General features: G+C 65.2%; 46 protein-coding genes. 31 read left to right on the top strand and 15 right to left on the bottom strand.

Translation table 11 applies throughout. The annotated features are described in order from the left end of the window. A partial coding sequence (locus AC6LJW_RS21915; RefSeq protein WP_498088243.1) for an Rne/Rng family ribonuclease occupies window positions 1-1,637 on the bottom strand: 1,637 nt, incomplete at its 3' end. Between the two features lie 524 nt (window positions 1,638-2,161). On the opposite strand from AC6LJW_RS21915, the gene AC6LJW_RS21910 reads away from it, so the two are divergent. From AC6LJW_RS21910 to msrQ, 4 genes are all read left to right on the top strand, one after another. Next, window positions 2,162-3,124: an RluA family pseudouridine synthase gene (locus tag AC6LJW_RS21910; RefSeq protein WP_498088242.1), complete on the top strand. Its 963-nt coding sequence runs from the start codon at window positions 2,162-2,164 to the stop codon at window positions 3,122-3,124. Window position 3,125: 1 nt separating this feature from the next. Further along, complete coding sequence (locus AC6LJW_RS21905; RefSeq protein ID WP_056568081.1) at window positions 3,126-3,794, top strand: HAD family hydrolase; 669 nt, start codon at window positions 3,126-3,128, stop codon at window positions 3,792-3,794. A gap of 72 nt (window positions 3,795-3,866) precedes the next feature. Beyond that, window positions 3,867-4,829 (top strand): protein-methionine-sulfoxide reductase catalytic subunit MsrP, encoded by a 963-nt coding sequence (gene msrP, locus AC6LJW_RS21900; protein ID WP_498088241.1) that lies wholly within the window; start codon window positions 3,867-3,869, stop codon window positions 4,827-4,829. A gap of 11 nt (window positions 4,830-4,840) precedes the next feature. Next, window positions 4,841-5,488, top strand: a complete 648-nt coding sequence (msrQ, locus tag AC6LJW_RS21895; protein WP_498088240.1) for a protein-methionine-sulfoxide reductase heme-binding subunit MsrQ — start codon at window positions 4,841-4,843, stop codon at window positions 5,486-5,488. 45 nt (window positions 5,489-5,533) lie between these two features. Here msrQ and AC6LJW_RS21890 read toward each other — a convergent pair whose 3' ends face one another. Genes AC6LJW_RS21890 through AC6LJW_RS21880 form a run of 3 tightly spaced genes read right to left on the bottom strand, consistent with a single transcriptional unit; the run spans window position 5,534 to window position 7,631 of the window. After that, window positions 5,534-6,319 carry an N-acetylmuramoyl-L-alanine amidase gene (locus AC6LJW_RS21890; protein ID WP_498088239.1) on the bottom strand — a complete coding sequence of 262 codons (786 nt, stop codon included), beginning with the start codon at window positions 6,317-6,319 and terminating at the stop codon, window positions 5,534-5,536. Window positions 6,320-6,321: 2 nt separating this feature from the next. Continuing rightward, a complete protein-coding gene (locus tag AC6LJW_RS21885; RefSeq protein WP_427985759.1) occupies window positions 6,322-7,032 on the bottom strand; it encodes an SAM-dependent methyltransferase in 711 nt (236 codons plus the stop codon). After that, window positions 7,029-7,631 (bottom strand): Maf-like protein, encoded by a 603-nt coding sequence (locus AC6LJW_RS21880; RefSeq protein WP_498088238.1) that lies wholly within the window; start codon window positions 7,629-7,631, stop codon window positions 7,029-7,031. The genes AC6LJW_RS21885 and AC6LJW_RS21880 overlap by 4 nt, the downstream gene beginning before the upstream one ends. Window positions 7,632-7,703: 72 nt before the next feature. On the opposite strand from AC6LJW_RS21880, the gene AC6LJW_RS21875 reads away from it, so the two are divergent. From AC6LJW_RS21875 to AC6LJW_RS21790, 18 genes are all read left to right on the top strand, one after another. After that, entirely contained in the window at window positions 7,704-8,405 is a 702-nt protein-coding gene (locus AC6LJW_RS21875) for a YceD family protein (protein ID WP_082578994.1), read from the top strand. Window positions 8,406-8,457: 52 nt separating this feature from the next. Next, window positions 8,458-8,640, top strand: a complete 183-nt coding sequence (gene rpmF / locus AC6LJW_RS21870) for a 50S ribosomal protein L32 (RefSeq protein ID WP_006218037.1) — start codon at window positions 8,458-8,460, stop codon at window positions 8,638-8,640. Window positions 8,641-8,699: 59 nt separating this feature from the next. Then, the gene (plsX, locus tag AC6LJW_RS21865) at window positions 8,700-9,767 is read left to right on the top strand and encodes a phosphate acyltransferase PlsX (protein ID WP_056568060.1); all 1,068 of its coding nucleotides are present in this window, start codon (window positions 8,700-8,702) and stop codon (window positions 9,765-9,767) included. Continuing rightward, window positions 9,767-10,753 (top strand): beta-ketoacyl-ACP synthase III, encoded by a 987-nt coding sequence (locus AC6LJW_RS21860; RefSeq protein WP_056568057.1) that lies wholly within the window; start codon window positions 9,767-9,769, stop codon window positions 10,751-10,753. Before plsX ends, AC6LJW_RS21860 begins: the two co-directional genes overlap by 1 nt. 96 nt (window positions 10,754-10,849) lie before the next feature. Further along, entirely contained in the window at window positions 10,850-11,785 is a 936-nt protein-coding gene (fabD, locus tag AC6LJW_RS21855; protein WP_056568054.1) for an ACP S-malonyltransferase, read from the top strand. Window positions 11,786-11,788: 3 nt separating this feature from the next. Further along, on the top strand, window positions 11,789-12,541 hold the full coding sequence (fabG, locus tag AC6LJW_RS21850; protein ID WP_056568051.1) for a 3-oxoacyl-ACP reductase FabG: 753 nt from the start codon (window positions 11,789-11,791) through the stop codon (window positions 12,539-12,541). A 191-nt stretch (window positions 12,542-12,732) separates the two neighbouring features. Next, entirely contained in the window at window positions 12,733-12,972 is a 240-nt protein-coding gene (gene acpP, locus AC6LJW_RS21845; protein WP_003813816.1) for an acyl carrier protein, read from the top strand. A gap of 183 nt (window positions 12,973-13,155) precedes the next feature. Further along, complete coding sequence (fabF, locus tag AC6LJW_RS21840; protein ID WP_056568047.1) at window positions 13,156-14,385, top strand: beta-ketoacyl-ACP synthase II; 1,230 nt, start codon at window positions 13,156-13,158, stop codon at window positions 14,383-14,385. A gap of 492 nt (window positions 14,386-14,877) precedes the next feature. Next, window positions 14,878-15,477, top strand: a complete 600-nt coding sequence (gene rpoE, locus AC6LJW_RS21835; protein ID WP_056568041.1) for an RNA polymerase sigma factor RpoE — start codon at window positions 14,878-14,880, stop codon at window positions 15,475-15,477. A 12-nt stretch (window positions 15,478-15,489) separates the two neighbouring features. Next, entirely contained in the window at window positions 15,490-15,996 is a 507-nt protein-coding gene (locus AC6LJW_RS21830; RefSeq protein ID WP_427985771.1) for a sigma-E factor negative regulatory protein, read from the top strand. After that, window positions 15,996-17,096, top strand: a complete 1,101-nt coding sequence (locus AC6LJW_RS21825) for a MucB/RseB C-terminal domain-containing protein (protein WP_498088237.1) — start codon at window positions 15,996-15,998, stop codon at window positions 17,094-17,096. The genes AC6LJW_RS21830 and AC6LJW_RS21825 overlap by 1 nt, the downstream gene beginning before the upstream one ends. Window positions 17,097-17,134: 38 nt before the next feature. After that, window positions 17,135-18,619, top strand: a complete 1,485-nt coding sequence (locus AC6LJW_RS21820) for a DegQ family serine endoprotease (RefSeq protein WP_056568034.1) — start codon at window positions 17,135-17,137, stop codon at window positions 18,617-18,619. A 290-nt stretch (window positions 18,620-18,909) separates the two neighbouring features. Further along, window positions 18,910-20,703: a translation elongation factor 4 gene (gene lepA / locus AC6LJW_RS21815; RefSeq protein WP_056568031.1), complete on the top strand. Its 1,794-nt coding sequence runs from the start codon at window positions 18,910-18,912 to the stop codon at window positions 20,701-20,703. A 22-nt stretch (window positions 20,704-20,725) separates the two neighbouring features. Then, the gene (lepB, locus tag AC6LJW_RS21810; RefSeq protein WP_498088236.1) at window positions 20,726-21,613 is read left to right on the top strand and encodes a signal peptidase I; all 888 of its coding nucleotides are present in this window, start codon (window positions 20,726-20,728) and stop codon (window positions 21,611-21,613) included. Between the two features lie 2 nt (window positions 21,614-21,615). Next, on the top strand, window positions 21,616-22,377 hold the full coding sequence (gene rnc / locus AC6LJW_RS21805; protein WP_056568025.1) for a ribonuclease III: 762 nt from the start codon (window positions 21,616-21,618) through the stop codon (window positions 22,375-22,377). Then, window positions 22,374-23,264 (top strand): GTPase Era, encoded by an 891-nt coding sequence (gene era / locus AC6LJW_RS21800; protein WP_056568023.1) that lies wholly within the window; start codon window positions 22,374-22,376, stop codon window positions 23,262-23,264. Before rnc ends, era begins: the two co-directional genes overlap by 4 nt. Further along, entirely contained in the window at window positions 23,257-23,844 is a 588-nt protein-coding gene (gene recO / locus AC6LJW_RS21795; RefSeq protein WP_056568020.1) for a DNA repair protein RecO, read from the top strand. Before era ends, recO begins: the two co-directional genes overlap by 8 nt. A gap of 16 nt (window positions 23,845-23,860) precedes the next feature. Next, window positions 23,861-24,769: a LysR family transcriptional regulator gene (locus tag AC6LJW_RS21790; RefSeq protein WP_056568016.1), complete on the top strand. Its 909-nt coding sequence runs from the start codon at window positions 23,861-23,863 to the stop codon at window positions 24,767-24,769. An 8-nt stretch (window positions 24,770-24,777) separates the two neighbouring features. On the opposite strand, the gene AC6LJW_RS21785 is transcribed toward AC6LJW_RS21790, so the two are convergent. The 9 genes from AC6LJW_RS21785 to AC6LJW_RS21745 form a co-directional block, all read right to left on the bottom strand. Next, complete coding sequence (locus AC6LJW_RS21785) at window positions 24,778-25,890, bottom strand: pyridoxal-phosphate dependent enzyme (protein WP_498088235.1); 1,113 nt, start codon at window positions 25,888-25,890, stop codon at window positions 24,778-24,780. Between the two features lie 3 nt (window positions 25,891-25,893). Then, window positions 25,894-26,883, bottom strand: a complete 990-nt coding sequence (locus AC6LJW_RS21780; RefSeq protein WP_498088234.1) for a M14 family metallopeptidase — start codon at window positions 26,881-26,883, stop codon at window positions 25,894-25,896. A gap of 31 nt (window positions 26,884-26,914) precedes the next feature. Further along, window positions 26,915-27,871, bottom strand: a complete 957-nt coding sequence (locus AC6LJW_RS21775) for a Bug family tripartite tricarboxylate transporter substrate binding protein (protein WP_056568008.1) — start codon at window positions 27,869-27,871, stop codon at window positions 26,915-26,917. A 90-nt stretch (window positions 27,872-27,961) separates the two neighbouring features. Next, on the bottom strand, window positions 27,962-29,251 hold the full coding sequence (locus AC6LJW_RS21770) for an NTP/NDP exchange transporter (RefSeq protein WP_498088233.1): 1,290 nt from the start codon (window positions 29,249-29,251) through the stop codon (window positions 27,962-27,964). Between the two features lie 4 nt (window positions 29,252-29,255). Continuing rightward, a complete protein-coding gene (locus AC6LJW_RS21765) occupies window positions 29,256-30,173 on the bottom strand; it encodes an aldo/keto reductase (protein ID WP_056568005.1) in 918 nt (305 codons plus the stop codon). A gap of 156 nt (window positions 30,174-30,329) precedes the next feature. Beyond that, window positions 30,330-31,040: a Bax inhibitor-1/YccA family protein gene (locus AC6LJW_RS21760; RefSeq protein WP_056321955.1), complete on the bottom strand. Its 711-nt coding sequence runs from the start codon at window positions 31,038-31,040 to the stop codon at window positions 30,330-30,332. 145 nt (window positions 31,041-31,185) lie between these two features. After that, window positions 31,186-31,671: a hypothetical protein gene (locus AC6LJW_RS21755; protein ID WP_056568002.1), complete on the bottom strand. Its 486-nt coding sequence runs from the start codon at window positions 31,669-31,671 to the stop codon at window positions 31,186-31,188. A 67-nt stretch (window positions 31,672-31,738) separates the two neighbouring features. Next, window positions 31,739-32,197, bottom strand: a complete 459-nt coding sequence (locus AC6LJW_RS21750) for a DNA polymerase III subunit chi (protein WP_498088232.1) — start codon at window positions 32,195-32,197, stop codon at window positions 31,739-31,741. A 22-nt stretch (window positions 32,198-32,219) separates the two neighbouring features. Beyond that, a complete protein-coding gene (locus AC6LJW_RS21745; protein ID WP_498088231.1) occupies window positions 32,220-33,728 on the bottom strand; it encodes a leucyl aminopeptidase in 1,509 nt (502 codons plus the stop codon). A gap of 57 nt (window positions 33,729-33,785) precedes the next feature. Here AC6LJW_RS21745 and lptF point away from each other — a divergent pair, with 57 nt between their 5' ends. Further along, window positions 33,786-34,889, top strand: a complete 1,104-nt coding sequence (gene lptF / locus AC6LJW_RS21740) for an LPS export ABC transporter permease LptF (protein ID WP_056567992.1) — start codon at window positions 33,786-33,788, stop codon at window positions 34,887-34,889. Window positions 34,890-34,916: 27 nt separating this feature from the next. Here the strand turns inward: lptF and AC6LJW_RS21735 are convergent, their stop codons facing one another. Further along, on the bottom strand, window positions 34,917-35,837 hold the full coding sequence (locus AC6LJW_RS21735; protein WP_498088230.1) for a LysR family transcriptional regulator: 921 nt from the start codon (window positions 35,835-35,837) through the stop codon (window positions 34,917-34,919). A gap of 214 nt (window positions 35,838-36,051) precedes the next feature. Here AC6LJW_RS21735 and AC6LJW_RS21730 point away from each other — a divergent pair, with 214 nt between their 5' ends. The 4 genes from AC6LJW_RS21730 (at window position 36,052) to AC6LJW_RS21715 (ending at window position 40,429) form a co-directional block, all read left to right on the top strand. After that, window positions 36,052-37,269, top strand: coding sequence for an ABC transporter substrate-binding protein (locus AC6LJW_RS21730; RefSeq protein WP_056567986.1), 1,218 nt, complete (start codon window positions 36,052-36,054; stop codon window positions 37,267-37,269). A 94-nt stretch (window positions 37,270-37,363) separates the two neighbouring features. After that, a complete protein-coding gene (locus AC6LJW_RS21725) occupies window positions 37,364-38,857 on the top strand; it encodes a CoA-acylating methylmalonate-semialdehyde dehydrogenase (RefSeq protein ID WP_312430312.1) in 1,494 nt (497 codons plus the stop codon). A gap of 95 nt (window positions 38,858-38,952) precedes the next feature. Further along, a complete protein-coding gene (locus tag AC6LJW_RS21720; protein ID WP_056567980.1) occupies window positions 38,953-39,897 on the top strand; it encodes a CysB family HTH-type transcriptional regulator in 945 nt (314 codons plus the stop codon). Window positions 39,898-40,105: 208 nt separating this feature from the next. Beyond that, a complete protein-coding gene (locus AC6LJW_RS21715) occupies window positions 40,106-40,429 on the top strand; it encodes a DUF2325 domain-containing protein (RefSeq protein ID WP_035212827.1) in 324 nt (107 codons plus the stop codon). Between the two features lie 182 nt (window positions 40,430-40,611). Here the strand turns inward: AC6LJW_RS21715 and AC6LJW_RS21710 are convergent, their stop codons facing one another. Further along, window positions 40,612-41,271, bottom strand: a complete 660-nt coding sequence (locus tag AC6LJW_RS21710) for a C40 family peptidase (protein ID WP_056567977.1) — start codon at window positions 41,269-41,271, stop codon at window positions 40,612-40,614. 248 nt (window positions 41,272-41,519) lie between these two features. On the opposite strand from AC6LJW_RS21710, the gene AC6LJW_RS21705 reads away from it, so the two are divergent. The 4 genes from AC6LJW_RS21705 (at window position 41,520) to acs (ending at window position 47,496) form a co-directional block, all read left to right on the top strand. Continuing rightward, window positions 41,520-43,448 (top strand): propionate--CoA ligase, encoded by a 1,929-nt coding sequence (locus tag AC6LJW_RS21705; protein WP_498088244.1) that lies wholly within the window; start codon window positions 41,520-41,522, stop codon window positions 43,446-43,448. Further along, entirely contained in the window at window positions 43,445-43,852 is a 408-nt protein-coding gene (locus AC6LJW_RS21700) for a heme-binding protein (RefSeq protein ID WP_056567970.1), read from the top strand. Before AC6LJW_RS21705 ends, AC6LJW_RS21700 begins: the two co-directional genes overlap by 4 nt. After that, window positions 43,849-45,189 (top strand): MFS transporter, encoded by a 1,341-nt coding sequence (locus AC6LJW_RS21695; protein ID WP_498088229.1) that lies wholly within the window; start codon window positions 43,849-43,851, stop codon window positions 45,187-45,189. The genes AC6LJW_RS21700 and AC6LJW_RS21695 overlap by 4 nt, the downstream gene beginning before the upstream one ends. A 327-nt stretch (window positions 45,190-45,516) precedes the next feature. Further along, window positions 45,517-47,496, top strand: a complete 1,980-nt coding sequence (gene acs / locus AC6LJW_RS21690; RefSeq protein ID WP_498088228.1) for an acetate--CoA ligase — start codon at window positions 45,517-45,519, stop codon at window positions 47,494-47,496. The last annotated feature ends 80 nt before the right edge of the window (window positions 47,497-47,576 follow it).

Here is a 47,576-nt window from a genome sequence, read left to right as displayed (position 1 = left end):
GCGGCCGGTGCTGCCGGCGTGGAGACGGGGGCGGGCTGCGACGGCGTGATGCCCTTGACCAGGGCTTCCGGACGCGACTTGATTTCGTTTTCGCGCGGCTGCCAGGGCGCGTCCGTGGCGGGCGCTTCCACCAGTTCGAAACTGGTCTTCAGCTCTTCCAGGCGCGGATCGTCGTGGCGCAGGCGCTCGATGTGATGATGCGGCGTTTCCAGATGCTTGTTGGGGATCAGCATCAGGTTGACCTTCAGGCGGGCTTCCATCTTGGTGATGTCGGCACGCTTTTCGTTCAACAGGTAAGTGGCCACGTCGACGGGCACCTGGGCGTGGACCGCCGCGGTGTTTTCCTTCATGGCCTCTTCCTGCAGCAGACGCAGGACGTGCAGGGCGCTGGACTCGGCATCACGGATGACGCCGGTGCCGTTGCAGCGCGGGCAGGTGATGTGCGAGCCTTCGTTCAGGGCCGGACGCAGGCGCTGACGCGACAGTTCCATCAGGCCGAAACGCGAGATCTTGCCCATCTGGACGCGGGCACGGTCGAAATGGAGAGCATCACGCAGGCGCTGTTCGACGGCGCGCTGGTTCTTGCTGTCTTCCATGTCGATGAAGTCGATGACGATCAGGCCACCCAGGTCGCGCAGGCGCAACTGGCGGGCCACTTCGTCGGCCGCTTCCGAGTTGGTGCGCAGCGCGGTTTCCTCGATGTCGGCGCCGCGGGTCGAGCGGGCCGAGTTCACGTCCACGGAAACCAGCGCTTCGGTGTGGTCGATCACGATGGCGCCGCCCGAGGGCAGTTGCACCGTGCGCGAGTAAGCCGTCTCGATCTGGTGTTCGATCTGGAAGCGCGAGAAGAGGGGGATGTCGTCACGGTAGCGTTTGACGCGCTGGACGTTGTCCGGCATCACCACGCTCATGAAGGCGGTGGCCTGGTCGGCGATCTCGTCGGTGTCGATCAGGATCTCGCCGATTTCGGGCGAGAAGTAATCGCGGATCGCGCGGATGACCAGGCTGGATTCGAGATAGATCAGGATGGGCGCGGAGTTGTCGCGCGCGGCGCCGTCGATGGCGGTCCAGAGCTGCAGCAGATAGGACAGGTCCCATTGCAGTTCTTCGACGTTGCGGCCGATGCCTGCGGTGCGGGCGATGATGCTCATGCCCTGCGGCAGGTCGAGCTGTTCCATCGTGTCGCGCAGTTCCTGGCGGTCCTCGCCCTCGACGCGGCGCGAAACACCACCGCCGCGGGGGTTGTTGGGCATCAGGACCAGGTAACGGCCGGCCAGCGAGATGAACGTGGTCAGGGCTGCGCCCTTGTTGCCGCGTTCTTCTTTTTCGACCTGGACGATCAGTTCCTGGCCTTCGCGCAGGGCGTCCTGGATGCGGGCGGTGCGGACGTCGACGCCTTCCTTGAAGAAGCTGCGTGCAACTTCCTTGAAGGGCAGAAAGCCGTGGCGGTCTTCGCCGTAGTTGACGAAGCACGCTTCGAGGCCGGGTTCGATCCGGGTGATGACACCTTTGTAGATATTGCCTTTGCGCTGTTCGCGGCCGGCAGTCTCGATGTCAAGGTCGATGAGTTTTTGCCCATCGACGATAGCGACGCGTAATTCTTCCTGATGCGTCGCATTGAACAGCATGCGCTTCATGAGAGGGTTTCTCCGTTGTCATGACGCGCCGATATCGGCGCGTGACCTCGGGCCACTCGGGCTGCGGCTGAAGCGGGCAAGAAGGTGCGGACCGTACCTGGGCGGCGCCCAGGCGTATCCGCCGCGGGTCAGGCGGGCACGTCGTGCCGTGGGGCACGGGGTTCTGTCAGCAGGAGGGTCAGCTTCACTGAATGTGGTTTGACGGAAAAATTGCTGTGAACGGCAGCTGCGGTCGGATTGGTTGCCCACACGCAGCTGGTGCTTTAAATATGCGACGATTCTTGCAGTGCTTCAGAGCCGCTTGCGGCATGCAACGGACCTGCCGGAACAGCGGGCAAGATGAATGCCACACCACTATTCCGCAGGGCTCGGTTGCGCCGGCGACCAAGAGACCCAGGGGTTGAATGAGCAGGCAGTACAATGGCGGCCCGCGCGCTCGACGGAGTTGCGTGTTGGTTGCATCTCTACGCCAGGCGGCTTGTTCAGCCCCTTAAGGCTGTCCCGATTATATGTCGCTTTCCGCAATGCGCAAAGAAACTTCCTCCCCCGTATCCGCCTCTAAAGCAGCCCCCGCCGTCCGCATGGTTGAAGTGGGCGCCGAGCATGCCGGCCAGCGTCTGGACAACTTCCTCATGCGGCTGTGCAAGGGGGTGCCCAAGACGCACATCTACAAGGCGATCCGCGGCGGCGAAGTCCGCGTCAACAAGGGACGCATCCAGGTCGATTACCGGATTGAAGAGGGCGATGTGGTCCGCATTCCGCCCCTGCGCCTGCCGGACCCCGGCAAGCCCCGGCCCGTGCCCGCGGCTGAATTCCCGATCGTCTTCGAAGACGACGCCATGCTCGTCGTGGACAAGCCCGCCGGCGTCGCGGTCCACGGCGGCAGCGGCGTGTCGTTTGGCGTGATCGAACAACTGCGCGCCGCGCGCCCGCAGGCCAAGTTCCTGGAGCTGGTGCACCGGCTGGACCGCGAAACCTCCGGGCTGCTGATGGTCGCCAAGAAGCGCAGCGCGCTGCTGGCCCTGCACGCGATGCTGCGCGAGGGCCGGAGCGACAAGCATTATTTCGCGCTGGTCGAGGGCGATTGGGTCAACGACCGCCAGCACATCAAGCTGTCCCTGTCCAAATGGACCACGCAGTCCGGCGAGCGCCGCGTCAAGGTGGATCCGGACGGGCAGACGGCGCACACGATTGTCACGCTGAAGCAGCGCTTTGGCGGTTACAGTCTGGTCGACGCCGAGCTGCGCACCGGACGCACCCACCAGATCCGGGTCCATCTGGCCGCCAGCGGCTTTCCCATCGTCGGGGACGACAAGTACGGCCACGACGAGGTGCGTGCGCAGTTTGCGCGGCAGGGCTTCAACCGCATGTTCCTGCACGCCCACCGCCTCACCCTGCCTCACCCCCTGACGGGCGAGGTCATGACACTGACCGCCGAGCTGCCGCCCGCTTGCCGGAACATACTGAAAACACTGGAGTCTGCCTGATATGTCGTATTCGCTGGTCGTCTTTGACTGGGATGGCACCCTGATGGATTCCACACATAGCATCGTGGCCGCCATCCAGGGCGCTTGCCGCGATCTGGATCTGGCGGTGCCGTCCGCGTCCGAGGCAAGCTGGGTCATCGGCCTCTCGCTTGAAAGCGCGTTGCGCCGTGCCGTCCCCGAATTGACGCAGGCCATGCTGCCGCGCTTCCTCGAGCGCTACCGCACCCACTACCTGCTGCGCGATCCCGAATTGCGCCTGTTTGACGGCATCAACGAGCTGCTGGCCGATCTGGCCAACCAGAATGTGCGGCTGGCCGTTGCCACGGGCAAGAGCCGCGTCGGTCTGACGCGCGCGCTGGCCGCGACCGGCCTCGGTCCGCTGTTTGCCGCCACCCGCACCGCCGACGAGACCTTCAGCAAGCCGCATCCCGCCATGCTGCACGAACTTATGCAGGAACTGGACGTCGATCCGTCGCGGGTCATCATGGTGGGAGATACCTCGCACGACCTGCAGATGGCCTGCAATGCGGGTGTTCACGGTCTTGGCGTCACCTACGGTGCACACACCTTGAAGGAGCTTCAGGGGTGTGCCCCGCAAGCGGTGCTCGACACCGTGCCGCTGGTGCGTGAATGGCTGCTGCCCCGAGTCAGCGCGAACGCGGCGGAATAACATAGGGCTGTCCAGCGTCCATGGTTGACGCAGGCGCTCGCTCATTGAGCGGGCGCCATACCGGAGATTACGATGCTGATACGCAAGCCCGATGACTTCCTGCCGTCCGAAATCACTTCCGAAACCGTGTGGCGATCACGCCGCGAGCTGATGCTGCGCGCCGGCGCGGCCGCGGCCGCTGCTGGACTGCCGGGCTGGGCCACGCGCACCGCCCACGCGCAGGAGGCCGGCGCGCTGCCCGGAAAGTCCAATCCCGCGTTCAGCGTCATGGACAAGCAGACGTCCCTTGCGGACATCACGTCCTACAACAATTACTACGAGTTCGGCGTAGATAAGGGTGAACCGGCCAAAAATGCCAGTAAGTTGCAGACTCGGCCGTGGACGGTGAGTGTCGAGGGCGAGGTCAATAAGCCGCGCACGTTCACCATCGAAGACCTGCTCAAGCTCGCGCCGATGGAAGACCGCGTCTACCGCCTGCGCTGCGTGGAAGGCTGGTCCATGGTCATTCCGTGGGTGGGCTATTCGCTGTCAGAGGTGCTCAAGCAGGTGGAGCCGAACGGCAACGCCAAGTACGTCGAGTTTGTCACTGCGGTTCAGCGGGAAAACATGCCGGGCGTACGCGCCGCCATTCTCGAGTGGCCGTACGTGGAGGGGCTGCGCCTCGATGAGGCCATGCATCCGCTGTCGATGCTGGTCTTTGGAGTCTATGGGCGCGTGCTGCCCAACCAGAACGGCGCGCCGCTGCGGCTGGCTGTGCCGTGGAAGTACGGATTCAAATCCGGCAAGTCGCTGGTAAAGATCCGGCTGGTCGAAAAGCCGCCTGTCACGTCCTGGGTCAAGTCCGCACCACAGGAGTACGGCTTCTACGCCAATGTGAACCCCAACGTCGCGCATCCTCGCTGGAGCCAGGCCGCCGAGCGCCGCATCGGTGAGGACGGCCTGTTCACGCCCAAGCGCAAGACGTTGATGTTCAACGGCTACGGCGATCAGGTGGCGTCGCTTTATCAGGGCATGGACCTGAAGGCCAATTACTGAGGCGCGGATTCATGTCCGTCGCTCCTCGCGCGGCCCCGGCTGCGGCTCCCCGGAAGGCACAGTGGTCGGCCCGGACGGTTGGACGCTTCAAGCCGCTGCTCTTTCTGCTGGGCCTGGCGCCATTCGCGCGCTGGATCTGGCTGGGTACGCACGACGGGCTCACCGCAAATCCCGTCGAATTCCTGACCCGTTCGTCTGGCACATGGGCGCTGGTGTGCCTGCTGGTTACGCTGGCTGTCACTCCGCTGCGGCGGCTGACAGGCCAGCCCGCACTGGTGCGCGTGCGGCGCATGTGCGGGCTGTTCGCGTTCTTTTACGCGGCGCTGCACTTCATGGCGTGGGTGTGGTGGGATCGAGGCTTCGATCCGGCCGAAATGGTGCGTGACATCGTCGAACGACCCTTCATCATGGTGGGATTTTCGGCGTTCGTGCTGATGACGGCGTTGGCCGTCACCTCCACGCAGTGGGCGATGCGCCGGCTGGGCAAGCGCTGGCAGACCCTGCATCGGGCTATCTATGCCATCGGTCTGCTGGCCATCCTGCACTACTGGTGGCACAAGGCCGGCAAGAATGACCTGTCGGAACCCGCGATCTACGCCGCGGTGCTGGCGGTGCTGCTGGGTTGGCGCATCGTCGCCTGGTGGCGGCGGCGGGCGTAGTTCACCAGTGCGCACTCGCGCCTCTGCACCCGTACGCCGCGTCGCCTAGGGCATGGCCAGCATGATGGCCGCGGTTTCCGCGTCCGGCTGGCCGTCGTGCAGGGCAGGGCGGTAGTGCATCTGGAACGCGGCCAGCGTATTGATCGTCGCGCGGTCCAGCGTGCCGTCCTGCGGGCTGGCATAGCCCAGCCGCTGCAGCTGTTTCTGAAACCACGCGACGTCCGGCACGCCCTCGACCTGCAGGCGCGCCAGGTGCCGGGCCGCGCCCTCTTCGTTGTACCAACGCCCGATGCCCGCGTCCGCCAGCGTCTTCCATGGGAACAGGGGGCCGGGATCCACCTTGCGCTGCGGCGCGATATCGCTGTGGCCGACTACGTTCTCCGGGACGATATCGTGCCGGCGGATGATGTTGCGCAGCAGGATGGTCAGCGCCTGGACCTGGCGATCGTCATAGGCGTGCCAGACGCGCTCGCCGTTGCTGCCTTCGGTCCAGCCCGGATTGACGATCTCGATGCCGATCGAGGTGCTGTTCATCGCGACGTTGCCGTACCAGGAACTGGCCCCGGCGTGCCAGGCGGCGCGGTTTTCGTCGACCAGCCGATAGGCGCGACCGTCCAGGTCCAGCAGGTAATGGGCGCTGACCTTGCCCTTGGAGAGCAGGCGCAGCGACTCGGCGTCGTCGACCGTCGTGTAGTGCACGACCACGGACCGCACCCGGCTGCTCTGGCTGGCGGCGGTGATCGAGGTGTCCAGGTTCAGGCCGGCGGGGCCGCGCGCCGCGCAGCCCGCCAGGACCGCCGCGGCAAGCAGCGTGGAAAAGAGGCGGATCATGGTCAACGGGCCAGGTACAGGAACAGCGTCGGCAACTTGTCCAACTGCGGCGCCGGCAGCTTCTTCCAGTCGGCCACCGTGTGCGTGACCACCCATTCGTCCGCCGTCGTCATTGAGCGCGCCACGCACAGCTTGGTGTCGCCCTTCAGCGTTGCGATCAGCGTGGCGAACATTGCGGCGTTGCGGTAGGGGGTCTCGATCAAAAGCTGGGTCTGATTGTGGCGGGCCGAGTGCTGCTCCCAGGCGCGCAACTGCTTGGCGCGCTCGCCGGGCTCGACGGGCGCATAGCCATGAAAGGCGAAGCGCTGCCCGTCCAGGCCGCTGGCCATGAGGCCCAGCAGGATGGAAGAGGGGCCCACCCATGGTTTGACGGGGATCCCCAGGCGATGCGCCGCGTCCACGACCTTGGCGCCGGGGTCCGCGACGGCGGGGCAGCCGGCCTCGGAAACCAGGCCGATCTCCGCCCCGCGCTTCGCGGGGTCCAGCCAGGCCTTGATCTGCGCGGCGTCGGCCTTGTCCGTCAGCGTGTGGATGGTGATTTCCTGCAACGGCCGGGTGGTGCCGATGAGCTTCAGGAAGGCGCGGGCCGTCTTGGCGTTTTCGGCGATGTACGTGTCCAGCCGGCCGGCCAGCGCGCGCACGTCGGCGGGCAGCCAGCGTTCGGGCGGGGCGTCGCCCAGGCTGACGGGAATCAGGTGCAGGGCGCCGGTCATGCGGGCGCTCCCGGGGCGTCGAGCGGATCCAGTCCGAAAGTTGCCAGCATGCGCGTCAATTCGATCAGCGGCAGGCCTATGATGGCGGTGGGATCGTCGCTTTGTATGCTTTCCATCAGGGCAATGCCCAGGCTTTCCGCCTTGGCGCTGCCTGCGGTATCGTAAGGCTCTTCGGCGCGCAGGTAGGCGTCAATGGCATGGTCAGGCAGGTGGCGGAACCGGCAGCGCGTCACAATGTCGGCCTTTTCCACCCGCTGGCCGTCCGTCACGGCCAGCGCGCTGTGAAATTCCACCATCTGGCCCGACAGCGCGCGCAGTTGCGCCTGGGCCCGCGTGAAGTCGCCCGGCTTGCCGATGGGGGCGCCGTCCACGGTGGCCACTTGGTCAGAGCCGATCACGATATTGCCCGGATGCGTTGCAGCCACCGCCATTGCCTTGGCAACGGACAGGCGCAGCGCCAGCGCCTCGGGGGTTTCGCCGGGGTGTGGCGTTTCGTCTACATCTGGGGAAATCGCGATAAAGGGCAGGCGCAGGCGCGACAACAGTTCTTTGCGGTATTTCGAGCTGGATGCGAGGATCAGACTAGGCTTGTGGGGCATGCGGCATTTGACGGTAATACGTAAGTCACAGTATTATCTAACGTTTTGCGGCATTTTTGCAGGAACATCAACATGACACCGAAGGGAAAGCTTGGCGATGCGAGTCGCCGCGCGGACGGATCGGCCGGTGCTGGTGTGAATGCCGACGTGAAAGCTGACGGGGATGCTGACGTGAGTGCTAACGTCAAACGCATCGACGCCTTTGCCTTTGCCCGTCTGGGTAAAAGTGCGCACGGCACGATCGCCTTGGCGCGACTTGCCCGTGTGGTCGAGGGCTTGCCCGAGCAACCGCTGGGTGAAGCCGGACTTGTGAACTGGTCCGTACAAGGCGAAGAAGGCAAGATCGGCTTGCTGATGGGCCAGTCGATTCTGCGGCTGCACGTGAAGGCGAATCCGGTGGTTGTGTGCCAGCGGTGCAATGCGCCGTTTGCGTATCCGGTCGACAGCGAAGTCGTGCTGCAACTGGTCAAATCCGAAGACGACCTCGACGATGATCATTCCTTTGCCGATCAAGGCGACGATGACGACGACGAGGACGACGAAGGCGTAGGAAGGGATTCTGTGGCCCAGCTGCCTGAAAAGGTGGTGGGTTCGCATCATTTTGATCTGTTGGCCCAGATCGAAGATGAGCTCATTCTGAGCATTCCGTATGTGCCCAAGCATGATGTATGCCCGGGCGCGCAGGCCAAGGCCAGCGAAGCTCCTGAAGAGGAGCCCGCTGTCAAGCGTCCGTCGCCGTTTGCGGTGCTGGAACAACTGAAGCACAAAGATTGAGATCAACATCGGGCCGCATCGCGTACAATGCGCCCCGTTTCTAGGAGTCATCATGGCCGTTCAACAAAACAAGAAGTCCCCCTCCAAGCGCGGTATGCACCGTTCGCACGATTTTCTGGTGGCCCCGTCGACCGCCATCGAGCCCAACACCGGTGAAACGCACCTGCGTCACCACATCAGCCCCAACGGCTTCTACCGTGGCCGCAAGGTCCTGAAGACCAAGGCCGACGAATAAGGCCCCCGGGCCGAACTCGTACTCGGACCATTTCGGCTGAGCGCTGATACCTGGCACCCGTGATACGCATCGCCATAGACTGTATGGGCGGAGACTTCGGTCTGCCCGTCACGATTCCGGCTGCGATCGAGTTCGCCCGGCAATTTCCGGACACCCGGCTATTGCTGGTCGGGCTTCCCGACGCTATCGAAGCGGCGCTCTCCGAGCACCGCAACGTGGCGCGCGATCGCATTGAGATCGTGGCGGCTTCCGAAGTCGTCACCATGGACGACCCGGTCGAGGTCGCCCTGCGCCGCAAAAAAGACTCCTCCATGCGCCTCGCTGCCCAATCCGTCAAGGATGGGCGGGCGGACGCCTGCGTTTCCGCGGGCAACACCGGCGCCTGGATGGCCATTTCACGTTATGTGCTCAAGACGTTGGACGGCATCGACCGCCCGGCGATCGCCACGTCCATTCCGAACCAGACGGGCCGCGCCACCACGGTGCTGGACCTTGGTGCGAACGTGGACTGCTCGGCCGAGCACCTGCTGCAATTCGCCATCATGGGCGCCGCGCTGTCGCAGGCGGTGGACCACCGCGAGAACCCCACCGTGGGCTTGCTGAACATTGGCGAAGAAGTCATCAAGGGCAACGAAGTCGTCAAGGAAGCCGCCGAGCTTCTGCGCGGCAGCCCGTTGAACTTCTACGGCAACGTCGAAGGCAATGACATCTTCAAGGGCACGGTCGACGTCGTCGTCTGCGACGGCTTTGTCGGTAACGTCGTGCTCAAGTCCGTGGAAGGACTGGCGAAGATGCTGTCCAGCATCATTCGCGAAGAGTTCAAGCGCAATCTGATCACGCTGATCGCCGGCGCGGTGGCCAAGCCTGTGCTGAACCGCCTGCGCAACCGCGTGGACAACCGCCGCTACAACGGCGCGGCCTTGCTCGGCTTGCGTGGCGTGGTTATCAAAAGCCACGGTTCCGCGGACGTTTACGCCTTCGGTTTTGCCTTGCAACGCGCCCGCGAAGCCGTAGTGAGTAAACTGCTGGAGCGCACCGCGCAGACGGTCGCCCAAATTACCAAGCGCGTTCAATCCGGCGATCGCCCTTCGGCGGCGTCGCCCAACGTGGCTGGGGATACCGCTTGATGGATACCGCAATGAAATACTCCGTGATCGCGGGCACCGGCAGCTTCCTGCCGGAACGCGTGGTTTCGAATGACGAACTGGCTGCGGAACTGGCGACGCGCGACATCGCCACCTCAGACGAATGGATTGTCGAGCGCACGGGCATCCGTCAGCGCCATCTGGCCGAGCGTGGCGTGACCACCAGCCAGCTGGCCACCGAGGCCTCGCGCCGGGCGTTGGCCGATGCGGGCGTCGATGCTTCCGAAGTCGACCTCGTCATCGTGGCCACGTCCACCCCCGATTTCGTGTTTCCCAGCACGGCTTGCCTGGTGCAGGCCAACCTCGGCGCCAAGGGCTCGGCCGCGTTCGACGTGCAGGCCGTGTGCAGCGGCTTCGTCTACGCGCTGACCACCGCCGACAGCTTCATCCGCGCGGGCCGCGCGCGCTGCGCGCTGGTGATCGGCGCCGAAGTGTTCTCGCGCATCCTCGACTGGAATGATCGCAGCACCTGCGTGCTGTTTGGCGACGGCGCCGGCGCGGTGGTCCTCAAGGCCTCCGACACGCCTGGCATCATGGCCGCGCAACTGCATGCCGACGGCAGCCAGATGAAGATCCTCAGCGCCGCGGGCAACGTGGCCTACGGCGACGTGACGGGCGATCCCTTCCTGCGCATGGACGGCCAGGCCGTCTTCAAGCAGGCCGTCACCGTGCTGGACCGCTCCGCGCGCGACACCTGCGCCGAAGCTGGTCTCACCGTTGCCGACGTCGATTGGCTGATCCCGCATCAGGCCAATGTGCGCATCCTGAATTTCCTGGCCCGCAAGCTGGACGTGCCCGTCGAGAAGGTCGTCATCACCGTCGACAGCCACGCCAACACGTCCGCGGCCAGTGTGCCGCTGGCGCTCGATGCGGCGCGCCGCGACGGCCGCGTCAAGCCGGGTCAGCTCATCCTGATGCAAGGCGTGGGCGGCGGATTCACCTGGGGCTCGGTACTGGCTCGCATGTAAGGGCGTGCCCTGGCCGCGGCGGCATGTGTGCCGCGGGCGGCCTGAGAGCGCGCCTGGCATTCCACACAGACACTGAATCAAACCACACGCTCAATCATGAAAATCGCTTTTGTCTTTCCTGGTCAGGGTTCGCAAGCCGTCGGCATGCTGGACGCCTGGTCCGGCGTGGCGGCGGTCACCGACACCGTGGCGCGGGCCTCGCAGGCCCTGGGGCAGGACCTGGGCGCGCTGATCGCGCAGGGTCCCGTCGAACAGCTCAATCTGACCACCAACACGCAGCCGGCCATGCTGACCGCCGGCGTCGCCTTCTACAACGCCTGGATCGCCGCGGGCGGCCGCAAGCCTGATGTCGTGGCTGGCCACAGCCTGGGCGAGTACGCGGCGCTGACCGCCGCTGGTTCGCTGGCGCTGGAAGACGCCGTGCGCCTGGTGCGCGTGCGCGCCGACGCCATGCAGGCCGCCGTGCCGGTCGGCACGGGCGCCATGGCCGCCATCCTGGGCCTGGACGACGATGCCGTGCGCGCCGCGTGTGCGCAAGCCGCGCAAGGCGAAGTGGTCGAAGCCGTCAACTTCAATGCGCCCGCGCAAGTCGTGATCGCCGGCCACAAGGCCGCGGTCGAGCGCGCCTGCGAACTGGCCAAGGCCGCCGGCGCCAAGCGCGCCTTGCTGCTGCCCGTGTCCGCGCCGTTCCATTCCAGCCTGCTCAAGTCCGCCGCCGATGTGCTGGCTGGCGCGCTCGCTGGCGCCGCCGTGTCCGCGCCTCAAGTGCAGGTCATCAACAACGTCGATGTGGCTTCGCCCACCGACCCCGACGCCATCCGCGATGCGCTGGTGCGTCAGGCGTGGCATCCTGTGCGCTGGGTCGAAACCCTGCGCGCCATGAAGGCGCAAGGCGTCACGCACGTCATCGAATGCGGTCCGGGCAAGGTGCTTGCTGGCCTGACCAAGCGAATCGACCCCGAACTCACCGGCCTGGCCATCACCGATCCTGCTTCGCTGGAAGCGGCTTTGGCTGCCGTCAACGGAAACTGATCAATGGACAACACCTCGACCGAATTGCAGGGCAAGATCGCGCTCGTCACGGGCGCGACCCGCGGCATTGGCCGGGCGATCGCCCTGGAACTGGCCGCGCGCGGCGCAACCGTCGTCGGCACCGCCACGTCCGAATCGGGCGCGGCTGGCATCACCGAAGCGCTGGCGCCGTCGGGTGGCCGCGGCGTGGTGCTGGACGTGACCGACGCCGCTGCCTGCGATGCGTTGATCGACGCGCTGGGCAAGGAAGGCGGTGGTCCGCACATCCTCGTCAATAACGCCGGCATCACCCGTGATACGCTGGCGATGCGCATGAAGGACGACGACTGGTCAGCCGTTATCGACACCAACCTGGCCTCGGTCTTCCGTCTGTCGCGCGCCGTGCTGCGCAGCATGATGAAGGCCCGTTGGGGACGCATCATCAACGTGACGTCCGTTGTGGGTTCCAGCGGCAACGCGGGCCAAGCCAATTACGCAGCCGCAAAAGCTGGCGTGGCGGGCATGGCGCGTGCGCTGGCGCGTGAACTGGGCAGCCGCAACATCACCGTGAACTGCGTGGCGCCCGGCTTCATCGACACCGACATGACGCGTGCCCTGGGCGAAAACCAGACGGCGGCGCTGCTGCAACAGATTCCGCTGGGCCGTCTGGGCTCGCCGTCTGACATTGCGCATGCCGTGGCCTTTTTGTCCGGGCCTCAGGCGGGTTACATTACCGGCACCACCCTGCACGTCAACGGCGGGATGTACATGCAATAAATCACGAATCACGCGCCGCCGCCGGGCAACCGGCAAGGCGGCGCGCGATTCTCCGGAAACGCCGCACATGGTCATCCTGCGCCGGTCTCGGCGACAGAACAAATGCGCGGTGTTATTTTTGTCACGGTCAGGCGTTGCATCACTCCGCGCTTGGCTATAATTCGCGGGATTTTTCCCAATTGGAGATCTGCATGGAAAGCATCGAACAGCGCGTCAAGAAGATCGTCGCTGAACAACTTGGCGTCAACGAAGCCGAGATCAAGAACGAGTCCTCCTTCCTTGACGACCTCGGTGCCGATTCGCTCGACATGGTCGAACTGGTCATGGCCCTCGAAGACGAATTCGAGACCGAGATCCCCGACGAAGAGGCCGAAAAGATCACGACCGTGCAACAAGCGATTGACTACATCAATTCGCACGGTAAGCAGTAAGCTCAGCCTATATCGTCCTGGTTGCCCGATTTTGTCGGCCAACCTGGAATCAGGGCGGTTTCTGGAGTGCCGTGTGGTCCACCGGCAGGTCGGGCGTTGTAATGCCTCACCTGCCTTCATGTGGTCCACACGCGCAGCGCATCCCGAAAACCGCCTTTCTTTTGTCTGTTTGAGGAGTCATCCGTGAAGCGACGTGTCGTCATCACCGGCCTGGGTATCGTTTCCCCCGTAGGAAATGATCTGACCACCGCTTGGGACAATATCGTCAACGGACGTTCTGGCATCAGCCGCATCACCCGTTTCGATCCCTCGGCCATCACCACTCACATTGCTGGCGAAGTCAAAGACTTCGACATCAGTACCTTTATTTCGGCCAAGGAAGCCCGCCAGATGGATACGTTCATCCATTACGGCCTGGCTGCCGGAATGCAGGCCTGGCGCGATTGCGGCCTGGAAGTCACCGAAGAAAACGCCGAGCGTATCGGCGTGATCGTGGGGTCCGGTATCGGCGGTCTGCCGCGCATCGAGGAAACCCAGGTCGAGTACCTGGCCAAGGGACCTCGGCGCATCTCGCCGTTCTTCGTGCCGGGTTCGCTGATCAACCTGATTTCCGGGCATCTGTCGATCGCCTATGGCATGAAGGGCCCCAGCTACGCCGTGGTGTCGGCCTGCACGACCGGCCTGCATTGCATTGGCGATGCCGCACGCCTGATCGAGTACGGCGATGCCGACGTCATGGTCGCCGGCGGCGCCGAATCAACCGTGTCGCCGCTGGGCATCGGTGGCTTTGCCGCCATGCGCGCGCTGTCGACCCGTAACGATGATCCTCAGACCGCATCGCGTCCCTGGGACCGCGACCGCGACGGCTTTGTGCTGGGCGAGGGCGCTGGTGTCCTGGTTCTGGAAGAGTACGAGCACGCCAAGAAGCGCGGCGCGCGTATCTACGGTGAACTGGCTGGCTACGGCATGAGCTCCGATGCCCACCACATCACCGCACCGGACAAGGACGGCCCGCGCCGCGGCGTGATCAACGCGCTGCGCAACGGCGGCCTGAATCCCGAAGACGTCCAGTACGTCAACGCGCATGGCACGTCCACCCCGCTGGGCGACAAGAACGAAACCGACGCGCTGAAACTGGCGTTCGGCGACCACGCCAAGAAGCTGGTGGTCAACTCGACCAAGTCGATGACCGGCCACCTGTTGGGCGCGGCCGGCGGCATCGAAGCCGTGTTCACGACCTTGGCCGTGTACAACCAGGTCTCGCCTCCGACGATCAACATCTTCAATCAAGATCCGGAATGCGATCTGGATTACTGCGCGAACGAAGCGCGGCAGATGAAGATCGACGTGGGCTTGTCCAATTCGTTCGGCTTTGGCGGCACCAACGGCTCGATGGCCGTTCGCCGGGTCTGATTTGGAAGGCTTGGCCGGGGGGCGTTGGTCGTTCTGCGTACCTGTCTCGCAGCCCAGGGGCGCTGTTGCGCTCTTGGGGATGGCGCTGGCCGCCGCCGCGGCCAGCGTGCTGACCGCCGCTTCCTGGCACGGTCACGCCGGGACGGCGGCCGCGCTGCTCGCCCTTCTGTTCCTTCTGGCCGGGCTGTTACACTCGGCACGGAACACCCCGTCCCCGGTAACGGCGCTACGTACCGCGACCGGGGCTGGCCCTTGGCAGCTACGCCGGCCGCAAGGCTGGCAAGACGCGCTGCTGCTGGACCAGCAACGGGGTCCAGCGTGGCTGACGCTTATCCTGCAGCCCTTGCCCACCGGGAGTACGGCCTTTACCACTAGCAAAATCACCCTCACCGTCTGGAAGCACTCGCTGCGACCCGAATCCTGGCGCCGTCTGCGCCTCGTCGCGGGCACGGCGCGGCAGGCACGCCCGGCGCGTCTTATGCGGGAGGCCGCATGAGCGAGCGCGAAGTCGACGCCGAGCTTGTCGCGCGCGTCCAGCGGGGCGACAAGAAGGCATTTGATCTCCTGGTGCTGAAGTACCAGCGCAAGATCCTCCGCCTGTTGGCCCGGATGATCCGCGATCCCTCCGAAATCGAGGATGTGGCGCAGGAGGCCTTCATCAAGGCCTACCGCGCCTTGCCCCAGTTCCGGGGGGAAAGCGCTTTCTATACGTGGCTGTATCGCATCGCCATCAATACCGCGCGCAACTGGCTCGCCTCGCAGGGACGGCGCCCTAGCGCACCCAATGCGATTGAAACGGAAGACGGTGAAACTTTTAACGAAACCGACAACCTAACGGATATAAGCACGCCGGAATCCATGGTTGCCAGCCGCGAAATCGCCGAGACGGTGAACGCGGCCATTGAGGGTTTGCCTGAAGAATTGCGCACCGCAATTGTCCTGCGTGAAATCGAAGGTATGAGTTACGAAGACATCGCCCAGAGCATGGACTGCCCGATCGGTACGGTGCGCTCCCGCATTTTTCGTGCGCGTGAAGCCATTGCCACGAAGTTGCGTCCATTGCTCGACACCGATGTCGAGCGTCGCTGGTAAGGAGTGGCAGTCATGCAAACAGCAGCCAAATCCGTTGAGATCACCGAGTCCTCCTGGGAGGAATCGGTTTCCGCCTGGATGGACGGAGAAGATTCCGACGATATTCTTCCCAGTCTGTTGTCCAAAGAGGGACGTCAGACCTGGGACACCTATCACTTGATTGGTGATTCCCTGCGCAATTCCGATCTGGCGCTGACGCCCAGCGCGGCCTTCTCGGCCCGCCTGGCGCGCGCGCTGGACGCGGAATTGCCCATCGTAGCGGCGCCTCGGCGCCGCTCGCCATTGCGCATGGGCCTGTCCGGCCTGGCCGTCGCCGCCGCGGTGGCAACGGTCGCGTGGGTGGCGCAGCCGTACGTCACCGGCTCGCCCGCGACGGATGTGCGCGTGCTGGCCGATGCCAGCTCGCCGGCCTCGGCCTCCGACGACTCGGGCCTGCGTGACTACCTGGAGGCCCATCGCCAGATGGCCGGCCCCAGCGCGGTCCGTCAGGTGTCGTTCGATGTCGGAGCGGGACGTTGATGGCGCTTGTGCTTCCATCACGCTGGCCGGTGCTGGGACGTGCCGCTTCGTGGCAGGCTCACCGCGCCGGCTGGTTCGCCGCCACGCTCCTGACTGCTTTCCTTGCCGCGCACGGTCCCGCGGCCGCTGCTGGCGCGACGCCGGCCGGCCAGACCGAAGATGTCGTGCAGCTTCTCACGCGTATTCAGCAGGCCGCGCGCAAGCAGGACTACGCTGGCGTCTTCATGTATCAGCAAGGCGACGTCATCCAGTCCTCGCGCCTCGTGCACGTTCTTGACGGCACCGGCGAGCGCGAACGCCTCGAGATCCTGGACGGTCAGCCGCGCGAGTACCTGCGTCACAACGACGACGTGCAGTGTCTGATCCCTGAACGCAAGACCGTGCTTGTGGAGCGCCGCCGTGGCGATCGCTTCCCCGGTCTGCTGCTGGGCGATCCGGCCAACCTGTCGGAACACTACAAGATCCGCACCGAACCCACGCCGCACCGCGTCGCGGGCCGCGAATGCCGGCTCATCACGATCGAGCCGCTGGACAAGCTGCGCTACGGCTATCGTCTGTGCGCGGACGTCGAAACCAATCTGCTGCTGAAAGCCCAGACGCTGAACGCCGCGCGCGGCGTGGTCGAGCAGGTGTCGTTTACTTCGCTGCGGCTCGGTTCCGAAGTGGATCCGCAGTCGCTGTCCTCGCGCTGGAACACCCGAGACTGGAAGGTGCTCGAGGCCAGCATGCAGCCCGTGGACCTTGCGGCGCAGGGCTGGCGCATTCCGGCGCCCAACGGCTTCAAGACGATCATGCAGGTATCGCGCGCCATGAAGCGCGGATTGCCGGTCAGCCAGATGGTGCTGTCCGACGGCCTGGCAGCGATCTCGGTCTTCATCGAGCCCTATGACAGCCAGCGCAACAACCAGCCCGCGCACGGCGCGTCCCAGCGCGGCGCGATCAATGTTTATGGCGCGCGCATTGCGGACTTCTGGCTGACCGCGGTAGGCGAAGTGCCCGCCGCCACGCTGGAACAACTTGCGCAGGCCACCGAGTACGTGCCACCCGCACCCGCGGCAGCCGCACCCGCACCCGCACCCGCGGAGGGCGGGGCCAAATAAATCCCGCCGTTCCGCAAGCAGCAATTTCGGAGTGACATATGAAAGCAATGACGGTCTCGAACGCTTTTTTCCGGCGCTTTCTGGCGGCTGTCGCGGCGGGGACAATGCTGTCCACCGCCTACGTGCCGATAACGGTGGCGCAGACGGCGCCTGCCGCGGTCGGATTGCCCGACTTCACGGCCATCGTTGAAAAGGCCGATCCGGCCGTCGTCAACATCCGCACGACCGCCACGGTTCCCGTGCGCGGCGGCGGCAATGGTCCTGGCGGCAGCGATCCCTACGAACTGTTCCGCTGGTTCTTCGGTCCCGAATTCCAGCCGCCCGGCCAGCAATCGCCCAATCCGCGGCAGCGTCCGCAACCGACGCCGCCTGAAGAGCGCACCGTACCGCGCGGTGTGGGCTCGGGCTTCTTCGTGTCGGCTGACGGCTACATCCTGACCAACAATCACGTGGTTGTGGATGCGACGGACATCTATGTCACCCTGACCGACGGCCGCGAGTTCAAGGCCAAGGTCATCGGCACGGACGAGCGCACCGACGTGGCGCTCATCAAGATCGAAGCCAAGGACATGACGCCGCTCGTGATCGGCGATCCCAAGAAGCTCAAGAAGGGGCAGTGGGTGCTCGCCATCGGCTCGCCGTTCGGCCTGGATTCCACCGTCACTTCCGGCATCGTCAGCGCCATCGGCCGCGATACCGGCGAGTACCTGCCATTCATCCAGACTGACGTCGCGGTGAACCCCGGCAACTCGGGCGGCCCGCTGATCAACCTGGACGGCGAGGTCGTGGGCATCAATTCCCAGATCATCTCGCGTAGCGGCGGCTTCATGGGTATTTCGCTGGCCATTCCGATTGACGAAGCCATGCGCGTGGTCGACCAGTTGCGCACGACGGGCAAGGTCACGCGTGGCCGGGTTGGCGTGCAGATCGGCGAAGTCGGCAAGGATGTGGCCGAAGCCATCGGCCTGCCCAAGGCCGAAGGCGCGCTGGTCAGCAGCGTCGAAGCCGAGGGTCCTGCCGAACAGGCGGGCGTGCAGCCGGGCGACGTGATCCTGAAGTTCAACAAGGAACCGATCAAGCGCTGGTCCGACCTGCCGCGCATCGTCGGCGAGACCAAGCCGGGAACGCGCGCCGACATGGAAGTCTGGCGCAAGGGCAAGAGCATGACGCTGTCGGTCAAGGTCGGCGAGATCCCGACCGAGAAGGCAGCCGCCGCCGGCAAGAAGCCGGCGCCTGAGCCCGAGGTCACCAACGCGCTGGGTCTGGGCGTGATCGACGTGCCCGCCGATACCCAGAAGAAGCTGCGCATCAAGGGCGGCGTCCAGGTGAAGGTTGCTGACGGCGCGGCCGCCAAGGCTGGCCTGCAGGAAGGCGACATCGTGTTGGCGCTGAACGACACCGACGTGACCGGCGCCAAGCAGTTCGGCGAACTGGTCGCCAAGCTGGACAAGAGCCGCGCGACGGGCCTCCTGGTGCGCCGCGGTGACCAGACGCAATGGGTAGCGGTGCCTGCGTCCAAGTGATGACGGCCCGGACTGGCCGGCGCCCGCCCGGCGCCGCGGCCAGGCAAGGCATGGCGGAAAGCCGCCAGGTGCGGTCACCCCAGGGCGCTTTTTGTCCCAGGGCGCGCCCCGGGCAAAAAAAATGGCTCAAGACCGGCTAAAATGGCTGGTTGCCGCAAGAGGGGGCGCATGGCGCCCCCTCAGTTTTGTCCGGGCATTGCCCGTCAGCGCCTCACACGTCGGCCGTGCACATTCCGGCGGCGATGTCTCCCGGCAGTGTGCCGTCTGTTCCGTCCCTTATAAATTCAAGCATGCAGCATATCCGCAACTTTTCCATCATTGCCCACATCGATCACGGCAAGTCGACCCTGGCCGATCGCCTGATCCAGCGCTGCGGCGGACTGGCGGATCGCGAGATGTCGGCGCAGGTCCTCGATTCCATGGAAATCGAGCGCGAGCGCGGCATCACCATCAAGGCCCAGACGGCCGCCCTGCATTACAAGGCGCAGGACGGCAAGGTCTACAACCTGAACCTGATCGACACGCCGGGGCACGTGGACTTCTCGTATGAGGTGAGCCGCTCCCTGTCCGCCTGCGAAGGCGCGCTGCTGGTGGTGGACGCATCGCAGGGCGTGGAAGCGCAGACGGTGGCCAACTGCTACACCGCGATCGAGCTGGGCGTGGAAGTCGTGCCCGTGCTGAACAAGATGGACCTGCCGCAGGCCGATCCTGAAGGCGCCCGCCAGGAAGTCGAGGACGTCATCGGTATCGACGCCTCGGACGCCGTGCTGGCCAGCGCCAAGACCGGCATGGGCATCGACGAAATCCTTGAAACCATCGTCGCCCGCGTCCCCGCGCCCGAAGGCAATCCCGATGCGCCGCTGCAGGCGCTGATCATCGATTCGTGGTTCGACAACTACGTCGGCGTGGTCATGCTGGTGCGCATCATCAACGGCGTGCTCAAGCCCAAGGACAAGATCCTGCTGATGGCGTCCGGCGCCACCCACCTGTGCGAGCAGACGGGCGTGTTCACGCCCAAGTCGCAGCAGCGTCCGCATCTGTCGGCGGGCGAGGTGGGCTTCATCATTGCCGGCATCAAGCAACTCGAAGACGCCAAGGTCGGCGACACCGTCACCCTGGCCAACAAGCCGGCCGCGGGCCCGCTGCCGGGCTTCAAGGAAGTCAAGCCGCAGGTGTTTGCCGGGCTGTATCCGGTCGAAAGCTCCGAATACGACCAACTGCGCGATTCGCTCGAAAAGCTGAAGCTCAACGATGCCGCGCTGATGTTCGAACCCGAAGTCTCGCAAGCGCTGGGCTTTGGTTTCCGCTGCGGCTTTCTTGGCCTCTTGCACATGGAAATCGTGCAGGAGCGCCTGGAACGCGAATTCGACATGGACATCATCACCACCGCGCCGTCGGTGGTGTACGAGGTCGAGCAGCGCGATGGCTCCGTGATCACCGTGGAAAGCCCGTCCCGCATGCCCGAGATCGGCAAGATCCAGGACATCCGCGAGCCCATCGTGAAGGTCACGCTGTTCATGCCGCAGGACTACGTCGGTCCGGTCATGACGCTGTGCAACAACAAGCGCGGCGTGCAGGTCAACATGAGCTACCACGGCCGCCAGGTTCACCTGGTGTACGAGATCCCGCTGGCCGAGATCGTGCTGGACTTCTTCGACAAGCTGAAGTCCGTGTCGCGGGGCTATGCCTCGATGGACTACGAATTCCTGGAATACCGCTCCGCGGATGTGGTGCGTGTGGACCTGCTGATCAACAACGACCGCGTCGATGCGCTGGCCGTCATCGTCCACCGCAGCAATGCGCGCCACCGTGCGCGCGATGTGGTCACCCGAATGCGCGGCCTGATCCCGCGCCAGATGTTCGACGTGGTCATCCAGGCTGCCATCGGCGCCGAAATCATCGCGCGCGAGAACGTAAAGGCGCTGCGCAAGAACGTGCTGGCCAAGTGCTACGGCGGCGACATCTCGCGCAAGAAGAAGCTGCTGGAAAAGCAGAAGGCGGGCAAGAAGCGCATGAAGCAGGTGGGCAGCGTGGAAATTCCGCAGGAGGCGTTCCTTGCCATCCTGCAGGTGGAAGACAAATAGAACCCCAGAAGGCGATTAGCTGATGAGTTGGAACTTTGCCCTGATCCTTTTTATTCTGCTGGTGCTTACCGGCGTTATCTGGGTGCTCGATCTGGCGGTGCTGCGCAAGGGGCGCGAGCGCCGCGCGCAGGCTGCGATGGCACAGTACGACGCGGCACTGGTGGGCGACGCGCAAGAGGCCGAGCGCCTGCGGCGCGAAGCCGGCGACGCTGCGCGGCGCGTGCCCTGGTGGGTCGAGTACGCGGTCAGCTTCTTTCCCGTCATCCTGTTCGTGTTCATGCTGCGCTCGTTCGTGGTCGAGCCGTTCCGCATTCCGTCCGGCTCGATGCTGCCCACGCTGCAATCCGGCGACCTGATCCTGGTGAACAAGTTCAGCTACGGGCTGCGCCTGCCGGTGATCGACAAGAAGATCATTCCCATCGGCGAACCGAAGCGTGGCGACGTGTTCGTGTTCCGGTATCCGGTCGATCCGAACGTCGATTACATCAAGCGCGTGGTGGGCCTGCCGGGCGACGAAATCGCATACATCGACAAGAAGCTCTATGTCAATGGTGAATTGGTCCCGCACGTGCGTGATGGTGACTATTTCGAGCCGGATCGTGTGTCGTACATCGCGCAATATAAAGAGAAATTGGGCGACGTTGAGCACAAGATCCTGCTGGAAGAGAAGACTCCGCAGGTGTATGCGGCGCAGAATTGGACTTTTCCGTACCGCCAAAACTGCCAATACAGCCACAATGGGGTACGCTGCAAAGTACCCGAAGGGAATTATTTCGCCATGGGCGATAATCGGGACAACAGCGCGGACAGCCGATATTGGGGCTTCGTTCCGGAAGCCAACATCGTCGGCCGCGCTTTCTTCATCTGGATGAACTTCAGCGATCTGAGCCGCATCGGCCGATTCAACTGATTATGTCGCTAGCCACGCTAGAAAATCGCCTCGATCACCACTTCGGTGATGCGGCCTTGCTTGAACAGGCGCTGACGCACCGCAGCCACGGTGCGCGCCACAACGAGCGGTTGGAATTCCTTGGGGATTCCGTACTGAACTTCGTTGTGGCGGCGATGCTGTTCGAACGCTATTCAAAAATCGACGAAGGCGATCTGTCGCGTCTGCGGGCCAACCTGGTCAAGCAGGCGTCGCTGGCGGATATCGCCCAGCGCCTTGAGCTGTCCCAATACCTGCGCCTGGGCGAGGGCGAGCTCAAGAGCGGCGGATTCCGCCGGCCGTCCATCCTGGCCGACACGGTCGAAGCCATTTTTGGCGCCGTATTTCTGGATGCGGGTTTCGAGGCGGCGCGCCGCGTGATCGTGCGCCAGTACCAGCCGGTGCTGGCGTCCGTGGATCCCAAGACGCTCGGCAAGGACGCCAAGACGTTGCTGCAGGAATTCCTGCAGGGCCGCAAGCTGGCCCTGCCGTTGTATACGGTGGTGGCCACGCATGGCGCGGCCCACAGCCAGCAGTTCGAAGTCGAGTGCGCCATTCCGGCGCTCGATATCAAGGTAATGGCGCCTGGCGCCAGCCGCCGCGCCGCCGAGCAGTCGGCCGCCAAGCTGGCGCTCGAGGCCGCGCTGGCCGTCAGCCCGGCCCCCAAGGCTGCCCGCAAGTCGGGCAAGGCGCGCAAAACCGCGCAATTGTCGCTGCCCGTGGCAGTGGCTCAAGAGACTAAATGAGCGATACCCCTTTTCGTACCGGCTTCGTTGCCATCGTTGGCCGCCCCAATGTGGGCAAATCCACGCTGACGAACGCCCTGATCGGTTCCAAGATCTCCATCGTGTCCCGCAAGGCGCAGACCACGCGCCACCGCATTCACGGTGTGCTGACGCGCGAGCACGAGCAGTTTGTGTTTGTCGACACCCCAGGTTTCCAGACGCGCCATGGCGGCGCGATGAACCGCATGATGAACCGCGTCGTCACGCAGGCCCTGGCCGACGTGGACGTGGTGGTGCATGTGGTTGAAGCCGGGAAGTGGTCTGAGGGCGACGCCAAGCTGCTGCCGCTGTTGCCCAACCCCGAGCGCACGATTCTGGTCGTCTCCAAGATCGACGCCCTGAAGAACCGCGACGATCTGTTCGGGTTCGTATCCAAGATCATGGCGCTGCACCCGTTCGGCGCCGTGGTGCCGGTCAGCGCCACCAAGAATCAGCAACTGGATCAGTTGCTTGAGGAAATCGCATCGCGCCTGCCGGAAGGCGAGCCGATGTTCGAGGAAGACACCCTGACCGACCGTCCCATGCGCTTCATCGCCGCCGAACTCGTGCGCGAGAAGATCTTCCGCCTGGTGGGCGACGAACTGCCGTACGGCTGCACGGTCGTCATCGAGCAATGGGAAGAGACCGCCAAGGGCGCCACCATCAACGCCTGTGTCGTCGTCGAACGCGACAGCCACAAGCCCATCCTGCTGGGCACGGGCGGCATGCACATGAAGCGGATCGCCACGGAGGCGCGGCAGGACATTGCCAAGCTGCTGGACAAACCCGTGCATCTGGAGGTCTATATCAAGGTGCGCAAGGGCTGGTCCGACCGCGAGGGTGCGCTGCGCGATCTGGGTTATGAGTAGACGGGCGCCACGCGTCCAGGATCGACCAGGGTTCATGCTCCACGCCACGGCGTGGCGTGAAACTTCCCTGATTGTCCAAACTTTTTCTCGCGATCACGGCTGCGTGGCCATGGTCGCCAAGGGCGCCAAGCGCCCTTATTCCGTTTTGCGCCCCGTGTTGTCGGCCTTTCAGCCGCTGCTCCTGTCCTGGACCGGCAACGGCGAGGTCAAGACGCTGACGCGCGCCGAGATTGCCGGCATCCGGCCGCTGGCCGGCGCCGCGCTGATGTCGGCGTGGTACATGAACGAACTGCTGCTGCGCCTGTTGCCGCGCGAGGACGCGCATCCGCTGTTGTTCGACGCGTATGACATGGCCTTGCAGCAACTGTCTGCGGGCACCCGCGCGGCCGGAGCGCTGCGCCGCTTCGAATGGACCTTGCTGCGCGAGACGGGCTACGGTGTCGACGAGGCGCCGCCCGATTTCGACGACCCCACCATCGAGCCCGCGCTGCGCAGCGACCTGCGCGCGCGCCTGGCCGAGATTCTGGCGGGTCGTCCGCTGTCCACGCGGCGCGTGCTGCTGGACCTGCAACGTATCTGATTGCGGCGCCGGCCTCATGACGTTCACGCTCAAACAGGTCGAAACCTTCCGCACCGTCTACGAGACGGAAAGCGTCACCGCCGCCGCACGGCGCCTGGACGTGTCGCCCGCCACCGTCAGCGCGACGCTGGCCGCGCTGGAAGCCAGCATCGAGTTGCGCCTGTTCGAGCGCGTGCGCCAGCGCATGCAGCGCACGCCCGAAGCCACGTTGCTTTACGAAGAGATCCGCCGCCTGAATGTCGGCCTGGAAAGCCTGGGACGCAAGATCCGGGCGATCCGCGGGGCAGCGCAGCCGCGGCTGCGCATCGGCTGCATTCACGCCTACAGCGGTGCGATCGTCAGCGATGCGATTTCGCGCTTTCGCGTGCGCTACCCCGATACGCCGCTGTACTTGCAGATCCGCGACTCCAATACCCTGCGCGACATGGTGGTGTCGGGGGAACTGGACCTGGCGGCGGTGGCCGATGAGTCCGAACTCGAGGGGCTGCGCGGGCATCGTCTGGCCAGCCTGCGCGCGGTGGCGGTGTTTCCCGCCGGACATGCGCTGACGCGCCTGGAATCGGTGAATTTTTCGCAGCTGGCCGAGGTCGATGTGATCGCGCTGAACGCCGAGGACGGTTCGCGCAAGCGGCTGGACGCGCTCTTGCGTCAGGCTGGTCAAAGCCTGCGCGTGGCGATCGAGACGCCGTATTCCAGCACCGTGTGTCAGCTTGCTCTGGCCGGGCACGGGGTGGGCATCGCCAACCCGGCGACGGCGCTGGGCATGGAGGCCATGGGCCTCACTTACCGGCCACTGGCGGCACCCGTGCATTTCGAATGCCACATGATCGTGCACGGCAGCCGCCCGTTGTCCGAAGCCGGCAAGTTCTGGGCGACGTGCCTGCGTGGCGCACTGGCGCCGCTGGTCGAACGGTTCGGCGTCTAGCGCGGGAATCAGCCCCGGCGACCGTCCGACGTCAGCATCAGCACCACGTTCGATTCCGCATCCAGCCTGCCGGCCCGCCTGAGCCGCGCCATGGCCGCCAGCGCGGCGGCCGACGACAGTTCCGCGCCCAGTCCCATGCGTTCCAGACGTTGCCGCGCCTCAACCGCTTGCGCGTCGGACGTCTCCACCGGCATGCCTCCAGACCGTGACAGCGCTTCCAGTGCTTGCAGCGTGCACGTGCCGCCCGCAATGGAATACTGCTGGGTCGCGCTTTCCCATTGGCCGCGCGCATCGCCGGTTTCCAGCGCGCGCGACAGGCGGGCGTAGGGTTCCACCGCGTGCAGCCGGGGGAGGCGGGCGATGCGCCCGGTCTGAAGTAGATGCTGCCAGCCCAAAAAGATGCCCCACAGCAGGTCGCCGCGCGCCGTCGGGACGATGATGTCCGTGGGCAGCCCGCATTCGTCCAGGATTTCCTGGGCGATCGGCTTGTACCCCTCGACGCCGTACGGATGCGTACCCACCGGCGGATTCAGATAATTGGTGCCCGCGAACGCGCCGTGGTTGCGGCACAGATCGGCCACGTACGGCCAGCGGCCCAGGCTGTCCTCGAAGGCGCGCAGCCGCGCGCCAAAGCGCTCCATGGCCTCGCGCTGCAGCGGCGGACAATTGCGGGTGATGGCGATGTCGGCCTGCAAGCCGGCCGCTGCGCAGTAGGCGGCCAGCGACACGCCCGCGTTGCCGCTGGAGGCCGCGGCAACACGCGTGGCCCCAGCCAGGCGGGCGCGCGAGACCAGTTGCGCCGACATGCGGTCCTTGTGGCTGCCGGTGGGATTGGCGCTTTCGCACTTGAGCCACAGCGCGCCCACGCCTTCTTCCCGCGCCAGTTCGGGCGCGGACACGCATGGGGTGCTGCCTTCGCCCAACGTCACGGCAGAAAGCACCGGCAGGGGCATGGCTTCGTCCCGCGCCGTTGCGTCAACGTTTGCGTCGTATTGGCACTCCAGCGTGGCGGGATGGTCGGCCGCCAGGCACGCGGGGCAGCCTTCGGGATAGTCGCCGGTGGGCCACAGGGTTGCGCAGCGGATGCAGCGCATGCTGGTCAATCGGGGGTTCATCTGCATGGGTCAGTATTTTGATGCAAGAGAGTCCAAGGGGAGGGCGCTCGCCACCTGCAACAGGCAATCGCCATCGTCGCTGCGGGCGATAGGCCGCAAGCAGACGACGGTGCCCGCCTGCGGGCTGAGCAGGGGGCGCGGCGGGGCGTCGGGCCGTGCCGGTTCGATGAGGCGGCCAATGGGCTGCTGCGCGGCCACGGATTGGCCCAGCTCCACGGCGGGCACGAATACGCCGGACTCGCGGGCGCGCAGCGTCGCGGCGGGGGCGTCCAGATCGTAGAGGCGGACTTCCGCGTCCTGGGCGGCGTGTGGGCGCGCACGAGGGGTGAGCAGTCCCAATTCCGCCAGGCAGCCAAGCAGCCCGTCGCGGCAGCGGTCCACCAGCGACTGGCTGGTTTCCCGGCCGCCGCCGATCTCGGCAGAGAGCCGCAGCACGCCGTGCCGGCTGGCCGCCGCCGGCATGGAGCCGGCTTCGCCGCCGCGAAAGAACACGCAGTCGGGCAGTCCAAATGCCCGAGCGAGCGCCGGCAGGCGATCGTCATAGGCATCGTTGCCATGGCGCGTGATGACCGAGGACGGCAGGTAGCGCAGTGACGCGCCGCCGCTGTGCACGTCGACCATGGCCTGCACCCGGGAAAGCAGCCGGGCCTCCAAGGCCGCCGCGATGCTTTCGGTGTAGCCGCGCGCCGGCGCGCCCAGAAAAGCGCGATTCAGGTTGCCGCCGTCGGACGGCGACAGCCGCGTGCCGGCAAGTGACGCTTCCGCATTGACTGCGGGAAGCAGATAGACGGTGCCGCGTTGCAGGATTTCCGGCAACTGATGCCACAGGTCCAGGATGGCGGCCTGCCCCTCCCATTCGTCGCCATGGACGCCGGCGATGAGCGCGACGGCAGGCCCCGGGCCCGCCTCGATCCGCAGCACTGGAATCGTGACGCGCCGGTAAGCCGACGTATTGGTGGCGGCGGCCACGGAGAAATCCTCGCGGGTTACGTTGGCCATGCGGCGGCTCCGTTGGGGGTTGGCGCGCGGTTCAATCCAGCGTGGCGGCCTTGATGATGCTTTCCCACTTGGGCAGCTCCTTTTTGATCTGGGCCTGAACATCCTGCGGCGTGCCGCCCAGGGGTTCCTGCGAGCGGCTGCGCAACTCGCGGCTCACGGCGTCCGAGCGCAACGCCTGATTCATCGCGGCGTTCAACCGCGAGATCGCGGCAGTGGGCGTGCCTGCGGGTGCAACCAGCGCGCTCCACGCGGACTGCTCGTACTCGGGGTAGCCCTGTTCGGCCACGGTCGGCACATCGGGGTTGGACGCGGCGCGCTTGCGGGTGGTGACGGCGAGTGCGCGCAGGCGCCCGTCCTTCAAGTTGCCGATCAAGGGCGGCAGATTTTCCATCATGGAATCCACATGGCCGCCCAGCAGGTCCGAGAGCTGCGCGGCCGTGGCCTTGTAGGGAATCTGGCGAACCGCGGCGCCGGTCTGGGCGATGAACAGCTTGACGCCGACCTCGCTGGTCGTGCCTGGATCGGCCGACGTCATGGTCAGGCGGTCCGGCTGCGCCCGGCTGGCGTCGATGAAGCCTTTCAGGTCGCGGTACGGCGACGCGGCATTCACGACAATCACGTTGGGCGTCTCGGCGACCAGGCCAATGGGTTTGAGATCGCGGTCCAGGTCGTAAAGCTGCTGCTTGAACAGGTACCGGTGCAACACCAGCGTGCCGACATGGGCATAGCCGATGGTGTAGCCGTCCGCGGGCGCCCGGACCACGGCTTGCGTGCCGATTCGGCCGCCTGCGCCCACGCGGTTTTCGACGACGACCGGCTGGCCCAGCAGCCGGCTCATCTCCTGACCAATGAGGCGAGCGGTGATATCGGCATTGCCGCCCGCGGCGGCCGGCACGATCAGCGTGATGGCGCGTTCGGGGTAGTCGGCGTGCGCGTGCGGCGCGGCAAGGCAAAGCAACAGGGCGGCAAGGCTGGCGGTGCGTTTCATGACGATTCCCGAGGCGTTGAGGGCTGCGCCATTGTGCGACCGGCAATCGATATTTCCGTTTGGCTAAATCAGATGGTTGTTTAGAAAAAACTAATTCAAGTCGCCGTTTTGCCGATCGGCCTGTTTACCCAGTCCATATCCCACGGCGGCCGCGCCCAGCGCCACGACGGCGCCCAACAGCGCGATCAACGCCGCGCCGTAGCCCAGCATGTCAATGCCCGCCTTGACCCAGCCGCTGGCGGCATCGCCGCCGCGATAGACGACGGTGTCGATGACGTTCTTTGTCTTGTATTTGTCTTCCGGCGTGACTGCCGTGAACAGCATCTCGCGCCCGGGCCGGATCAGCGCATACTCGCCGGCGCGGCGCAGGATCATGGCGGCCGCCAGCACGGCGAACACGGGGAACGCAGCCAGCGCCAGGAACGCAAGCGCGACCGCCAAGGGCACCGCGGTCAGCAGGAACCGCAACCCGAGGCGGGCGGCCACGCGCCCGGTGATGAAGATCTGCGACAGCAGCGCCAGCGCCTGCACGGTGAAATCCAGGGCGCTGAAGACCCGGATGCGCTGGGCCGTGTCGGGAAACGCATCGGCGACCAGCCGCGCCTGTTCCATGTACAGGAACGTGTTCAGCGTGGCCAGCAGCACGACAAGCAGCGAAATGCCCAGCAGGTACCGGGACTGGAAGATGCGCGCCAGCCCGGCCAGGATGCCGCCTTCGATGGGGCGCTGCATGTCCTTCCGGCCGACGTCCGGGCGGGAGGCGGCGCGCCATGCCAGCAGCCATTGCTTGAGCGGCAGCGTGGCGGTCAGCAGCAGAGCCGACAGCACGAGCAGGCCCGCCGGACCCAGCACACCAGCGAGCAGCGCGCCCAGCAGCGGGCCGCTCAGGCCGCCCGCGCTGGCGCCCGCTGCGATCAGCGCGAACAGCCGCTTGGCCGATTCCATGCGGAACACGTCGGCCATCAGGCTCCAGGCGATGGACACGACGAACAGGTTGAACACCGACAGCCAGACATAGAACGCGCGCGCCGCCCAGACGCTGCCGGGTTGCTGGTGGAGCAGGGCGGCAAAACCCACCATGGTCAGTGCGAAAAGCGCGTAGACCCAGGTCACCAGCGTCGCACGCGGCACGCGGGTGGCGATCCAGCCGAACAGCGGCACGACGGCCAGGGTGGCAAGAAAGGTGGCGGTGAACAGCCATTGCAACTGATTGACGCCCGCCTGGATCCCCATCGTTTCGCGGATGGGGCGCAGCATGAAATAGCCGCAGAAAAGGAAGAAGAAAAACGCGAAGCCGCAGGCGGCCGGGGCGAGTTCGTCCTCTTGGATCCCCAGCGCCCGCGACATACGGGCGCGCCAGGACAGGGGGGCGGCCGCCATGGCGTCAGGCGAGCAGCGCGGCAATGCGGTCGCGCAGGGCGGCGTCGGGCTGGCGGCCAAAGCCGGCGCGGGCGTTGTCCGCCATGTTGGCGGGCTTGGACGTGGCGGGGATGACGGCCGTGACGGCGGGATGGCCGATGATGAACTTCAGGAAGATCTGCGCCCAGGACGTGCAGTCGATCTCGTCGGCAAGCTTGGGCAGCGCCACGCCCTTGACCTGGCGGAACAGCGCGCCATCCTCGAACGGACGGTTGATCAGCACGGCGACGCCGTTGGCCTGGCAGGCGGGCAGCAGGCGCTTTTCAGCGCTGCGCGAGGCGATCGACAGGTTCACCTGCAGGAAGTCGGGCTTTTCCTTTTCGACCAGCTCGGTCAGATCGTCGTGGGCATGGTCCGTGTAATGCGTGATGCCGATGTAGCGCGTCACGCCCTGCTGTTTCAGGTCGCGCAGCAGGGCGAGCTGGTTGCGCGTATCGATCAGGTTGTGCACCTGGATCAGGTCCAGCTTATCGCTGCGCAGCGCCTCTTGCGACTGCCGCACCTGGCGCATCGCGGAGTCGTGGCCGCGTGTGCTGATTTTGGTGGCCAGGAACACGCGCTTGCGCAGGCCGCCATCGCGAGCCAGCAGGGCACCGGTGACGGCCTCGGCCTCGCCGTAGCTGGGCGCCGTGTCGATCAGCGTGCCGCCTGCCTTCAGGAGCGTTTCAAGCACCTGGGCCAGCGGCGCCATGGCCGACGCGTCGCCCGGGGATACATTGAAGGTGTCTGCGGTGCCCAGCCCCACGACCGGCAGCGTTTCGCCCGTCGACGGGATGGGGCGTTTGAGCATGGCCTGCGCCGGATCGGCCGCCCATGCCGGCCAGGCGGTTCCGAGGAGGGCAGCGCTGGCGGCGGTCTGGAGGAAGCGGCGGCGATCGGGCATGGCGGGGCTCCGGGCGGGAAGAAGTGACAGGCGGGCCAAAGAAAAAGGGCCAAAGAAAAAGGGCCAAAGAAAAAGGGCCAAAGAAAAAGGGCCAAAGAAAAAGGGCCCACATGTTGTGCATGCAGGCCCTCTCGGTGCTGGTCTGGCGACGGCGCGTTACTCGCGGTTGCCGCCGAAGATGCCCAGCAGCATCAGCAGGTTCGAGAAGACGTTGTAGACGTCCAGGTAGATGGCCAGCGTGGCGGAGACGTAGTTGGTCTCGCCGCCGTTGACCACGCGCTGCAGGTCAACCAGCATGAACGCCGAGAAGATCACGATGGCGAGCACCGAGATGGTCAGCATCAGGGCCGGCAGTTGCAGGAAGATGTTGGCCAGCGCGGCGACCAGGATCACGACGGCGCCGATGAACAGGAATTTCTGCAGTCCCGACAGATCGCGTTTGATGGTCGTGGCCAGGGTGGCCATGGTGCCGAACACGATTGCGGTGCCGCCGAATGCCGTCATGACGAGCTGCGAGCCGTTGCTCATGCCCATCACGAAGCCCAGCAGGCGCGAAAGCATGACGCCCATGAAGAACGTGAAGGCCAGCAGCAGGACGACGCCCAGCGAGCTGTTCTTGTTCTTTTCGATGGCGAACATCAGGCCGAAAGCGCCGACCAGGAAGACGATGGCCGACAGACCGGGGCTGGCGCCCATGACGCGGTTGATGCCGGTGTAGAGGCCGACCGCCGCGCCCAGCACCGTCGGGATCAGCGACAGGGCCAGAAGCCAGTAGGTGTTGCGCAGGACCTGGTTGCGAGCGACCTCGCCCGGCGCGCCGGCGACAGCGCCGGAACGGTTAAAAGGGGACGGACGATATTCGTTCATGGAGAACTCCTGTATACGGCAAATATGGTGATTGCCTAGAAGGCTTAGATGCGAAGGATACCTTACAGTTCCCTGAAGAATCCAGTTCGCGAAAGAAGTAGGACTGGCCGTTGCCGGGCAAATTGGTCCTGCACATGGACGAAGGTCACCCCCGTCGAACTTCATGGAGCACACGGGAAACAATAGCAGGCAATTCCGCATCCATGCGCGCCTGAAGCTGCTTGATGGCGTCGGCAAGCGCCTGCTGCATGAGCTGTTCGACCTCGGCCTGCAGGCGCGCGGCGAGCACGGTGGCGTCGGGCAGGGGCCTGGTCGGTGCGGGGGCGGTGGCCGGCGAAGGCGCCACTGCCGGCACTGCCGCCGGGGTTGCCGCTGGCGCGGCAAGCGGGTTTGCCGCTGGCTCGGACGTCCGCGAGACCGGCAACGCCGGCGGCTCGTCCTCGTCCGCCACGTCCGTCAGGACGGGAAACGGGTCATGTTCATACGGGTCATTTTCATACACAGGACCGGCCTCGTCGGCCAGTTCGGTCAAGAGCGGCGCATCGGCGTCGTCGTCGGCCGGGTCGTGGAACGAGGGTTCGGCCCGATGGGTCAGGGTAGGAATGCCGGGATCGGATGGGCGAGCGGGCATGGAAACTCCCGAGATTCTGGTGGGCGCGGCGCGCGTGGGGCGGTTCAGCCGCCTTGGGCGTTGCCGCTCAAGGCGTGGCCTTGCGGCTCAGGTCGTGGCTTTGCGGCGTATGACCGGCTGTCAGGTAGGTCCGCCAGCGCTGCCGGGCCGCCTGTTTGTCTTCGGGGTCGTCGGAGACGATTTCCAGCAGACGTTCGAAAGCATCGAATCCGGGCGGGCAATCGTCGTCCAGGTTCATCAGCCAAGGCTGCGGCTGGTCGGGTTGCCCCGCCGCCTGCAAGGCCTGCAGCGGGTCCCCGGCGGTGAGGACCACCGGGGTTTCAGCGGCCAGCGGATCGTTTGCCAGCACATGCGGCACGAAGGCCGTGTCGTCGAACGCCCACAGCATGCGGTCGAACGCGGACAGCCGCGAACCGTCTTTACAGTACACCACCAGCCGCTGGCCAGCCAGGACGCGCTTGCGCACGACCTGGCAGGCCATGCGCAGGCGGTCCGGCGCGCCGAAGGCGAAGTCGATGCGCGTCATGGGGCGGTCGGCGTCAGGCGTTTCAAGCCTGGTCCAGCAGGTATTGCATCAGGAGCGGGACCGGACGGCCGGTCGCGCCCTTGTCCTTGCCGCCGCGCCAGGCGGTGCCGGCGATGTCCAGATGCGCCCAGGGATAGGCCTTGGCGAAGCGGGACAGGAAGCAGGCGGCGGTGACCGCGCCGGCCGGAGGGCCGCCGATGTTGGCGAGGTCGGCGAAGTTGGACTTGAGCTGTTCCTGGTAGGCGTCGTCCATGGGCATGCGCCATGCCGTGTCCAGCGAGCGGCGGCCGGCCGAGGCCAGTGCGTCAGCCAGCGCGTCGTCCTTGGAGAACAGGCCCGTGTTGACGTTGCCCAGCGCCACGACGCAGGCGCCGGTCAGCGTGGCGATGTCGATCACGGCCGACGGCTTGAAGCGTTCGGCGTAGGTGAGGGCGTCGCACAGGACCAGGCGGCCTTCGGCGTCGGTATTCAGGATTTCGATGGTCAGGCCGGCCATGCTGGTGACCACGTCGCCCGGCTTGTTGGCCTTGCCGCTGGGCAGGTTCTCGCACGCGGGGATCAGGCCGACGACGTCCAGCGGCAGTTCGAGCTCGGCCAGGGCGCGGAACGAACCCAGCACGCTGGCGGCGCCGCACATGTCGTACTTCATTTCGTCCATGGTGGCCGCAGGCTTGAGCGAGATGCCGCCGGCGTCGAACGTGATGCCCTTGCCGACCAGCACGATCGGACCCTGCGCGGCCTTGGCGCCCTTTTTGGCGGCCTTGGCGCCGGCGTGGCGCAGCACGATGAAGCGCAGCGCTTCCTCGGAGCCGCGCGCAACAGACAGGAACGAGCCCATGCCCAGTGCTTCGACCTGCTTGCGGTCCAGAACCTCGACCTTCAGCGACTTGAATTCGCGCGCCAGGCGCTTGGCGGTGTCGCCCAGATACGTGGGCGTGCAGATGTTGCCCGGCAGGTTGCCCAGCGTGCGGGTCAGCTCCATGCCGTTGGCGATGGCGCTGCCTTCGCGCAGGCCTTTCTGAGCCTGTGCCGCGTCGGCGCGCTCGACGACCTGCACGATCTTCTTGAGCTTGGGGCGCGCGTCGCGGTCGGGTTTGCCGAAGCTGGCGTCGTAGTGGTAGACCGCGCTGCCGGCCGCGATCGCGGCGCTGCGGGCGCGCGCAATGAGGTCGGTGCCGGCGATGGGATTGGCGAGGAGCGTGGACACGCCTTCGGTAAGCTGGGCAGCGACGCAGGACGCGGCGAATGCCTGCTCGGCCGACGCATGGGTGCGGGCCGAGTATTCTTCCTGCTTGCCCAGACCGACCAGGACCACGCGTTGCGCGGTGACACCCGGCAGCGTGCGCAGGGTCAGCGTCGCGCCGGCGCGGCCGCGGAATTCGCTTTTGACCACCGCACGTACGGCGCCGTTGGAAGCGCGGTCGATGATGTCGGCGGCGGGGCTCAACACGCCGTCCGCGTACACGCCGACGGCAAGGGCCGCGGTTTTGACCTGGTGCAGGGAAGCGGTGGTCTGTGTGCTAAATTCCATGAGGGTTTCCCGTGTGCGTCTGTGTATGATGCGGTCGATTATCCCGCATATTCTCCCATGTCTCTATTCAAACGCTCTGTCGTCAGCGAGATCACCAGTCACGCTGGCGTTGTCTTTTCCACGTTGCTCGTCGTGTGGCTCAGCGTGCTTCTCGTGCGCCTGCTCGGCGAGGCCGCGGGGGGCAACATCGGAGCGGACGTGGTGGTCGTGCTTGCCGCGCTTTCCACCATCACCGCGCTGCCGACCATCCTGGCGGTCTCGATCTTCATCGCCGTGCTGACCACGGTCACGCGCAACTACCGCGAATCCGAAATGGTGGTGTGGTTTGCCAGCGGGCTGTCGCTGGCGGATTGGCTCAAGCCTGTGCTGCGCGTGGCCGTGCCCGTTGCGCTTGCCGTGGCGGGCCTGACGCTGGTGGCGTCGCCCTGGGCCTACCGTCAGATTGGCGAATATCACGAACGCTTCGAGCAGCGCTCCGACCTGTCCAAGGTCACGGCCGGCCAGTTTGCCGAGTCCTCTGGCGGCAACCGCGTCTTCTTTGCCGAAGACCCCGTCAATCCCGCCGACGAACTCGGCAACGTGTTCGCGCGCGAGATCGGCCCTGAATGGCTCAGCGTGCTGACCGCAAGCAGCGCGCACAGCGAAACGCTGCCCAACGGCGACCGTTTCCTGGTGTTGGGTGAGGGCCATCGGTACGACCTGAAGCCGGGCACGCCCGAGCTTCGCCTCGTGCATTTCGAAAAATACGGCCTGCGCCTCGAGAGCAAGTCGGGGGGCGATCCGATGGCCGAGGCCCGCGCGGCGGCGGAGCGTTCCTCCAAGGCGCGCAGCACGCCGCAGCTCGTCGAAGACAACACCAACAGCAGCTGGTCGCAGGTCATGTGGCGGATCTCGCTGCCGCTCGCCGCGCTGAATCTTGCGCTGCTGGCCATTCCGCTTGGCGCCGTGAATCCGCGGTTGGGGCGTTCGGGCGACCTGCTCATCGCCGGTCTGGTCGGCCTGCTCTATATGAATATGATCAACCTGTCGCGCGCCTGGATCTCCAACGGCAAGCTCAGCTTTGGCCTGGGGGTGTGGCTGATCCATGGCGCCGTTGCGCTGCTGACCGCCTTCCTGCTGATGCGCCGCCTGCGCGTGAAGGCGCCGAAGAACAGCACCTAGCGAAGCGGGCGCCGCCGGTCGGCGTCTTCAGGGCAGATACTTCATCGTTCCACGCCGGCCTGCCAACAGGTCGGCGTTTTTCAATACCGATTTGCGGATGAACTCCCACAGCACGGTCACGCGCTTGAGCTTGCGCAGGTCTTCGTGGCAGTACATCCAGAACGAGCGCGTGATGGCGATCTCGTCCTGCAGCACGGGTTTCAGCCTCGGATCCTGGGCCGCGATGAAGCACGGCAGGATCGCGAGCGACTGGCCCTGCAGCGCTGCGTGGTACTGGGCCACGACGCTCGTGCTGCGCAACACCACCTTGCTCGCCGGCAGCAGGTCTTCCAGATACCGCAAGCGCTCGCTGAACAGCAGCTCGTCCACATAGCCAATGAACGTGTGATCCGCGAGGTCTTCGCGGCGGGTGATCGGCGCATGGTTTGCCAGGTAGCCCGGCGTGCCGTACAGCCGCAGCGTGTAGTCGCACAGCTTGCTGCACACATACGGGCCGCGCTGCGGGCGCTCGATGGTGATGGCCAGGTCGGCCTCGCGCTTGGACAGGCTGACAAAGCGCGGCACGGGCAGGATGTCCAGCGTGATGTGCGGATAGCGCCGCTGGAAATCGGCGGCCAGCGGGGTCAGCACGTAACTGCCGAAGCCCTCGGTGGCGCCAATGCGTAAATGCCCCGACAGCGCCTGCCCGATGCCGGACAGGTTCTCGCGCGCAGTGTGCACGACGCTTTCCATCTGCTCGGCGTGGACGAAAAGGCGCTGGCCGTCGTCGGTCAGCACGAAGCCCGCGCTGCGGGATTTTTCGAAGAGCAGGGTGTCCAGTTCCGTTTCCAGCGCCCGGATGCGGCGCGAGACGGTGGTGTGCTCCACCCCAAGCTTGCGCGCCGCCGCGCTGACGCGCTGCGTGCGGGCCACTTCCAGGAAGTACCGCAGGCTGTCCCAATCAAGCAAGATCCAACGCTCCAAGGCCCTGGCAGCACGCTGCCGAACGGCTTTTTTTGTGTGTGCATGAATGCACAAGGAATGTGCATTTGTAGTGTTGCTTGTTGATTTTCACACATCTACACTGGATCGGCAGGCCTTGGGCTATGCCCTGGGACCGCGGGCCGCGAAGACGGCGCCACAACGCTACCACTCAGCGCATAAAAACTCAGGAGACAAATCCATGAAATTGCACGCACGCGGGCTCGCCGCAGGCTTGTGTCTGGGCGCCGGATTGCTTGGGCAGGCCCAGGCGGCGGATAAGCCGCCAGTGAAGATCGGCATTCTGACGGATATGTCCGGCACGTATGCCGGCATGGGGGGCGCAGGTTCGGTTGCGGCGGCGCAGTTGGCCATCGACGACTGCCTGGCGGCAGAGTGCAAGGGCATGAAGATCGACCTGGTGTCCGCGGACAACCAGAACAAGGCCGACGTCGGCGCTGCCCGCGCCCGCGAATGGTTCGATCGCGACGGCGTCACCGCCATTGCCGACCTCACCAATTCCGCCGTGGCGCTGGCCGTGCAAGGCATCGCCCGCGAAAAGAACAAGGTGGTGATGTTCTCCGGTCCGGCCACCACGGCGCTGACCAACAAAGAGTGCTCGCCGGTCGGCTTTCATTGGATGTTCGACACCTACTCGCAGTCCGCTGGCGGCGCCAAGGCGACCGTGCGCGAGGGCGGCAAGTCGTGGTTCTTCATCACCGTCGACTACGCATTCGGCCACTCGCTGGAAGCCGACACGGTCAAGGCGGTCAAGGCGTTGGGCGGCACGGTCGCCGGCAGCGTGCGTCATCCGCTGAACGCGCCCGACTTTGCGTCCTACCTGCTGCAGGCGCAAAGCTCGAAGGCGCAGGTGGTGGCGCTGGCCAACGGCGGCCAGGACACCGTCAACGCCGTCAAGCAGGCGCGCGAGTTCGGCATCGTGGCCGGCGGGCAGCGGCTGGTTTCCCTGCTGATCTTCCTGTCCGACCTGCGTGCGCTGGGCCTGGAGAACGCCCAGGGGCTGTCCTACGTGGACGGCTTCTACTGGGACTACGACGATGCGACGCGCGAGTGGTCCGGGCGTTTTGAAAAGGCCTTCCGCGGCCTGAAGCCCACCATGACGCAGGCCGGCGTGTATTCGAGCGTGCTGCATTACCTGCGCGCGGTGGCCGCAGCCAACAGCACCGATGGCAAGGTCGTGGCCGACAAGATGCGCGACCTCCCCATCAAGGATCCCATCATGCGCAACGCGTCGATCCGCCCGGACGGCCGCGTGATTCACGATATGTACCTGTACGAAGTCAAGAAGCCTGCGGACTCCAAGGGCGGCTGGGACTATTCGAAGCTGGTGGCCACCATTCCGGCGGCCGAAGCCTTCCAGCCCCTGGCCGATTCGACCTGCCCGCTGGTGAAGAAATAACCCGAGGCCCGCGGACGCTTGTCACGCGGGCCCGGCTCGATCCAAGAACGCGGACGACCATCCGCATCGACTACGCAGTGTGAGGAGCATCAAAATGAGTGAAGTCCCGCGCGTTCCGCTACTGATCGGCGGCAAGCTTGTGCAGTCCAAAACCACCGAATGGCGAGACGTGATCAACCCCGCCACCCAGGAGGTCGTTGCCAAGGTGCCCTTCGCCACGCGCGAAGAACTGGACCTGGCCGTCTCCAATGCCAAGGAGGCTTTCAAGACCTGGCGCAACGCCGGGCAGGGCGCACGCATGCGCGTCATGCTCAAGTTCCAGGAACTGCTGCGCGCCAATACCGGCAAACTGGCCGAGATGATCACCCGCGAACACGGCAAGACGCTGCCGGACGCCGAGGGTGAAGTCGGTCGTGGCCTGGAAGTGGTCGAGCACGCCTGCTCGATCGCCAACCTGCAACTGGGCGAATACGCGGAAAACGCGGCGACCGGCATCGACGTCTACACCCTGATCCAGCCGCTGGGCGTGTGCGCGGGCATCACCGCGTTCAACTTCCCGGTGATGCTGCCGTGCTTCATGTTCCCCATCGCCGTGGCCTGCGGCAACACGTTCGTGCTGAAGCCGTCCGAGCAGGATCCGACTTCGTCCCTGTTCCTGGCGGAGCTGGCGCTGGAAGCCGGCCTGCCGCCGGGCGTGCTGAACGTCGTGCACGGCGGTCCCGAGACGGCCAACGGCCTGTGCGAGCATCCGGACATCAAGGCGGTGTCGTTCATCGGCTCGACCCGTGTGGGTACCGAGATCTACAACCGCGCGTCTGCCGCCGGCAAGCGCTGCCAGTCGATGATGGGCGCCAAGAACCACTGCGTGGTCCTGCCGGACGCGGATCCGGAAGTCGCGCTGAACCAGTTGCTGGGCGCCGCTTTCGGTGCGGCCGGCCAGCGCTGCATGGCGTCGTCCGTGGCCGTGCTGGTGGGCGAGGCCCGCAACTGGTTGCCTGATTTCGTCGAACGCGCCAAGAAGCTCAAGGTCAACGCCGGCACGGATCGCCAAGCCGATCTGGGTCCGCTGGTGTCGCCCAATGCGAAGAAGCGCGTGGAAAGCCTGATCCAGAAGGGTGTGGACGAAGGCGCCAAGCTGTTGCTCGACGGCCGCAACCTGAAGGTCTCGGGCTTCGAGGAAGGCAACTTCGTCGGCCCCACGGTGTTCGATGGCGTTGCCGAGAACATGACCATCTATACCGAGGAAATCTTCGGGCCGGTCCTGTGCTGCGTCGGCGTCGAGACGCTGGAAGACGCGGTGGCTTTCATCAACCGCAACCCCAACGGCAATGGCGTCGCCCTGTTCACGCAGGACGGGGGCGCGGCCCGCTACTTCCAGAACAACATCGACGTGGGCCAGGTCGGCATCAACGTGCCGATTCCGGTGCCGGTGGCGTGGTTCAGCTTCACGGGTTCGCGTGGTTCCAAGCTGGGCGACCTGGGTCCCAATGGCAAGCAGGCCGTGCAGTTCTGGACGCAGACCAAGACCGTCACCGCACGCTGGTCGGCGCACGCCAAGACCGTCAACACCACGATCTCGATGCGCTAAAAGAGGGGACGCCTTGCTCCTAAGCTTATACAAATAATTCATATAGCGAGGCGTTCTTATTACTTATAATTGGCCCGTCTATCAGGGGCCAATTAATGAACCTCCAGCAATTTCGTTTCGTGCGTGAAACCATCCGGCGCGACTTCAACCTGACCGAAGCCGCCCGGATGCTGTACACGTCGCAGCCCGGCGTCTCCAAGGCCATCATCGAGTTCGAGGACGAGCTGGGCATCAAGATCTTCGAACGCCACGGCAAGCGCATCAAGGGGCTGACCAAGCCGGGTCTGGCCGTGTCGCAGGTCATCGACCGCATCATGCGCGAAGTCGATAACCTGAAGAAGGTCAGCGACGAATTCGCGCGCCGCGATGAAGGCGGCTTGGTGATTGCCTGCACCCACACGCAGGCGCGCTACCTGCTGCCCCGCGTGATTCCCGCGTTCCGCAAGCAATTCCCCAAGGTTCACCTGTCGCTGGCCGAGGGCAGCCCCGCCCAGCTTGCCGAGATGGTGCTGCATGAGCAGGCGGATCTGGCGCTGGCGACCGAATCGCTGGCACTGACGCCGGGCCTGGCGACCTTGCCGGTCTATGCGTGGGAGCACACCGTGGTGGTGCGGCCCGATCACCCGTTGGCCGAATTGACCTCCAGCGCCGCCAAGCGCCTGTCGCTGGCGCAGTTGGCCGAGTACCCCATCGTGACGTACGATCGCGCCTTCACCGGCCGCAGCACGATCGACGAGATCTTTGCCAATCAGGGCATCCATCCGGACATCGTGCTCGAAGCCATCGACGCCGACGTGATCAAGACGTACGTGGACGTGGGCCTGGGCATCGGCATCATCGCGGGCGTCGCCTACGACCCGCGCCGCGATTCCAATCTGGTCGGCCTGCCGGTGGGGCACCTGTTCGGCACGCACACCACCCGCGTGGGCGTGAAGGCGGGCGTGTTCCTGCGCGATTACGTCTACACCTTCCTGGAAATGCTGGCGCCGTCGCTGACCCGGGCGGTCGTCACGGATGCGGTGCAGGGCCCGCCGAAGTAGCCCGGCTGCTGGCTCCCGCATCGACATGGCGCGACGTCCTCACGACGTCGCGTTTTTTTTGCCCGTTGCCCCTGGAAAAGCGTGAGACGGCTATCCCTTTCCATAAGCTCATAAAAATAATTAAATAAGAACCGATCTCATTTGAGTTGACGAAAAAATAGGAATCATTATCATTACATCCAGGCTCAACGACCCAGTGAGGTAAATCATGACGGCAGGACTTAGTGCAGTGGTAGTGGGCGCCGACCGCCTCGGCAATATTCCCGATCTGCTCAAGGGACACAACATCTCGATCACGCACCACATCAGCGGGCGCGATCCCTCGCATCAGAAGAAGACCCTGCAACTGCCCTCGGGCACGCAGCTGGTCATCCTGCTTACCGATTTTCTTGGCCACAACGTCATGAAGACCTTCCGCAACGCCGCGCAGCGCGGCGGCATCCGGGTCGTCGCTTGTCGCCGTTCCGTGTGCAGCATGCAGCAGGCCCTGCAGCAATGCGGCCTGTGCCCGCGCGCCGGCACGGTTCATTGACGGGACGCGTCTTGCCGCGCATCCACGACAAACTGGGGAGGCCGATACGGCCTGCGGCCTGACCGCCGCGAAGAGAACAAACAAAAACGCCGCCGGACGAAAGTCGGGCGGCGTTTTGCATTTGGACGATGGCGGCGGGCAGGCCTGCGTGCGACTATGTTGCCTTGAGACAGGGCAGGGCGTCAGTTGGCCGCGCGGGCCGATGCCATCAGGGTGTTGTCCAGGCGGCGAGCGCCGTTGTAGCGCTTGGACCAGTAGGCCATGGTCATTTTTTCGACACGCACCACACCGCCGGCGCTGGGGGAGTGCACGAAGCGGTCGTCGCCCAGATAGATGCCAACGTGGGAGTAGCGGCGGCCCATGGTGTTGAAGAAGACGAGGTCGCCGGCCTGCAGTTCGTTCTTGGCGACGGCCACGCCTTGCTGCGCGATCTCGGCGGCGTTGCGGGGCAGCTTCAGGCCCAGACCACGTTCGGCTGAGTAAGCGACGAGGCCGCTGCAATCAAAGCCGGTGTCGGGGGAGCTGCCGCCGAATCGATAGCGGATGCCCAGGTGATTCAGGGCTTCGCTGACCATGGCGTTGTCGGTGCCGACACCCGAATGGGTGCGCTGGCGTTCACGCTTGAATTTCTGGACCACCAGCATGCCGATCGGGTCATCGGCGGTGGCAACCCATTCCATCTCGTAGGGATCGATCTCGGACGTATGGGCGGTTGACTTTTGGCTAGTGCTTGCACAACCCGCCAGACCCGCAACGCAAGCAACCAACGCGAGCATGCGCAGACCGCGCTTTGCAAGGCCAGTGGTTGAATTGAATCGCGCGGGTATGGAGTGTCGATGCATTCGCCTGGGGATGATTCACTGAACACAGCAAAAACCGCGCATTAGCCGCGGTTGGGGCCGAGATGTCAGCAAATTCAACAATTATGTGCAACTTCGCGGGGATTCTACCAAACTTTTAGTGCCGCTTCGTTACGTATCGGCCCTAAATATCCATGCAGCGTGGACATCTGGAAGAATTTTTTGACTTGCGGCAAGCCTCGTGCAAGGTTTGCCTACCAGAATGACCGAAATGATTTGACAAGAAATCAATCAGCCTTAAGGCCTATGAACAATACCAGGAGACAAACATGCAAAGAACCCGGGATTTCCACTATCGCTCGGTGAATGACCGCGACGCGTTCTGGCGCGAAGAGGCCACGCGCATCCACTGGGAAACGCCTTTTGACAATGTGCTGGATTTCTCGCGTCCGCCCTTCGCCAAGTGGTTCGTCGGCGGGCACACAAATCTTTGCTACAACGCCGTGGATCGCTGGCTGCCGACCCAGGCGGACAAGCCGGCGCTGATCTGGGTATCCACCGAGGTGGACCGCGAGCAGATCTATACGCGGCAGGACGTCTTTGAAGAGGTGAATGCCGCCGCCGCCATGCTGCGCGAGTTGGGGGTGGGACGCGGCGACCGGGTGCTGCTTTACATGCCGATGGTGCCGGAAGCGGTGTTCACCATGCTTGCCTGCGCGCGCATCGGGGCCGTGCATTCGGTGGTGTTCGGCGGTTTTGCGTCCGTCAACCTGGCGCAGCGCATCGACGATGCCGCGCCCAAGGTGGTGGTGTGCACGGACGGCGGCTCGCGGGCCGGCAAGGTCGTGCCGTACAAGCCGCTGCTGGACCGCGCCTTGAGCCTGGCAAAATCACCGCCCGCGTCGGTGGTGGTGTTCGACCGCGGTCTGGCCCCGTTCGAGCCGGTGGCTGGACGCGACCTGGATTACGCCACGCTGCGCGAACGGCACCGCGGCGCGCGCGTGCCCGTCGAGTGGCTTGAATCGTCCGAGCCCAGTTACATCCTCTATACATCCGGCACCACCGGCCGACCCAAGGGCGTGCAGCGCGACACGGGCGGCTACGCCGTGGCGCTGGCGTCGTCCATGGAGTACCTGTTCGATGGCAAGCCCGGCGACACTTATTTCTGCACGAGCGACATCGGCTGGGTGGTCGGGCATTCCTATATCGTCTATGGACCGCTCATCGGCGGGCAATCGACCATTCTGTACGAAGGAACACCCGTGCGCCCGGACGGCGCGATTCTCTGGAAGCTGGTCGAGCAATTCGGGGTGAACACGCTGTTTTCGGCGCCCACGGCGGTGCGCGTGCTCAAGCGCCAGGATCCCGAGCTCTTGAGACGGCACGATCTGTCGACGCTGCGCGCCGTGTATCTGGCCGGGGAGCCGCTCGACGAGCCAACGGCGCAATGGATCTCCGAGGGTCTGGGCAAGCCCATCATCGACAACTACTGGCAGACGGAGTCCGGCTGGCCGATCCTGTCGGCGCAGCCGGGCGTCGAAAAAGTCGCCACCCGGTTTGGCAGCCCCTCGTTCCCGGTGTATGGCTTTGATGCGCGCATCGTCAGCGAGTCCTCCGGCGAAGACCTGGGCCCCGACGAGAAGGGCGTGGTCGCCATCGTGCCGCCGCTGCCGCCCGGCGCCATGTCCACCATCTGGGGCGACGACGCGCGCTTCGTCGAGACCTACTTCACGTCGATTCCAGGCCGGCAGGTGTATTCGACCTTCGACTGGGGGCGGGTGGACGCCGATGGCTACTGGTTCATCCTGGGCCGCACGGACGACGTGATCAACGTGGCGGGTCACCGGCTGGGCACGCGTGAAATCGAGGAATCGGTCAACAGCCACAACGGCATCGCGGAATGCGCGGTGGTGGGGGTGTCCGACCCGCTCAAGGGGCAGGTCGCCATGGCGTTTGCCGTGCTGAAGAATCCCGCCGGCGCCGACACGCCGGAAGCGGCAAAGCAGCTGGAAGCGGATATCATGCGGCTGGTGGAAGAACAGCTGGGGGCGGTGGCAAGGCCGGCCAGGATCCGGTTCGTGGGCGCCCTGCCCAAGACCCGTTCCGGCAAGGTGCTGCGCCGCGCGATCGTCGCGGTATGCGAATCGCGCGATCCCGGCGACCTGACCACCATGGAAGACCCTAACGCCCTCGAACAGATCAAGGAGTCACTGCAATGAAAACCAAACCCGTGCTGAGCGCCGACGACGTCAAAAAGATCCTGGCCGCGGCCGAAGCACACGCCTTGCAGAACAAGTGGGCCGTCACCATCGCCGTGACCGACGATGGCGGCCATCTGCTGGGCATGCTGCGTCTGGACGATGCGGCGCCGATCTCGTCGCACATCGCGCCCGCCAAGGCCAAGACGGCCGCGCTGGGCCGCCGCGAATCGCGCATCTACGAAGAACTGATCAACAACGGCCGCTACTCGTTCCTGTCGGCGCCGCTGATCGAAGGCATGCTCGAGGGCGGCGTGCCGGTCGTCGTTGACGGCCAGGTCGTGGGCGCGGTGGGCGTTTCGGGCGTGAAGTCGACCGAAGACGTGCAGATCGCGCAAGCAGGCATTGCCGCGCTGGGCCTATGAGCCAGGCGCTGCCGCCGGAAACGCCGGCCGGCGTTTCCGCGCAGGACACCCGGGGAGCGGACAGCGGTCCGCTGAACCCCGGCGTGAAACGGCGCGAAGTCTGGGCCTGGGCCATGTACGACTTCGCGAACTCCGGCTACACCACCGTGATCCTCACGGCGGTCTTCAGCACCTACTTCGTCGGCGTGGTCGCCGGGCGCGCCACCTGGGCGACGCTGGCCTGGACGGCCGCGCTGTCGCTGTCGTACCTCCTCATCATGCTGACCATGCCCACACTGGGCGCGCGCGCCGATGCGCGGGCCGGCAAGCGGCGGCTGCTCTACACCAGCACGGCCGGCTGCGTGGCGGCTACGCTGGTCCTGACGCAGGCCGGGCCGGGCGACGTCTGGCTGGCGCTGGCCGCCATCGTCGTGTCCAACTTCTGCTATTGCGTCGGCGAATCCGTGGTCGCGGCGTTTCTGCCTGAACTTGCCAAGCCGCAGGCGTTGGGCCGCGTTTCTGGCTGGGGATGGAGCTTTGGCTATTTCGGCGGCATGCTGACGCTGGGCCTGTCGCTCGTGGTGGTGACGTTGGCCGAAGCGCGCGGCGACACTGCAGAGCAATTCGTGCCGTGGGTCATCGTGGTGACGGCCTCGGTGTTTGCGCTGGCCGCGCTGCCGTCGTTCTTCATGCTGCGCGAGCGTGCCACGCCGCAGCCGGGCAATCCGCCCGCGCTGCATATGCTGAAACGCCTGGCCTATGCCTGGCGCGAAACGGGCCTGCATTTTCCGGAGTTCCGGCGCCTCTTGATGTGCATTGCCTGCTATCAGGCCGGCATCTCGGTCGTGATCACGCTGGCCGCGGTGTATGCGTCGGAAGTCATGGGATTCACCACGCCGCAGATCATGCTGCTGGTGTTCACCGTGAACATCGGCGCGGCGGCCGGGGCGTTTTCGTTCGGCTACGTGCAGGACCGCATTGGCCACAAGCCGGCGCTGGCGATCACGCTGGTCGGGTGGATCGTGATGGTGTTGGTGGCCTATGCGGCCGTGACCGCGCCGGTGTTCTGGGTGGCGGCCGTGCTGGCCGGCCTGTGCATGGGCACGACGCAAAGCGCGGGCCGCGCCATGACCGGCGCGCTGGCGCCGGCGGGCCGGCTGGCCGAGTTCTATTCGCTGTGGACCTTCGCCGTGCAGCTTGCCGCCGTGATCGGCCCGTTGACGTACGGGCTGGTGACGTGGGTCACGGAAGGCAATCATCGCCTGGCCATCCTTGTCACCGGGCTGTTCTTCGTCGGCGGACTGGTCCTGTTGTCGCGGGTGGATATGAAGCGGGGCCTTGCCCGGCAGGCCGCCTGAATGCGGTATACGCCAAGCTGCAAGCGGCTGCTATCCTTATGGACTGCCTTGTGCCGCCGTGTCTCGATGCGGCGGCGCATGCTGATTGCTTGGCATTGTTGACGCGTCGCAGGGCGGCGCGTCGTTGGCTTGTGCATGCTGCCCGGTCGGCGCCTTGCGGCGTCTTCCTGCCCAGATCCGGCGCAGACGCATCGCCTTGGGCCTCGTCAATCTGCGGGCTCCGGCCCGCATTTTGCGTAAGGTGCTCGTAAGAGCGCGGCGATACGGTTGCAGGTGGGTAATAAAAAAGCAGCATAAACAACAGAATCACCGATTGGAGACAAGATCATGTCGAACGCTATTGAGTCCGTCCTGGTGGAAAACCGCGTGTTTCCGCCGCCCGAGCGCGCCGCGCAGGGCGCCGCGATTTCCAGCATGGACGCCTACAACGCGCTGTGCGCGCAGGTCGAAAACGACTTCGACGGATTCTGGGCCGGACAGGCCCGCGACAATCTGCAGTGGACCAAGCCCTTCACGCAGGTGCTGGACGAGTCCGATGCCCCGTTCTATCGCTGGTTCGGCGACGGCGAACTGAACGTCTCGGCCAACTGCCTGGACGTCCACCTGGCCAACGGCAACGCCGACAAGACCGCCATCATCTTCGAATCCGATGACGGCAAGGTCGACAAGGTCACCTACCGCGAGCTGCTGGCGCGCGTGTGCCGCTTTGCCAACGGGCTGGCGGCGCTGGGCTACAAGAAGGGCGATCGCGCCATCATCTACATGCCCATGTCCATCGAAGCCGTGGTCGCCATGCAGGCCTGCGCCCGCCTTGGCGTGACGCACTCGGTGGTGTTCGGCGGTTTCTCGGCCAAGAGCCTGCAGGAACGCATCGTCGACGTGGGTGCATCGCTCGTCATCACCGCCGACGAACAAGTGCGCGGCGGCAAGACCATTCCGCTCAAGCCTGCCGTCGAAGAAGCCATCGCCATGGGCGGCTGCGAGGCCGTCACCAAGGTCGTCGTGTACCGCCGCACGGGCGGCAAGGTGCAATGGAACGAAGGCCGCGACGTCTGGATGCAGGACGTCGAGGCCGGCCAGTCCGACATCTGCGAACCGGTTCCGGTCAACGCCGAGCATCCGCTGTTCATTCTTTACACCTCCGGCTCCACCGGCAAGCCCAAGGGCGTGCAGCATTCGTCCGCCGGCTACCTGCTGTGGGCGCTCCTGACCGTCAAGTGGACCTTCGACGCCCGCAAGGACGACGTCTACTGGTGCACGGCCGACGTGGGCTGGGTCACGGGTCACACGTACATCACCTACGGTCCGCTTGCCGCGGGCCTGACGCAGGTCGTCTTTGAAGGCGTGCCCACGTTCCCCAACGCCGGCCGCTTCTGGGACATGATCGCGCGCCACAAGGTCACCACGTTCTATACGGCGCCCACCGCGATCCGCTCGCTGATCAAGGCCTCGGAAGGCACGCCCGAGGCGCATCCCAAGAACTACGACCTGGACTCGCTGCGCATCATCGGCACGGTGGGAGAGCCCATCAATCCCGAAGCCTGGATGTGGTATCACAAGAACGTCGGCCGCGAGCGCTGCCCCATCGTGGACACCTGGTGGCAAACCGAAACCGGCGGGCACATGATCACGCCGCTGCCGGGCGCCACGCCCACCAAGCCTGGCTCGTGCACGCTGCCCCTGCCGGGCATCGCCGCGGCCATCGTGGACGAGACCGGCGGCGACGTCGAAAAGGGCAATGGCGGCTTCCTGGTCATCAAGCGTCCGTGGCCCGCCATGATCCGCAACATCTGGGGCGACCCGGAGCGCTTCAAGAAGAGCTACTTCCCGTCTGAACTGCGCGGGTATTACCTCGCGGGCGACGGCGCGCAGCGCGACGCGGACGGCTACTTCTGGATCATGGGCCGTATCGACGACGTGCTGAACGTCTCGGGTCACCGGCTGGGCACGATGGAAGTCGAATCGGCGCTGGTGGCGCACGAGATGGTCGCCGAAGCCGCCGTCGTGGGCCGTCCCGACGACACGACCGGCGAGGCCGTCGTGGCCTTCGTGGTGCTCAAGCGTTCGCGTCCGGAAGGCGAAGAGGCCCAGGCCATCGCCAAGCAATTGCGCGACTGGGTCGCCCGCGAGATCGGCCCCATCGCCAAGCCCAAGGACATCCGTTTTGGCGACAACCTGCCCAAGACCCGTTCGGGCAAGATCATGCGCCGCCTGCTGCGCGTGGTCGCCAAGGGCGAGGAAGTGACGCAGGATGTGTCCACGCTGGAAAACCCCGCCATCCTGGAGCAGCTCGCCAAGCCGCTGTAAATGCAACTGGCCGGCTTACGCCGGCCGTTTGCAGCGCGACAGGCGCATAATGACGACGCCCGTGCCGGCAAGTTGCGGCA

This window comes from Achromobacter sp. 1012554356 (genome assembly GCF_059760815.1).
The sequence above is the reverse complement of the archived record's forward strand: the minus strand, read 5'-3'. Positions and strand labels throughout refer to the sequence as shown.

Coding starts and splice junctions, on each gene's coding strand:
- AC6LJW_RS21910 (WP_498088242.1), top strand. CDS start 2,162: ATGCGCAAAGAAACTTCCTCCCCCGTATCCGCCTCTAAAGCAGCCCCC.
- AC6LJW_RS21905 (WP_056568081.1), top strand. CDS start 3,126: ATGTCGTATTCGCTGGTCGTCTTTGACTGGGATGGCACCCTGATGGAT.
- msrP (WP_498088241.1), top strand. CDS start 3,867: ATGCTGATACGCAAGCCCGATGACTTCCTGCCGTCCGAAATCACTTCC.
- msrQ (WP_498088240.1), top strand. CDS start 4,841: ATGTCCGTCGCTCCTCGCGCGGCCCCGGCTGCGGCTCCCCGGAAGGCA.
- AC6LJW_RS21890 (WP_498088239.1), bottom strand. CDS start 6,319: ATGATCCGCCTCTTTTCCACGCTGCTTGCCGCGGCGGTCCTGGCGGGC.
- AC6LJW_RS21885 (WP_427985759.1), bottom strand. CDS start 7,032: ATGACCGGCGCCCTGCACCTGATTCCCGTCAGCCTGGGCGACGCCCCG.
- AC6LJW_RS21880 (WP_498088238.1), bottom strand. CDS start 7,631: ATGCCCCACAAGCCTAGTCTGATCCTCGCATCCAGCTCGAAATACCGC.
- AC6LJW_RS21875 (WP_082578994.1), top strand. CDS start 7,704: ATGACACCGAAGGGAAAGCTTGGCGATGCGAGTCGCCGCGCGGACGGA.
- rpmF (WP_006218037.1), top strand. CDS start 8,458: ATGGCCGTTCAACAAAACAAGAAGTCCCCCTCCAAGCGCGGTATGCAC.
- AC6LJW_RS21860 (WP_056568057.1), top strand. CDS start 9,767: ATGGATACCGCAATGAAATACTCCGTGATCGCGGGCACCGGCAGCTTC.
- fabD (WP_056568054.1), top strand. CDS start 10,850: ATGAAAATCGCTTTTGTCTTTCCTGGTCAGGGTTCGCAAGCCGTCGGC.
- fabG (WP_056568051.1), top strand. CDS start 11,789: ATGGACAACACCTCGACCGAATTGCAGGGCAAGATCGCGCTCGTCACG.
- acpP (WP_003813816.1), top strand. CDS start 12,733: ATGGAAAGCATCGAACAGCGCGTCAAGAAGATCGTCGCTGAACAACTT.
- rpoE (WP_056568041.1), top strand. CDS start 14,878: ATGAGCGAGCGCGAAGTCGACGCCGAGCTTGTCGCGCGCGTCCAGCGG.
- AC6LJW_RS21830 (WP_427985771.1), top strand. CDS start 15,490: ATGCAAACAGCAGCCAAATCCGTTGAGATCACCGAGTCCTCCTGGGAG.
- AC6LJW_RS21825 (WP_498088237.1), top strand. CDS start 15,996: ATGGCGCTTGTGCTTCCATCACGCTGGCCGGTGCTGGGACGTGCCGCT.
- AC6LJW_RS21820 (WP_056568034.1), top strand. CDS start 17,135: ATGAAAGCAATGACGGTCTCGAACGCTTTTTTCCGGCGCTTTCTGGCG.
- lepA (WP_056568031.1), top strand. CDS start 18,910: ATGCAGCATATCCGCAACTTTTCCATCATTGCCCACATCGATCACGGC.
- lepB (WP_498088236.1), top strand. CDS start 20,726: ATGAGTTGGAACTTTGCCCTGATCCTTTTTATTCTGCTGGTGCTTACC.
- rnc (WP_056568025.1), top strand. CDS start 21,616: ATGTCGCTAGCCACGCTAGAAAATCGCCTCGATCACCACTTCGGTGAT.
- era (WP_056568023.1), top strand. CDS start 22,374: ATGAGCGATACCCCTTTTCGTACCGGCTTCGTTGCCATCGTTGGCCGC.
- recO (WP_056568020.1), top strand. CDS start 23,257: ATGAGTAGACGGGCGCCACGCGTCCAGGATCGACCAGGGTTCATGCTC.
- AC6LJW_RS21790 (WP_056568016.1), top strand. CDS start 23,861: ATGACGTTCACGCTCAAACAGGTCGAAACCTTCCGCACCGTCTACGAG.
- AC6LJW_RS21785 (WP_498088235.1), bottom strand. CDS start 25,890: ATGCAGATGAACCCCCGATTGACCAGCATGCGCTGCATCCGCTGCGCA.
- AC6LJW_RS21780 (WP_498088234.1), bottom strand. CDS start 26,883: ATGGCCAACGTAACCCGCGAGGATTTCTCCGTGGCCGCCGCCACCAAT.
- AC6LJW_RS21775 (WP_056568008.1), bottom strand. CDS start 27,871: ATGAAACGCACCGCCAGCCTTGCCGCCCTGTTGCTTTGCCTTGCCGCG.
- AC6LJW_RS21770 (WP_498088233.1), bottom strand. CDS start 29,251: ATGGCGGCCGCCCCCCTGTCCTGGCGCGCCCGTATGTCGCGGGCGCTG.
- AC6LJW_RS21765 (WP_056568005.1), bottom strand. CDS start 30,173: ATGCCCGATCGCCGCCGCTTCCTCCAGACCGCCGCCAGCGCTGCCCTC.
- AC6LJW_RS21760 (WP_056321955.1), bottom strand. CDS start 31,040: ATGAACGAATATCGTCCGTCCCCTTTTAACCGTTCCGGCGCTGTCGCC.
- AC6LJW_RS21755 (WP_056568002.1), bottom strand. CDS start 31,671: ATGCCCGCTCGCCCATCCGATCCCGGCATTCCTACCCTGACCCATCGG.
- AC6LJW_RS21750 (WP_498088232.1), bottom strand. CDS start 32,197: ATGACGCGCATCGACTTCGCCTTCGGCGCGCCGGACCGCCTGCGCATG.
- AC6LJW_RS21745 (WP_498088231.1), bottom strand. CDS start 33,728: ATGGAATTTAGCACACAGACCACCGCTTCCCTGCACCAGGTCAAAACC.
- lptF (WP_056567992.1), top strand. CDS start 33,786: ATGTCTCTATTCAAACGCTCTGTCGTCAGCGAGATCACCAGTCACGCT.
- AC6LJW_RS21730 (WP_056567986.1), top strand. CDS start 36,052: ATGAAATTGCACGCACGCGGGCTCGCCGCAGGCTTGTGTCTGGGCGCC.
- AC6LJW_RS21725 (WP_312430312.1), top strand. CDS start 37,364: ATGAGTGAAGTCCCGCGCGTTCCGCTACTGATCGGCGGCAAGCTTGTG.
- AC6LJW_RS21720 (WP_056567980.1), top strand. CDS start 38,953: ATGAACCTCCAGCAATTTCGTTTCGTGCGTGAAACCATCCGGCGCGAC.
- AC6LJW_RS21715 (WP_035212827.1), top strand. CDS start 40,106: ATGACGGCAGGACTTAGTGCAGTGGTAGTGGGCGCCGACCGCCTCGGC.
- AC6LJW_RS21710 (WP_056567977.1), bottom strand. CDS start 41,271: ATGCATCGACACTCCATACCCGCGCGATTCAATTCAACCACTGGCCTT.
- AC6LJW_RS21700 (WP_056567970.1), top strand. CDS start 43,445: ATGAAAACCAAACCCGTGCTGAGCGCCGACGACGTCAAAAAGATCCTG.
- AC6LJW_RS21695 (WP_498088229.1), top strand. CDS start 43,849: ATGAGCCAGGCGCTGCCGCCGGAAACGCCGGCCGGCGTTTCCGCGCAG.
- acs (WP_498088228.1), top strand. CDS start 45,517: ATGTCGAACGCTATTGAGTCCGTCCTGGTGGAAAACCGCGTGTTTCCG.